The 54057-nt window shown below is 67.4% G+C and carries 52 protein-coding genes, 1 other RNA gene, 1 pseudogene and 2 riboswitches (1 of these 56 only partly in view); of the genes and pseudogenes, 24 read left to right on the top strand and 30 right to left on the bottom strand.

What is annotated here, in order from left to right:
* The 4 genes and pseudogenes from AC3WR5_RS32160 to AC3WR5_RS32175 form a co-directional block, all read right to left on the bottom strand.
* Positions 1–188 (bottom strand): annotated as a pseudogene (locus tag AC3WR5_RS32160) (hypothetical protein); the annotation flags it as partial.
* Positions 189–527: 339 nt separating this feature from the next.
* A complete protein-coding gene (locus tag AC3WR5_RS32165) occupies positions 528–2090 on the bottom strand; it encodes a sensor histidine kinase (RefSeq protein ID WP_231012202.1) in 1563 nt (520 codons plus the stop codon).
* A 79-nt stretch (positions 2091–2169) separates the two neighbouring features.
* Entirely contained in the window at positions 2170–2865 is a 696-nt protein-coding gene (locus AC3WR5_RS32170; protein ID WP_141288421.1) for a response regulator transcription factor, read from the bottom strand.
* Positions 2866–2941: 76 nt separating this feature from the next.
* On the bottom strand, positions 2942–3802 hold the full coding sequence (locus tag AC3WR5_RS32175) for a DUF72 domain-containing protein (RefSeq protein WP_492489844.1): 861 nt from the start codon (positions 3800–3802) through the stop codon (positions 2942–2944).
* Between the two features lie 170 nt (positions 3803–3972).
* Between AC3WR5_RS32175 and AC3WR5_RS32180 the strand changes: the two genes are divergently transcribed.
* Positions 3973–4203: a DUF2789 domain-containing protein gene (locus AC3WR5_RS32180; RefSeq protein WP_141288419.1), complete on the top strand. Its 231-nt coding sequence runs from the start codon at positions 3973–3975 to the stop codon at positions 4201–4203.
* Between the two features lie 33 nt (positions 4204–4236).
* Here AC3WR5_RS32180 and AC3WR5_RS32185 read toward each other — a convergent pair whose 3' ends face one another.
* The 4 genes from AC3WR5_RS32185 to gcvT all read right to left on the bottom strand — a co-directional run bounded on the left by AC3WR5_RS32185 (position 4237) and on the right by gcvT (position 10351).
* Entirely contained in the window at positions 4237–5628 is a 1392-nt protein-coding gene (locus AC3WR5_RS32185; RefSeq protein ID WP_492489845.1) for an L-serine ammonia-lyase, read from the bottom strand.
* 36 nt (positions 5629–5664) lie between these two features.
* Positions 5665–8562 carry an aminomethyl-transferring glycine dehydrogenase gene (gcvP, locus tag AC3WR5_RS32190; RefSeq protein ID WP_492489846.1) on the bottom strand — a complete coding sequence of 966 codons (2898 nt, stop codon included), beginning with the start codon at positions 8560–8562 and terminating at the stop codon, positions 5665–5667.
* A gap of 101 nt (positions 8563–8663) precedes the next feature.
* Positions 8664–9038, bottom strand: a complete 375-nt coding sequence (gcvH, locus tag AC3WR5_RS32195; protein ID WP_141288416.1) for a glycine cleavage system protein GcvH — start codon at positions 9036–9038, stop codon at positions 8664–8666.
* A gap of 167 nt (positions 9039–9205) precedes the next feature.
* The gene (gene gcvT / locus AC3WR5_RS32200; RefSeq protein ID WP_492489848.1) at positions 9206–10351 is read right to left on the bottom strand and encodes a glycine cleavage system aminomethyltransferase GcvT; all 1146 of its coding nucleotides are present in this window, start codon (positions 10349–10351) and stop codon (positions 9206–9208) included.
* Between the two features lie 59 nt (positions 10352–10410).
* A riboswitch (glycine riboswitch) is annotated at positions 10411–10538 on the bottom strand.
* Positions 10539–10554: 16 nt separating this feature from the next.
* Positions 10555–10646, bottom strand: a riboswitch (glycine riboswitch).
* A 51-nt stretch (positions 10647–10697) separates the two neighbouring features.
* Between gcvT and AC3WR5_RS32205 the strand changes: the two genes are divergently transcribed.
* Positions 10698–10955, top strand: a complete 258-nt coding sequence (locus tag AC3WR5_RS32205; RefSeq protein ID WP_492489849.1) for a hypothetical protein — start codon at positions 10698–10700, stop codon at positions 10953–10955.
* Between the two features lie 13 nt (positions 10956–10968).
* Here AC3WR5_RS32205 and AC3WR5_RS32210 read toward each other — a convergent pair whose 3' ends face one another.
* The 5 genes from AC3WR5_RS32210 to AC3WR5_RS32230 form a co-directional block, all read right to left on the bottom strand.
* Positions 10969–12651, bottom strand: coding sequence for an NAD(P)/FAD-dependent oxidoreductase (locus tag AC3WR5_RS32210; protein WP_492489851.1), 1683 nt, complete (start codon positions 12649–12651; stop codon positions 10969–10971).
* A 77-nt stretch (positions 12652–12728) separates the two neighbouring features.
* Positions 12729–12896 carry a hypothetical protein gene (locus AC3WR5_RS32215; protein ID WP_170200925.1) on the bottom strand — a complete coding sequence of 56 codons (168 nt, stop codon included), beginning with the start codon at positions 12894–12896 and terminating at the stop codon, positions 12729–12731.
* A gap of 181 nt (positions 12897–13077) precedes the next feature.
* Positions 13078–13174, bottom strand: an RNA gene (ffs, locus tag AC3WR5_RS32220) — signal recognition particle sRNA small type.
* A 62-nt stretch (positions 13175–13236) separates the two neighbouring features.
* Positions 13237–14370 carry an AIR synthase-related protein gene (locus tag AC3WR5_RS32225; RefSeq protein ID WP_492489853.1) on the bottom strand — a complete coding sequence of 378 codons (1134 nt, stop codon included), beginning with the start codon at positions 14368–14370 and terminating at the stop codon, positions 13237–13239.
* 75 nt (positions 14371–14445) lie between these two features.
* Entirely contained in the window at positions 14446–15372 is a 927-nt protein-coding gene (locus AC3WR5_RS32230; RefSeq protein WP_492489855.1) for a hypothetical protein, read from the bottom strand.
* A 249-nt stretch (positions 15373–15621) separates the two neighbouring features.
* On the opposite strand from AC3WR5_RS32230, the gene dnaX reads away from it, so the two are divergent.
* From dnaX to recR, 3 genes are all read left to right on the top strand, one after another.
* Entirely contained in the window at positions 15622–17748 is a 2127-nt protein-coding gene (gene dnaX, locus AC3WR5_RS32235; RefSeq protein ID WP_492489857.1) for a DNA polymerase III subunit gamma/tau, read from the top strand.
* 69 nt (positions 17749–17817) lie between these two features.
* Positions 17818–18144, top strand: coding sequence for a YbaB/EbfC family nucleoid-associated protein (locus tag AC3WR5_RS32240; protein ID WP_141289860.1), 327 nt, complete (start codon positions 17818–17820; stop codon positions 18142–18144).
* 202 nt (positions 18145–18346) lie between these two features.
* The gene (gene recR, locus AC3WR5_RS32245; protein WP_141289861.1) at positions 18347–18934 is read left to right on the top strand and encodes a recombination mediator RecR; all 588 of its coding nucleotides are present in this window, start codon (positions 18347–18349) and stop codon (positions 18932–18934) included.
* A 19-nt stretch (positions 18935–18953) separates the two neighbouring features.
* On the opposite strand, the gene AC3WR5_RS32250 is transcribed toward recR, so the two are convergent.
* Both AC3WR5_RS32250 and gloB read right to left on the bottom strand, forming a co-directional pair.
* Positions 18954–20618 (bottom strand): transglycosylase SLT domain-containing protein, encoded by a 1665-nt coding sequence (locus AC3WR5_RS32250; RefSeq protein ID WP_492489859.1) that lies wholly within the window; start codon positions 20616–20618, stop codon positions 18954–18956.
* Positions 20615–21388: a hydroxyacylglutathione hydrolase gene (gene gloB, locus AC3WR5_RS32255; RefSeq protein ID WP_492489861.1), complete on the bottom strand. Its 774-nt coding sequence runs from the start codon at positions 21386–21388 to the stop codon at positions 20615–20617. Before gloB ends, AC3WR5_RS32250 begins: the two co-directional genes overlap by 4 nt.
* Here gloB and AC3WR5_RS32260 point away from each other — a divergent pair.
* Positions 21387–22268 carry a class I SAM-dependent methyltransferase gene (locus AC3WR5_RS32260; protein WP_492489862.1) on the top strand — a complete coding sequence of 294 codons (882 nt, stop codon included), beginning with the start codon at positions 21387–21389 and terminating at the stop codon, positions 22266–22268. The two genes, gloB and AC3WR5_RS32260, sit on opposite strands and share 2 nt — an antisense overlap.
* Positions 22269–22279: 11 nt before the next feature.
* Positions 22280–22717: a ribonuclease HI gene (gene rnhA / locus AC3WR5_RS32265; RefSeq protein WP_141287681.1), complete on the top strand. Its 438-nt coding sequence runs from the start codon at positions 22280–22282 to the stop codon at positions 22715–22717.
* A 123-nt stretch (positions 22718–22840) separates the two neighbouring features.
* Here the strand turns inward: rnhA and moaA are convergent, their stop codons facing one another.
* From moaA to AC3WR5_RS32290, 5 genes are all read right to left on the bottom strand, one after another.
* On the bottom strand, positions 22841–23959 hold the full coding sequence (gene moaA / locus AC3WR5_RS32270; RefSeq protein ID WP_492489865.1) for a GTP 3',8-cyclase MoaA: 1119 nt from the start codon (positions 23957–23959) through the stop codon (positions 22841–22843).
* A gap of 118 nt (positions 23960–24077) precedes the next feature.
* A complete protein-coding gene (locus AC3WR5_RS32275; RefSeq protein ID WP_375140575.1) occupies positions 24078–24584 on the bottom strand; it encodes a C40 family peptidase in 507 nt (168 codons plus the stop codon).
* Positions 24585–24971: 387 nt separating this feature from the next.
* A complete protein-coding gene (locus tag AC3WR5_RS32280) occupies positions 24972–26627 on the bottom strand; it encodes a PhoH family protein (protein ID WP_492489867.1) in 1656 nt (551 codons plus the stop codon).
* 155 nt (positions 26628–26782) lie between these two features.
* A complete protein-coding gene (locus AC3WR5_RS32285; protein WP_141287685.1) occupies positions 26783–27259 on the bottom strand; it encodes a peroxiredoxin in 477 nt (158 codons plus the stop codon).
* 120 nt (positions 27260–27379) lie between these two features.
* Positions 27380–27760 (bottom strand): Mth938-like domain-containing protein, encoded by a 381-nt coding sequence (locus tag AC3WR5_RS32290; protein WP_141287686.1) that lies wholly within the window; start codon positions 27758–27760, stop codon positions 27380–27382.
* 174 nt (positions 27761–27934) lie between these two features.
* Here AC3WR5_RS32290 and AC3WR5_RS32295 point away from each other — a divergent pair, with 174 nt between their 5' ends.
* The 12 genes from AC3WR5_RS32295 to nadB all read left to right on the top strand — a co-directional run bounded on the left by AC3WR5_RS32295 (position 27935) and on the right by nadB (position 41918).
* Positions 27935–29161 (top strand): pyridoxal phosphate-dependent aminotransferase, encoded by a 1227-nt coding sequence (locus tag AC3WR5_RS32295; RefSeq protein WP_492489869.1) that lies wholly within the window; start codon positions 27935–27937, stop codon positions 29159–29161.
* Between the two features lie 24 nt (positions 29162–29185).
* Positions 29186–30496 carry a homoserine dehydrogenase gene (locus tag AC3WR5_RS32300; RefSeq protein WP_492489871.1) on the top strand — a complete coding sequence of 437 codons (1311 nt, stop codon included), beginning with the start codon at positions 29186–29188 and terminating at the stop codon, positions 30494–30496.
* Positions 30497–30510: 14 nt separating this feature from the next.
* Complete coding sequence (gene thrC, locus AC3WR5_RS32305; protein WP_492489873.1) at positions 30511–31917, top strand: threonine synthase; 1407 nt, start codon at positions 30511–30513, stop codon at positions 31915–31917.
* 5 nt (positions 31918–31922) lie between these two features.
* On the top strand, positions 31923–33218 hold the full coding sequence (locus AC3WR5_RS32310) for a molybdopterin molybdotransferase MoeA (RefSeq protein WP_492489874.1): 1296 nt from the start codon (positions 31923–31925) through the stop codon (positions 33216–33218).
* A 2-nt stretch (positions 33219–33220) separates the two neighbouring features.
* Complete coding sequence (gene moaD / locus AC3WR5_RS32315; protein WP_492489928.1) at positions 33221–33475, top strand: molybdopterin converting factor subunit 1; 255 nt, start codon at positions 33221–33223, stop codon at positions 33473–33475.
* A gap of 4 nt (positions 33476–33479) precedes the next feature.
* Positions 33480–33971, top strand: coding sequence for a molybdenum cofactor biosynthesis protein MoaE (locus AC3WR5_RS32320; protein WP_492489875.1), 492 nt, complete (start codon positions 33480–33482; stop codon positions 33969–33971).
* Entirely contained in the window at positions 33968–34351 is a 384-nt protein-coding gene (locus AC3WR5_RS32325) for a CrcB family protein (RefSeq protein WP_231012191.1), read from the top strand. Before AC3WR5_RS32320 ends, AC3WR5_RS32325 begins: the two co-directional genes overlap by 4 nt.
* Positions 34352–34358: 7 nt before the next feature.
* A complete protein-coding gene (locus AC3WR5_RS32330; RefSeq protein WP_492489876.1) occupies positions 34359–35366 on the top strand; it encodes a MerR family transcriptional regulator in 1008 nt (335 codons plus the stop codon).
* A 34-nt stretch (positions 35367–35400) separates the two neighbouring features.
* A complete protein-coding gene (locus tag AC3WR5_RS32335) occupies positions 35401–36708 on the top strand; it encodes an MFS transporter (protein WP_492489878.1) in 1308 nt (435 codons plus the stop codon).
* A gap of 167 nt (positions 36709–36875) precedes the next feature.
* Complete coding sequence (locus AC3WR5_RS32340; protein WP_492489879.1) at positions 36876–37370, top strand: flavin reductase family protein; 495 nt, start codon at positions 36876–36878, stop codon at positions 37368–37370.
* 141 nt (positions 37371–37511) lie between these two features.
* Entirely contained in the window at positions 37512–40118 is a 2607-nt protein-coding gene (gene clpB, locus AC3WR5_RS32345; RefSeq protein WP_141288930.1) for an ATP-dependent chaperone ClpB, read from the top strand.
* Positions 40119–40244: 126 nt separating this feature from the next.
* Positions 40245–41918: an L-aspartate oxidase gene (nadB, locus tag AC3WR5_RS32350; RefSeq protein ID WP_492489881.1), complete on the top strand. Its 1674-nt coding sequence runs from the start codon at positions 40245–40247 to the stop codon at positions 41916–41918.
* A 4-nt stretch (positions 41919–41922) separates the two neighbouring features.
* On the opposite strand, the gene AC3WR5_RS32355 is transcribed toward nadB, so the two are convergent.
* Positions 41923–42207 (bottom strand): late competence development ComFB family protein, encoded by a 285-nt coding sequence (locus tag AC3WR5_RS32355; RefSeq protein ID WP_310733343.1) that lies wholly within the window; start codon positions 42205–42207, stop codon positions 41923–41925.
* A gap of 220 nt (positions 42208–42427) precedes the next feature.
* On the opposite strand from AC3WR5_RS32355, the gene AC3WR5_RS32360 reads away from it, so the two are divergent.
* Positions 42428–43030, top strand: coding sequence for a 2-hydroxychromene-2-carboxylate isomerase (locus AC3WR5_RS32360; protein WP_141288693.1), 603 nt, complete (start codon positions 42428–42430; stop codon positions 43028–43030).
* Between the two features lie 87 nt (positions 43031–43117).
* Here the strand turns inward: AC3WR5_RS32360 and AC3WR5_RS32365 are convergent, their stop codons facing one another.
* The 5 genes from AC3WR5_RS32365 to AC3WR5_RS32385 all read right to left on the bottom strand — a co-directional run bounded on the left by AC3WR5_RS32365 (position 43118) and on the right by AC3WR5_RS32385 (position 47433).
* The gene (locus AC3WR5_RS32365) at positions 43118–43900 is read right to left on the bottom strand and encodes a hypothetical protein (protein WP_492489884.1); all 783 of its coding nucleotides are present in this window, start codon (positions 43898–43900) and stop codon (positions 43118–43120) included.
* 10 nt (positions 43901–43910) lie between these two features.
* On the bottom strand, positions 43911–44258 hold the full coding sequence (locus AC3WR5_RS32370; RefSeq protein ID WP_492489886.1) for a TA system antitoxin ParD family protein: 348 nt from the start codon (positions 44256–44258) through the stop codon (positions 43911–43913).
* A gap of 128 nt (positions 44259–44386) precedes the next feature.
* Positions 44387–45262, bottom strand: a complete 876-nt coding sequence (gene nadC, locus AC3WR5_RS32375; RefSeq protein WP_492489888.1) for a carboxylating nicotinate-nucleotide diphosphorylase — start codon at positions 45260–45262, stop codon at positions 44387–44389.
* Positions 45263–45371: 109 nt separating this feature from the next.
* Complete coding sequence (gene nadA / locus AC3WR5_RS32380; RefSeq protein WP_492489890.1) at positions 45372–46484, bottom strand: quinolinate synthase NadA; 1113 nt, start codon at positions 46482–46484, stop codon at positions 45372–45374.
* A 73-nt stretch (positions 46485–46557) separates the two neighbouring features.
* Positions 46558–47433: an AraC family transcriptional regulator gene (locus tag AC3WR5_RS32385; RefSeq protein WP_492489891.1), complete on the bottom strand. Its 876-nt coding sequence runs from the start codon at positions 47431–47433 to the stop codon at positions 46558–46560.
* A 64-nt stretch (positions 47434–47497) separates the two neighbouring features.
* Here AC3WR5_RS32385 and AC3WR5_RS32390 point away from each other — a divergent pair, with 64 nt between their 5' ends.
* Entirely contained in the window at positions 47498–48748 is a 1251-nt protein-coding gene (locus AC3WR5_RS32390) for an MFS transporter (RefSeq protein ID WP_492489893.1), read from the top strand.
* Positions 48749–48751: 3 nt separating this feature from the next.
* Here the strand turns inward: AC3WR5_RS32390 and AC3WR5_RS32395 are convergent, their stop codons facing one another.
* Both AC3WR5_RS32395 and AC3WR5_RS32400 read right to left on the bottom strand, forming a co-directional pair.
* Positions 48752–49741 (bottom strand): 2-hydroxyacid dehydrogenase, encoded by a 990-nt coding sequence (locus AC3WR5_RS32395; protein WP_492489894.1) that lies wholly within the window; start codon positions 49739–49741, stop codon positions 48752–48754.
* Positions 49742–49780: 39 nt separating this feature from the next.
* Positions 49781–51025 (bottom strand): polyhydroxyalkanoate depolymerase, encoded by a 1245-nt coding sequence (locus AC3WR5_RS32400; RefSeq protein ID WP_141284785.1) that lies wholly within the window; start codon positions 51023–51025, stop codon positions 49781–49783.
* A gap of 182 nt (positions 51026–51207) precedes the next feature.
* On the opposite strand from AC3WR5_RS32400, the gene AC3WR5_RS32405 reads away from it, so the two are divergent.
* Positions 51208–51879 carry a glutathione S-transferase family protein gene (locus tag AC3WR5_RS32405; protein ID WP_492489896.1) on the top strand — a complete coding sequence of 224 codons (672 nt, stop codon included), beginning with the start codon at positions 51208–51210 and terminating at the stop codon, positions 51877–51879.
* 3 nt (positions 51880–51882) lie between these two features.
* Here the strand turns inward: AC3WR5_RS32405 and AC3WR5_RS32410 are convergent, their stop codons facing one another.
* Both AC3WR5_RS32410 and yedA read right to left on the bottom strand, forming a co-directional pair.
* On the bottom strand, positions 51883–52305 hold the full coding sequence (locus AC3WR5_RS32410; protein ID WP_492489929.1) for a cupin domain-containing protein: 423 nt from the start codon (positions 52303–52305) through the stop codon (positions 51883–51885).
* 104 nt (positions 52306–52409) lie between these two features.
* On the bottom strand, positions 52410–53309 hold the full coding sequence (gene yedA, locus AC3WR5_RS32415; protein WP_492489898.1) for a drug/metabolite exporter YedA: 900 nt from the start codon (positions 53307–53309) through the stop codon (positions 52410–52412).
* 107 nt (positions 53310–53416) lie between these two features.
* Here yedA and AC3WR5_RS32420 point away from each other — a divergent pair, with 107 nt between their 5' ends.
* Together AC3WR5_RS32420 and rraA are read left to right on the top strand one after the other, a co-directional pair.
* Complete coding sequence (locus AC3WR5_RS32420) at positions 53417–53935, top strand: Lrp/AsnC family transcriptional regulator (RefSeq protein WP_492489900.1); 519 nt, start codon at positions 53417–53419, stop codon at positions 53933–53935.
* Positions 53936–53963: 28 nt separating this feature from the next.
* On the top strand, positions 53964–54057 hold the beginning of the coding sequence (gene rraA / locus AC3WR5_RS32425; RefSeq protein ID WP_492489902.1) for a ribonuclease E activity regulator RraA. The gene runs 410 nt beyond the window's last position; the window shows 94 of its 504 coding nt (coding positions 1–94); the start codon lies at positions 53964–53966; the stop codon falls past the right edge of the window.

Genomic DNA, 54057 nt, shown 5'->3' on the forward strand with positions numbered 1-54057 from the left:
AGTCGGTACTTCATGCCGGCGCTGCCGCCGTTCAGCGCGTAGCAGGCGCGCGAGGTGTTCTTCGAGGTCAGGCCGGGGCCTGCGCGGAAGTAGCCGCCCCAGTCCAGCGCGAAGGCGGACTGGGCGGTGGCAAGCAGCAGGCCGATGGCCAGCGGGGTGTGACGCCAAGCGGGGTGACGAATCTTCATGGTTTGTCTCCTGACGGGAAGAGTGGGCCGCAGGCCACTCGTGTTGTTGTGCAATGTTCAGATTGCTTGCGGCGAGCCGAATTATTAATGAATACTGAACATGGAATTTATAGGTACTTACGATAGGATGTTGGCGTACAAGCAACGCTTCTTCGGTGCCAATCAAACGCCAAGTTCGCGTAAGCCCGGGTAACCCGCGCGTGAGTCCCCCTCCTTTGAGGGTGGGCGGCAGCCGGCTGACCTTAAGGAAGCACGCTGTGTGACGTGCCGACCGGCGAACCCGGAAAACCGGTGTCCGGCGGGCTCGGAGGTATCGATGAAGCAGCTGAAAAACGCCGCTCAGTGCGAGCGGGGCAGGCGCAGCTGCACCGACAGCCCGGTGGGATGGACCGACTGCACCGACACCCGGCCGGCATGCCGTTCGACGATCTCCTTGACGATCGCCAGGCCCAGGCCGCAGCCCGTGCCTTCGTGCGTGGCACGGAAGAAGCGCTCGAACACCTGGTGCTGTTGCTCCAGCGGCAGGCCGGGGCCGTTGTCGTTGACCTCGATGCGCACCCAGTCGTCGCCTTCTGCCGCCACCAGCACCGTGACCTCGGCGCCGCGGCCGGCGTAGCGCAGCGCGTTGTCGATCACATTGATCAAGGCCTCGCGCAGCAGCAGGCTGGTGCCGCGCACATGCAGCGGCTCGGCCTCGTCTGCCACTGCAAAGCCCAGGTCCTGCCCGGCATGCAGGGCGCGTGGCACCAGCTCCGCTGTCAGCTCGCGCGCCAGCTTGGCCATGTCCACCCGCTCCTGCGACTGGCGCGTGGCCGATTCCGGCTCGGCGCGGGCCAGCGTGAGCAACTGGTTGACCAGGTGGGCGCTGCGGGTCGCGCTTTCGTGCACGCGCTGCAGGCGGGCCTGAAGGGCTGGCTCGGTGGCGTCTTTGAGTGCCAGCTCGGTCTGGCTTTTCAGGCCGGCCAGTGGTGTGCGCAACTGGTGGGCGGCATCGCTGATGAAGCGTTTTTGCGCGCCCACGTTGCGCTGGACTGCGGCCAGCAACGCATTGATGGCCTGGGCCAGCGCGCGCACCTCGTGCGGCGCCACATCGATCTGGATCGGCGTCAGGTCATTGGCTGCGCGTCCGACCACCTGGCTGCGCAGCTTGCTCAATGGCGCCAGGCCGGCGCCAATGCCGGCCCAGACGATCATCGTCATCGCGATGATCAGCACCGACAGGGGCAGCACCGTGTCCAGCAGGATGCGGCGCGCCAGTTCCTCGCGGTTGGTGCTGGAACGCGCGACCTGGACCAGCATGGTCTGCGAAGGGCCGATGTCGTCGCCGTAGCTCAGGTACAGCGCGGCCACCCGCACCTGCTCGAAAATGGGTTTTTCGCCCTGCTCCAGGTGCGGGTTGAGCTGAATCTGGCCGTCGTAGAAGCGCGGGTCGCCCGGTGCCGCGCCAGCATCGCCCGCGGTCGGTGGCATTGGCAGGTTGCGGTTGCCGAGGATGAACTGGCCGGGTGGCGAGCTGACGGTGTAGAGCACCCGGTCGTTCGGGTCGGCTTCCAGAATGTCCTGCGCAGCGCGTGGGAAGTCGATCAGCAGCCCGTTGCCCACCGGCTTGACCTGGCGTGCGAGCGCACGCGTGGCCTGCAGCAGGCTGGCATCGATCGCCGCATTGGCATAGCGGGCTGCCAGGTTGTAGGTGAAGAACGCGCCGGCCAGCCACAGCACAAGTTGCGGCAGCAGCACCCAGACCAGCAACTGCTGGCGCAGCGAGCGCGCCCCGTGCAGCGCGCCCAGCCCCTTGCCGAGCAGGCGATGGCTCAGCGGTTGCCAGCGGCCCGGCGGCAGCGGATCAGGCAGGCCGGCGGGCACCGGCGTTGGGCCGGGCGGCAGGCCCGGGTCGGCATTCATGGCGGCAGGGCGATGGGAGGCAAGGACAAGGGCTGCAGCGCCCGATCGGCGCAGCACGCGGGTTCAGCGAAGCGCGGTTTCAGGCGACCACGGCTTCAGCCTCGAGCAGGTAACCCAGCCCGCGCACGGTGCGGATGACCAGTCCGGAACCCTCCAGCTTGCGACGCAGCCTGTGAATGTAGACCTCGATCGCGTTGTTGCCACCGGCACCGCCCTCGCTGGCACCGCCGGCGCGATCGGTTGCCCAGACCTGGTTGATCTGCTCCTTGGTGACCACCTTCTCGCGCTGCGTCAGCAGCAGGTCCAGCAGCATCCACTCGCGCGGGCTGAGTTCCAGCGGCTCGCTGCGCAGCGTGGCGCGGCGGGTGTCACGGTCGAAGCTCAGCGGGCCCATTTCGCTGGCGCTGCTGACCGGCTTGCTGCGGCGCAGCAGTGCCCGCAGCCGTGCTTCCAGCTCGGGAAAGTCGAAGGGTTTGGTCAGGTAGTCGTCGGCCCCGGCATTCAGGCCGGCCACGCGGTCGTCCAGGCTGTCGAGTGCGGTCAAGACCAGCACCGGCAGGCCGGGCTTGGCGGCGCGCACTCGGCGCAGCACCGTCAGCCCGTCGACCATGGGCAGGCCGAGGTCCAGCACCGCCAGGTCGTAAGGTTGCTTCAGCAGCAGGTATTCGGCCACTGCGCCATTCGGTGCGTGCTCCACCTGGAAGCCGGCCTCGCGCAATTGCGCAGACAGGGCGTCCGAGAGCAGCGCATCGTCTTCAGCGAGCAAGAGGTTCATGGGCAAAGCTTAACGTGCGCTGAGCGCGACGGGGAGGCGGGAAACACCGGGCAATGCCAGGCCTTGGCGCGGCGCTTCAGCCCAAGCGGCTCAGCAGCGCCTGGGCGGCGGCCGGGTTGCGCTCCTTGGCGCCGCTGATGAAATAGAAGAACACGTCGCGCGGATGCGCCAGCGCAGCCGGCGGCGGACCGGCCTCGACCTTGGGCAGCCCGGTCGGCTCCTGCCCGTCGCGCCAGGTGGCGACGCTTTTGGCCAGGCCGTCCAGCACCTCGGGTTCACAGCCCTCCGGCTGTTCGGACGCGGTGCGCATGAAGCGGCAGTAGGCGAAGTCGGCGGTCAGGTCCGGCAGCGGCGGGTAGTCGTCAGCCTCGGTGAACACCGTGGCCATGCCCATGGACCGCGCCAGGTCCAGGTATTCGCTGCAGCGAAAGCTCTCATGCCGCACGTCCAGCGCATGGCGCAGCGGGCGGCCGCCCAGCTCGCGTGGCAGCAGCTTCAGGAACGCGCCGAAGTCGGCCGCATCGAAACGCTTGCTTGGCGCGAATTGCCAGACGATGGGGCCGAGCTTGTCCTTCAATTCGAGCAGCCCACTGGCCAGGAATTTCTCTACCGAGCCACCGGCCTCGGCCAGCACCCGGCGGTTGGTCGTGAAACGGTTGGCCTTCAGCGAGAACATGAAGCCGGGCGGCGTGTCGTCATGCCACTTGGCAAAGGTGCTGGGGCGCTGGTCGCTGTAGTAGGTGCTGTTGATCTCGATTGCGCTGAGCTTGCTGCTGGCGTAGGCGAGTTCCTTGGTCTTGGGCCAGCCTATGGGGAAGAAATTGCCGTCGCGCCAGGGCTCGAAGCCCCAGCCGCCAATGCCCACGCGGATGCGGGGTGCGCCGGATGTCGACGAGGAGGGCGGTACAGCATCAGGCAGGAGAGAAAGCGTGTGCATGGCGATCAAGGCGTGCAGCCGCAGCGGTAGTGAGTTGATCGTAGCGGCTCTGGCGCCGTAGGAGGGCGCCCACGTGCGGCTGAGGCCATGTCCGTCTTTGCAACTCGCGCCGGCAGGCCTATGGTTCGGCCATTCGCCGCGCCACGCGGCATCACGAGGAGAAGTCGACCATGGACTGCAGCTTCCATCAGTTCCACGAGCTGTTTGCCCAACTGGGCCTGCCCGCCGAGGAAGCGGACATTCGCAGCTTCATCCACGCGCACCGGCCGCTGCCCAGCGGCGTGGCCCTCAATGAAGCCGACTTCTGGACGCCCGCCCAGGCGCAACTGCTGAAGGAACAGCTCAAGCAGGACGCCGACTGGGCCGAGGTGGTCGACCAACTGAACCTGGCCTTGCATTGAGCGAGCCGGCCCGCGCCGGGCGGGCTGCGCTGCTCAACACTCGACGATGTTGACCGCCAGGCCGCCGCGGGCGGTTTCCTTGTATTTGGTCTTCATGTCGGCCCCGGTCTCGCGCATGGTCTTGATGACCTTGTCCAGGCTGACGTGGTGCGTGCCATCGCCGTGCAGCGCCATGCGGGCCGCATTGATGGCCTTGACCGAGGCGATGGCGTTGCGCTCGATGCAGGGGATCTGCACTAGGCCGCCAACCGGGTCGCAGGTCAGCCCCAGGTGGTGTTCCATGCCGATCTCGGCGGCGTTTTCCACCTGTTCAGGCGTGCCGCCCATCACCTGGCACAACGCAGCGGCGGCCATCGAGCAGGCCACACCCACCTCGCCCTGGCAGCCGACCTCGGCGCCCGAGATGCTGGCGTTTTCCTTGTAGAGGATGCCGATGGCCGCGGCGGTGAGCAGGAAGTCCACCACGCCCGCGTCGGTCGCGCTGTGCACGAAGCGCGTGTAGTAGTGGAGGACGGCCGGCACGATGCCGGCAGCACCATTGGTCGGCGCTGTCACCACGCGGCCACCGGCAGCGTTCTCCTCGTTGACCGCCAGCGCGTAGAGGTTCACCCAGTCCATCACCTGCAGCGGGTCGCGCAGCGCGGCCTCGGGGTTGGAGGTCAACGCGCGATGCAAAGCGGCGGCGCGGCGGCGCACTTTGAAGCCGCCCGGCAGGATGCCTTCGGTGCGGCAGCCGCGGGCCACGCAGTCCTGCATGACCTGCCAGATCTTCATCAGGCCGCTGTGGATCTCGGCCTCCGTGCGCCAGTGCAGTTCGTTGCGCCGCATGACCTGCGCAATGGACAGACCGTGTTCCTGGCAAAGCGCGAGCAACTGGTCGCCGCTGGTGAAGGGCAAGGGCAGCACGGTGGCATCCGGCGCGATGACCTTCTGCTTGCTGCCGTCGGCCGCGACTTCGTCGCTGACGACAAAGCCGCCACCGACCGAGTAGTAGGTGCGCGTTTCCAGCTCTGAACCGGCCGCGTCATAGGCCGTGAGCCGCATGCCATTCGCGTGGAAGGGCAGGGTCTCGCGGCGCATGAAGAGCAGGTCCTCGGCCTCGAGGAAATGGACCGGATGCTCGCCCAGCAGGTTCAGCCGCCGCTCGCCGCGCATGGCTTCCAGGATGGCCGGCACCTGCTCCACGTCCACGCTGTCCGGCTCATGCCCGGCCAGGCCCAGCAGCACCGCCTTGTCGCTGCCGTGGCCCTTGCCGGTGGCGCCCAGCGAGCCGTAGAGCCAGCAGCGCACGCGGGCCACGCGCGACAGCAGGCCTTCATGCCGCAGACGGCCAACGAACAGCCGTGCTGCGCGCATGGGCCCCACGGTGTGCGAACTGCTCGGGCCGATGCCGATCTTGAACAGATCGAAGACTGAGACTGCCATGGTGAGCCTTGCGCTTGAGGAACCGGGGAAGGCGGATCAGGCGTCGAGTTCGGAGACCGGGATGCAGGAGCAGAACAGGTTCCGGTCGCCCCAGACGTTGTCGACCCGGCCGACTGGCGACCAGTACTTGCCCTGGCGCAGGCTGGCGACCGGGTAGGCAGCGGCCTCGCGGCTGTAGCCGTGCGTCCACTCGGTCTTCACCAGCTGTTCGGCGGTGTGCGGTGCGTTCTTCAGCGGGTTGTCCTCGCGCGGCAGCGTGCCAGCCTCGACCTGGCGGATCTCTTCCCGGATCGCGATCATCGCGTCGCAGAAGCGGTCCAGCTCGGCCTTGGGTTCGCTCTCGGTCGGCTCGACCATCAGCGTGCCGGCGACCGGGAAGGACAGCGTGGGCGCGTGGAAGCCGTAGTCGATCAGGCGCTTGGCCACGTCTTCGGCGCTGATGCCCGACGAGTCCTTCAGCGGGCGCAGGTCCAGGATGCACTCGTGGGCGACGCCGCCGCCCTTGATGCCATCCTTGGCGCCGCTGAAGTGGATGTCGTAGTGGCCAGACAGGCGGGCTGCCACGTAGTTGGCGCTGAGGATGGCGGTTTCGGTCGCGGCCTGCAGGCCTTCGGCGCCCATCATGCGCACGTACATCCAGCTGATGGGCAGCACCGCGGCGTTGCCCAGCGGCGCGGCCGAGACGGCGCCCACGCCGCCCAGGCGCTGCTGGCCGGCGGTGCCGTGACCGGGCAGGAAAGGCACCAGGTCTTCGACCACGCAGACGGGGCCGACACCCGGGCCGCCACCGCCGTGCGGGATGCAGAAGGTCTTGTGCAGGTTCAGGTGGCTCACGTCGCCGCCGAACTGGCCAGGCGCCGCCACGCCGACCATCGCGTTCATGTTGGCGCCGTCCACGTACACCCGGCCGCCGAAGCTGTGCACCATCGCGCACAGTTCCTTCACCTGCGGCTCGAACACGCCGTAGGTGGACGGGTAGGTGATCATGATCGCAGCCAGGTCGGCGGCGTGCTTCTCGCACTTGGCCTTCAGGTCCACCAGGTCCACGCTGCCGTTGGCATCGCACTTCACGACCACGACCTGCATGCCCACCATCATCGCGCTGGCCGGGTTGGTGCCGTGCGCGCTCTCAGGGATCAGGCAGATGCGGCGGTGAGCTTCACCGCGGTTGGCATGCCAGGCCTGGATGGCCAGCAGGCCGGCGTATTCGCCTTGCGAGCCGGCGTTGGGCTGCAGGCTGATGCCGGCGTAGCCGGTGGCCTGCGCCAGCCAGGCGCAGAGCTGCTCGTTCAAGAGCGCGTAGCCGGCCAGCTGGTCGGCCGGGGCAAACGGGTGCACCTGCGCGAACTCGGGCCAGGTGATGGGAATCATCTCGCTGGTGGCGTTCAGCTTCATCGTGCACGAGCCCAGCGGGATCATGCTGCGGTCCAGCGCCAGGTCCTTGTCCGAGAGCTTGCGGATGTAGCGCAGCATCTCGGTTTCGCTGTGGTGGGCGTTGAAGACCGGGTGCGTCAGGAAAGTCGAGCTGCGGGTCAGCGCGGCCGGCACCAGCGGCGAGACGCCGGCTTCGAAGTCGGCGAAGCCGGGCAGGGCGGCGCCGTTGGCAAACAGGCCCCAGATCGCCAGCAAGTCGGCGCGCGTGGTGGTCTCGTCCAGCGTGATGCCGATCGAGGCGTCGCTCGCCTTGCGCAGGTTCATGCCGGCGGCGCGGGCCGCGGCCAGGATGGCTTCCGTCTGGCTGGCCGTCTGCACTTCCAGCGTGTCGAAGGCCTCTTCATGGGCCAGCGTGGCGCCCAGCTGCTTCAGGCCTGCCGCCAGGATGGCCGTGTAGCTGGCCACGCGGCGGGCGATGCGCTTGAGGCCTTCCGGGCCGTGGTAGACCGCGTACATGCTGGCGACGACGGCCGGCAGCACTTGCGCGGTGCAGATGTTGGACGTGGCCTTTTCGCGGCGGATGTGCTGCTCGCGGGTCTGCAGCGCCAGGCGGTAGGCCGGCGCGCCGTGCGCGTCCACGCTCACGCCCACCAGTCGGCCGGGCAGCGAGCGCTTGAACTCGTCCTTGCAGGCCAGGTAGGCGGCGTGCGGGCCGCCGGCGCCCATGGGCATGCCGAAGCGCTGGGTGTTGCCCAGCGCGATGTCGGCGCCTTGTTCGGCCGGCGCCTGGATCAGTGTCAGCGCCAGCAGGTCGGCCGCGACGATCAGCAGGCCGCCCTGGGCGTGCACGGCATCAGCCAGCGGCTGCAGCGCGCGCACGCGGCCGGTCACGCCGGGGTACTGCACCAGCGCTGCAAAGCACTCTTGCTGGCCGGCCTGCTCGGCCGGGCCGACAACCACCGTGATGCCCAGCGGCTTGGCACGGGTGCGGATCACTTCCAGCGACTGCGGCAGCACGTCGTCGGCCACGAAGAAGGTTTCGCTCTTGCTCTTGCCCACGCGGGCGGCCAGCGTCATGGCTTCGGCGGCCGAGGTGGCTTCGTCCAGCATCGAGGCATTCGCCACCGCCATGCCGGTCAGGTCGGTCACCAGGGTCTGGAAGTTGACCAGGGCTTCCATGCGGCCTTGCGAGATCTCGGCCTGGTAAGGCGTGTAGGCGGTGTACCAGGCCGGGTTCTCGAGGATGTTGCGCAGGATGACGCCGGGCGTCAGCGTGCCGTGGTAGCCCTGGCCGATGAAGCTTTTCAGGCACTGGTTCTTGCCGGCGATGGCCTTCAGCTCGGCCAGCGCCTGGGCTTCGGTCAGCGGCGTGGGCAGCTGCATCGGCGCGCTGCGGGCGATGCTGGCGGGCACCAAGGTTTCGATCAGCGCACGGCGCGAGGCCGCGCCGATCACGCTGAGCATCGCGGCTTCGTCCTCCGGCGCCGGCCCGATGTGGCGGGCGACGAACTCGGCGTTGTTTTCAAGGGCGTCCAGGGGCGCGTGGGCGGACATCAGCATGGCAGCGGGTCTCGGCGGGGCGGCCGCGGTGGCGGCAGGGGAAAAGGCGGGGAAGGTCCGGCGACGGATCACGCCACCGAACCAGGCAGTTCAGTGCGGGATCAGAGCGTCTTCAGCAGTGCGTCGTACGAAGGCGCATCCATCAGCGCTTCGAACTCGGCCATGTCGGACACGTGGACCTTGAAGAACCAGCCGTTGCCCATCGGGTCGGTGTTGGCCAGCGATGGGTCGGCGCGCAGCGCTTCGTTGACTTCGACGACTTCGCCGCTGACGGGCATGTAGATGTCGGCCGCGGCCTTGACCGACTCGACCACGCCGGCGATGTCGCCCTTGGCGTAGGTCGTGCCGACCTCGGGCAGGTCCACGAAGACCACATCGCCCAGGGCGTCCTGCGCGTGCAGCGTGATGCCGACGACGGCGGCTTCGTGGTCCTCGATGTTGATCCACTCGTGATCGTTGGTGTACATGGTCGTCATGTGTCGGGCTCCGTGGTGTGGCGGGAGAAGGAATTCAGGAAAGAAACAAAAGGGGAGGCGGCAGAACGGCGGTGCCGTGCCAGCGCGCAGGTTAGATCGGCGAGGCGGGGCTGTCCAACCCCGGATGGGGCAGGTCGCATGCCGGCCTCGGACCGATCTCGCTGCGCTCAGCCGCGGTAGTAGCGATTCGGGGTGAACGGTGTCGCGGCGACCGTCATCGGCAGCCGCTTGCCGCGCACTTCGGCGAAGACTTCGGTGCCCACCGCGACCTGCGCGGTAGGCAGGTAGGCCAGCGCGACCGGCGTGTTCACGGTCGGGCCCAGCGTGCCGCTGGTCACGGTGCCCAGCTCGGTGCCGTCTGCCGAGAACAGCTTGGTGCCTTCGCGCACCGGCGCCCGTTCCTTGCCGACCAGGCCCACGCGCTTGCGCGCCGCGCCTTCGGCGAACTGGCGGTCGATGACCGCGGCGCCAGGGTAGCCACCAGCGCGCGCGCCACCAGCACGCCGCACCTTCTGGATGCCCCAGGTCAGCGCGGCTTCGACTGGCGTGGTCGTCGTGTCGATGTCGTGGCCGTACAGGCACAGGCCGGCTTCCAGGCGCAGCGTGTCGCGCGCGCCCAGGCCGGCAGGCTTCACTTCCGGCTGGGCGAGCAGTTCGCGGGCGAGGGCCACGGCGTCGTTCTCGTGCACCGAGATCTCGTAGCCGTCTTCGCCGCTGTAGCCCGAGCGGGTCACGAAGCATTCGGCGCCGGCCAATGTGAACAGGCCGCCGGTCATGAAGGTCAGCTTGGCGACTTCGGGGTTCAGGCGAGAGAGGGCGTCGACCGCCTTCGGGCCCTGCAGCGCCAGCAGCGCACGCTCGGGCAGCGGCCTGACTTCGCAGCGGCTGCCAATGCGGGCCTGCAGGTGCGCGATGTCCGCGTCCTTGCAGCCAGCGTTCACCACCACGAACAGGTCGCCGAAGCTGGCTGCTCCCTTGCCGGCCGGGCGGGTGATCATCAGGTCGTCGAGGATGCCGCCTTCGTCGTTCGTGAAGAAGGCGTAGCGCTGCTTGCCGGGCGCCAGGTCGATCACGTCCACCGGCACCAGGGTTTCGAGTGCGGCGGCCGCGTCGGCGCCGATCAGGCGCAACTGGCCCATGTGCGAGACGTCGAACAGCGCGGCCGAATCGCGGCACTGGCGGTGCTCGGCCATCAGGCCGGCCGGGTACTGCACCGGCATCGCGTAGCCGGCGAAAGGCACCATTCGGGCGCCGAGTTCGAGGTGCAGGGCGTGCAGCGGGGTCTGCAGCAGGATGTCAGGCGTGGAGCTCATGCGGGGTCGTCTCTTCAGGTCGGCGCTTGGAGGGCGGTCTGGCGAATCTCTTCATCCAATAGGCCCTCTCTGTCCGCTTTACCTGAGAGATTGACGGCGGGCCGTTGATAACGGCCACCGCTTGCCCCTTCGGTGGACGGGCTCATGGCCTTGCAGCCATCACCCGCCTCTCTCCAGTGAGGAACGCCTCGCCTGTTACGGCAAGACGCTTGTCAGTCCTTTTGCCTGAGCGTTCGAGGGGTGACCCTCTGCGCCTTCGGCGGCTCCTGGTGGAGCTCTCTCCTAACAAGCTGAGCAGTGTAACCGCAGCCGCGGGCGGCGCCAGCGCCGTGCGATAGTCTCGGCCGTGCCGAAAAAAGATCCAGACCCGAACCAAGACCGGTACCAACCGAGCTCGCGCCGCCAGCGCCTGATCGTCATCGCCGCGACCGCTGCCACCGTGGTGGTGCTGTGGCTGCTGCTGATCTACCGGCCAGGCGGCCATTACACGATCTACGACCCGCCCAAACCGGCGTGCAAGCCGGGGCAGACGACCGACTGCGTGGGTGGCAAGGCCGACGTGCTGTTGCTGCCGGCCTCGCCGGCTTCCGCCAGCGGCAGCTGAATTCGCTGAGGCTTCAGGCCGCGGCCAGCATCGCGCGGCCCACGGCCTCGGCGACCTCGATGCCGTCCACACCAGCGGACATGATGCCGCCGGCATAGCCCGCGCCTTCGCCCGCCGGGTAGAGGCCCTTGACGTTCAGGCTTTGGTAATCCTTGCCGCGGGTCATGCGCAGCGGCGACGAGGTGCGGGTCTCGACGCCGGTCAGCACCGCGTCTGGCATCGAGAAGCCCTTGATCTGCCGCTCGAAGGCGGGTAACGCCTCGCGGACTGCATCCAGCACGTAGTGCGGCAGGACAGGGCGGTCCTTGGCGGCCAGCTCGGTCAGGTGCACGCCGGGCTTGTACGAGGGCTCCACATTGCCGAGCACGCGGCTGGGCTGGCGCTTGATGAAGTCGCCCACCAGTGCAGCGGGCGCCAGGTAGCCGCCGCCGCCCAGTTCGTAGGCGCGCGATTCCCAGATGCGCTGGAAAGCCATGCCGTCCAACGGGTTGACGGGGCCACTTCCCGGTTTTTGCCGGTAGTCCGCAGGGGCTATGCCGACGACGATGCCGGCGTTCGCATTTCGCTCGTTGCGCGAATACTGGCTCATGCCGTTGGTCACCACGCGCTCGGGCTCGGAAGTGGCGGCGACCACGGTGCCACCGGGACACATGCAGAAGCTGTAGACAGAGCGGCCGTTGCTGGCGTGGTGCACCAGCTTGTAGTCGGCCGCGCCGAGGATGGGGTGGCCGGCATTCGTGCCGAAACGTGCCCGGTCGATCGCCCCTTGCGGATGCTCGACCCGGAAGCCAATGGAGAAGGGCTTGGCTTCCATGTAGACGCCGCGCTCGTGCAGCATCGTGAAGGTGTCGCGCGCGCTGTGGCCCAGCGCCATCACGACGTGGTCCGAGCGCAGTGTTTCGCCGGAGGCCAGCGTCACGCCGCGAATGTGGCGCTGCTCGCCCTTGCCTTCGATCAGCACGTCGGTGACCCGCTGCTCGAAGCGGATCTCACCTCCCAGCGCGACGATGTCGGCCCGGATCTTCTCGACCATGCTGACCAGTCGGAAGGTGCCGATGTGCGGCTTGCTGACGTAGAGGATTTCCTCGGGCGCGCCGGCCTTGACGAACTCGTTCAGCACCTTGCGCGTCAGGTGGCGCGGGTCGCTGATCTGGCTCCACAGCTTGCCGTCGGAGAAGGTGCCGGCGCCGCCTTCGCCGAATTGCACGTTCGACTCCGGGTTCAGCTGCTGCTGCCGCCACAGGCCCCAGGTGTCCTTGGTGCGCTGGCGCACTTCCTTGCCGCGCTCCAGCACGATGGGGCGCAGGCCCATCTGGGCCAGGATCAGCGCGGCGAAGATGCCGCAGGGGCCGAAGCCGATTACCAGCGGGCGCGGGCGTTCGGTGGCGTGGAAGTCCGCTGGCAAGTGGTCGTCGACATGGCCGACAAACTTGTATTCGGTGTCCGGCGTGAGCCGGATGTGAGGGTCACCTGCGTGCTGCTGCAGCACGGCGGCCTCCTGGGTCGCGTCGGTCAGCTCGCAGTCCACCGTGTAGATCAGCACGATGGCCGACTTCTTGCGCGCGTCGTAGGCGCGCTTGAACAGGGTGAACCGGCTCAGTGCCTCGTCCGCCACGCCCAGCCTGGCGACGATGGCCGGACGCAGCGCGTCTTCGGCATGGTTCAGCGGCAGGCGGAGTTCGGTGATCCTCAGCATGGTGCAGGTCTGCGGTGGCGGTCAATCAGGCCCTGGCGCAGGGCCAGTGACACCACCGGCAGGCCAGGGCGGGGGCTTTAGCCGCCCTTCTTCGCGCGCTTGCCGGCGCTCTTCTTGCTGCGCGTGTGCGAGCCACGTTCCAGGCTCACGCGCTGGCCGCGGTGCGTGGTGACGGTGACACCGCTCGGAGCGGCGGGACGCGGGGTGGCCTTGCGGTCGGCTTCGGTAACGATCTTGTTGCCCATGGTGGCTCCAGTGAAAAAAGAATCAACCCTCGATTAGGCCACAAGCGCCGTGGCTGGCAGCCCGTCTGGCGAGTCCGCCAGGCAAGGTTCAAAGAAAAAGCCGCCGCGCGGAGGGTGCGCAAAGCGGCTTGTTCAAGTGGCTTGGTGTCCTTTTGCTCGAACCCCGCGAGGGATTGGCAAAGGTGACGAGCCTGATCTCGGCACTGGTCACAACAGTTAGGGCTGCTTGGTTCCCCACCTGACCCAGTTGGCCGTGCTTCCATGCGAGGAGGCCCGTCACAACGAATTCTAACCCAGGCCGAAGAGGCGGCCCGGGCCCCGACCAGGAAATCCGGCGCTCTTAGCGCAGTTGCAGGTCGTCGTCGCCAAAGCGCACGTTGATCGGCTCGATCAGCACCTGCTTGCTGGCGCTGGCCTCGACCACGCCGGCGACGATCGCATCCACGCCCTGGGCCTTGGCGATCTCGACGGTGCGCTCGGCGTCCCCGGCCTTCACGAACAGCGCGAAGCCCGCGCCCATGTTCAGCGTGGAATAGGCCTCGCGGTCGTCTTGCTTGGCGTGCTGCTGGATGAACTTCAGCACCGGCGGCACGGCGGGCACGCTGTGGATGCGGTAGCTCAGGCTGCTGGGGTGGCGCAGCAGCTTGCGCCAGCCGTGGCCGGTGATGTTGGCGCAGTAGTGCATGGTCACGCCGGCCTTGGCCAGCGCTTCGGTGACCGGGCTGTACAGCGTGGTCGGCGCCAGCAGTGCTTCGCCGTAGCTGAGGCCCGGCTCGACTTCGGTCAGGTAGCCTTGCGGCAGCCGCTCCACCAGCTTGCGCGCCAGGCTCAGGCCGTTGGCATGAATGCCGCTGGAGCTGAGCAGCACGATGGCGTCACCGGCGCCCAGTGCGTCGCCCACGCTGAGGCGGGTCTTGGGGTTGATGATGCCGGTGCAGGACGCAGCCAGGTCGATGCGGCCACTCTCGACAATGCCGGCCAGTGCCGGCGTTTCGCCGCCGCCCCAGGCCACGCCGCACACGTCGCAGGCCTTCTTCCAGCCTTCGACCAGGGCTTGCGCGCGTTGCGCGTCGGCGAACCAGTCGCTGCCACCGGCGGCCCAGTAGGCCTGCACGACCAGCGGCGTGGCGCCGACGGTGATCAGGTCGTTGACCGCCATCGCAATGGTGTCCTGCGCAATCCCGGCGTAGTAGCTCTTGCCGGTCACTGCCTTCATCTCGTCGGCCACCAGGGCCTTGGAGCCCAGGCATTCGACGATGCTGGCCAGGTAGAACGGACCCACGTCGACCACGTAGGCCGATTCGCCGCGCGAGGCCGGCACTTCGCTGAAGCCGTGGCCGGCGAGGTGGCCGGCGGTGGCGGCAGCGGCGCGCTGCGCGGCGACCTTCAGCGGGTCGATCAGATCGTAGTTGACGCCGGCCTGCTCGTAGCTGAGGGTGTCGGCGGCGGGGCTGTGGGAAGCGGATGCGGTCATGGGTCGGGATTATCCGACAGCCGCGGACCGCACCCGCTTGGTGGCCGGAGGCCTGCCAGCCTCCGGCCACCGGGGTCAGCGCTTGTTCTGCGCCGGCACGCCGGTCACGCGCACCGGGCTGCTGAAGCCCTTGCGCATGGCTTCGGCCATCTTCGCCGCCGTCATCTCGAGCTGCTTGGCGGCCAGATCCAGCCCGGCGCGCTGCAGTTCAGGGTCCGACAGCTTCGCGGCTTCGGCCATGGCCAGCGCGGTGGCCAGCGAGCGCACCAGCGGGTCCCAAGGGCCCACCGGGCCATTGCCGGTCGGGCCGCCGCCGTCGACCATCACGCCCCAGCTGACCCAGGTGCCCTTCTGGTAGCGGCCTGGGTTCACCTTGATGCCGCCGCCACCGCCGGTGCTCTGGTAGAACGCAAAGGCCACGCCGGTGCTGCCCGCGCCGGTGTGCAGGTGGGTGGTGCTGACGCTGTCGCTGCCAGCCGGGGCCTGCACCATCACGCGCCAATCCATGAAGGGCACAGCGTGGATGGTGTCGTAGGCAGACACGGTCTCGACCGCGGCGCTGGGCACGAAGCCGGTTTCGTTGGCGGCGTTGGTCAGTTCGGCATCCGGCGAGATGGTCACGAAATCGTCGTCGACGAAGGTGCCTTGCGCCACGTCGAAGGCGTCGACGAAAGTGCCCTTTTCGCCATTGCCGCGGCCGCCACCGGGCAGGTACCAGGCGGTGGCCTGCACGTCGCTGCCTTCTACTTCGATGTTCAGGCTGGGCGAGAAGCTCACGCCGGGGCCGCCGGCGGCCCCGGTGACTGACCAGAAGGCGAATTGCGCCGTCTGGTCCTGGCCGTTGCTGTCCTGCCAGCTGATGTTGGACGAAGCCCAGGCCTGGTAGCCGCCGGGGTTGTCCACTTGGGTGGACAGTGGCGCGACCAGGTCCAGCGCGGCGCTGCCGTGGCCGCGGCGGCCACGTGAAAGCCAGGTCACGTAACGGGTGTGCACAGTGCTCATGTTTGTCTCCAAAAAAGGGTGCAGCGCATGGTCTGGACCCTGTCTGGGCGGTGGCGCTGCGGGCTGCCGCGAGCGGCGACAGCTGCGCTCATCGTGCGCCGCGGGCCTTCCGGCCTGCCACCCTCCGATGGGGGTTCATGAGGACCAAAAACGCGGGTGTCGCATGCGGCACGGCGGGTCAACCCGAATGCCCGCGGCGTGTCCGGCGCCCCGGTCGGCGGGCTGGCCGGCCAACCTTAGAATGAGCGGATGAGTTATGTCGTCCTGGCGCGCAAGTACCGCCCCCGCAGCTTCGAGGAAATGGTCGGCCAGGACCATGTGGTGCGCGCCTTGACGCACGCGCTGGAGCAGCAGCGGCTGCACCATGCCTACCTGTTCACCGGCACGCGCGGCATTGGCAAGACCACGGTTTCGCGCATCCTGGCCAAGAGCCTGAACTGCACCGGGCCGGACGGCACCGGTGGCATCACTGCGCGGCCCTGCGGCCAGTGCACCGCGTGCCGCGAGATCGACGCCGACCGCTACATCGACTACATGGAGCTGGACGCTGCGTCCAACCGCAGCATTGACGAGATTCGCGAGCTGATCGAACGCTCCGCCTACAAGCCCACCGTCGGCCGCTTCAAGGTCTTCATGATCGACGAAGCCCACCAGCTGACCAAGGACGCGTTCAACGCGCTGCTGAAGACGCTCGAAGAGCCGCCCGAGTACCTGAAGTTCGTGCTGGCGACGACCGACCCCGAGAAGATGCTGCCGACAGTGCTGAGCCGCTGCCTGCAGTTCAACCTGCGGCCCATGGCGCCGCAGACGGTGCTGGAACACCTGACCCGCGTGCTGGAGGCCGAAAGCGTGGCGGCCGAGCCGGGTGCGCTGCGCCTGCTGTCCCGCGCCGCACGAGGCTCGATGCGCGATGCGCTGTCGTTGACCGACCAGGCAATTGCCTACGGCGGTGGTCAGCTGCAGGAGCCCGCCGTGCGGGCGATGCTGGGCACGGTGGACCGCAGCCATGCGCTGCGGCTGGTCGGCGCGCTGGCGCAGCGTGACGGGAAAGCGGTGCTGGCGGAGGTCGAAGGGCTGCGCGCGCAAGGGCTGTCGGCCGCGGGGACGCTGGAGGAGATCGCTCGATTGCTGCAGCACATGGCCGTGGAGCAGGCGGTGCCCGGCGCGCTGGACGAGACCGACCCGGACATGGAAGCGCCGCGCCAGCTGGCACCGCAGCTCGCGCAGGACGAAACCCAGCTGCTTTACAGCATGGTGCTGCACGGCCGCGCCGAACTGAGCCTGGCGCCTGATGAATACGCCGGCCTGGTGATGGTGCTGCTCCGCTTCCTGGCCTTTCCATCTGCTGGTGGCGAAGGGCGCGTGCCTGCTGCGCCTGCGGTCAGGCCGACCGCGGCGCTGGTCGCATCGCCGCAGGTGGCCTCGACCTCGGTCAGCCCGCCGCGGCCTGCGGTCGCCAGTGTGCCCACGCCTGCGCCTTCCCCCGCCTCTGTGGCCACCAAGCCTGCCGCGGCGCCGGCTGTTGCGCCCCCGCCTGTTGTGGCACAACCGCCAGCCGCGGTGCCCAAGCCGGTTTCCGTTGCCAGCCATCTGGCGCCGCCCGTTGCAGTGCCCGCGGCGCCGCCCAGCCGTGCATCGCTGGCCCGAAAGCCTTCTGCTATCGACGAGCCGCCGCCTTGGATGGACGAGGCGCCATTCGAAGGCGAAGCCGCGCCACGCGTGGCGGCCAGGGCGCTGCGCGCGGCTGAACCTGAACCCGAGCCTGCCGCCCCGCGCGGCCCGGCCTCCGCCATGGCCTCGCGCCTGGCGCAGGCGCGGGACGCTGCGGCACAGCGCGAGCGCGATGCGGGTGACGCCTTGATGGTCGCTGAACCGCTTGGTGAGGCCGAGGACTTCGACGAAGCACCGCTCGCCCGCCCTACGCCCGCGCCGGAGCGTGACCTGGCATTGCTGCGCGTGCCGCGCACGGCACTCGGTGACCAATGGGCCGAGGCGGTGGCGGGCATGTCGGCCAGCGGCAGCCTGGTGGCGCTGGTGCGTGCGCTGGCCATGCAGGCCGAGCTGATCGCGCAGGTGCCTGCGGGCGAGGAGGGCGCAGTGCGCTGGTCGCTGCGCGTGGAGCGCGAGACACTGCGCGCGCCACCGCTGGTCGAGAAGCTGCAGGCCGCGCTGCGCAACTGGTCCGGCCAGGCTGAGCTGGTGCTGGACGTTGCGTCTGGCGTGGCGCTGGATTCCCCTGCGCTGCGCGATGCCGAACAGGCCAGGCTGCGCCAGCGCGAGGCCGAACTGGTGGTCCAATCACATCCTTTGGTGCAGTCGCTGCTGGCCCAGTTCAGCACCGCCCGCATCGTGCCCGGCTCGATCAAGCCGACCTGATGATCTGTCTGCGCCGGGGCGTCCGAATGCCCCGGCTTTGCTCCGTACTCCGAAAGAAAGGATCTCCCCATGATGAAGGGTCAACTCGCCGGCCTGATGAAGCAGGCCCAGGCCATGCAGGACAACCTGCGCAAGGCGCAGGATGAGCTGGCGCTGATCGAGGTCGAAGGCCAGTCCGGCGCCGGCCTGGTCAAGGTCGTGATGACCTGCAAGAACGACGTCAAGCGCGTGACCATCGACCCCAGCCTGCTGGCCGACGACAAGGACATGCTGGAAGACCTGGTGGCCGCGGCCTTCAACGACGCGGTGCGCCGCGCCGAGACGCTGAGCCAGGAAAAGATGGGCAAGCTGACGGCCGGCATGCCGCTGCCACCCGGCATGAAGATGCCGTTCTGATCAGCGAGGAACGCGTGATCCTGCGGGACGGGCGCCGGGCCGCCCCAAGCCGGCCCGCAGTCCCCTCGGGGGACCGGCCGACGCACCCGTCGGACGAGGGGTTGACACTCCTGCGGGACGGGCGCCGGGCCGCCCCAAGCCGGCCCGCAGTCCCCTCGGGGGACCGGCCGACGTTCCCGTCGGGCGAGGGGTGGTCACTGCCGTGAGTCAAACGAGGCTTGACGCGCTGATCGAGGCGCTGCGTCGTCTACCCGGTGTCGGCGTCAAGTCGGCGCAGCGCATGGCCTTCCACCTGCTGCAGCACGACCGCGAGGGTGCCGAGCAGCTGGCCGAGGCGCTGGGCGGCGCGCTGCGTGCGGTGCACCACTGCGAGCGCTGCCACACCTTCACCGAAGCGGCAATCTGCGACATCTGCAGCGACGAGTCGCGGGACGCGCGGCAGCTGTGCGTGATCGAGAGCCCGGCCGACCAGGCCGCGCTGGAGCGCACCGGCAGCTACCACGGCTTCTACTACGTGCTGATGGGCCGCATCAGCCCGCTGGACGGCATCGGCATCAGCGAGCTGGGCGGGCTGTCCATGGTGCAGCGCGCGCTGGATGGCAAGGTCGAGGAGGTCATCCTCGCGACCAGCTTCACGGCCGAAGGCGAGGCCACCGCGCATGTGCTGGCCGAAGGCCTGAAGGCGCAGGGTGTGCGTGTCACGCGGCTGGCGCGTGGCGTGCCGGCGGGCAGCGAATTGGAATATGTGGACCTGTCCACCATCGCGCATGCGATGGTGGACAGGCGCTGACGGACGCGCCTGGCCAGGCTCAGCGCTGCGCGACCCGCACAGGCTTGGCAACCGTCTTCACATTGCGAGTTGCCGGGGCCGGCTTGGTTGCACGAGCCGTGGCGGTACGCGCATTGGCCGTGCTCGCCACTCGCGTTGCAGCACGCTGCGATGGCGCGGCCTGCGGCACGAAGACCACATAGGACACGCCGGGCTTGAATTTCGCGGCCGCAGTCACCTTGTTCCAAGCTGCCACCTGCACGGCGCTGACGCGGTAGCGTTGTGCCACTGCGGCCACGCTGTCCCCCTTCTTGCCGGCGCGCAGCGTCATGCGGCGCAGCGGCGGCACATCCGGTGCCAGGGCCATGGTCGCGTTGTCGGCCAGGGCTTCGGGCACGTCGGCCTCCAGCTTGGCACCACGCGGCACCAGCAGCGTGGAGCCGGCCTTGACCAGCATGCGCGGCGGAATGCGGTTGACCTCGCGCAGCTGCGCTTCGCTCATGCCGACCTGCCTGGCCACTTCGCCCGGGTGCAGCGTGCGCGGGGCCTGCCAGGCGGTCCAGCTGGCCAACTGGCCGCGGAAGGCGCGCAGGTTGTCGGCGAACAGGTTGGCGTTGTCGTAGGGCAGCAGTACCTGCTCGGTGCCGGCGGCGAGGATCACCGGCTTGTTCATCTGCGGGTTCAGCTGCTTGAACTCTTCCAGTGGCACGTTGGCCAGCTTGGCGGCCAGCGCCACGTCCATGTCGCGCTCGATCGGCACGCTGAGGAAATACGGGTGGTTCTTCAGCGGCGGCAGTTGCACCGCAAACTGCTCGGGCTTCGAAACGATGTTCTTGATCGCCTGCAGCTTGGGCACGTAGTAGCGGGTTTCGTCCGGCATCTTCAGGCTGGCGTAGTCGGTCGGCAGGCCGGCCTTCTCGTTGCGCGCGATGGCGCGCTGCACATTGCCTTCGCCCCAGTTGTAGGCCGCCAGCGCGAGCTGCCAGTCGTTGAACATGGTGTGCAGCCGGTCCAGGTAGTCCAGCGCGGCGCGGGTCGAGGCCAGCACGTCACGGCGGTCGTCGCGGAAGATGTTTTGCTTGAGCGCGTAGTCCTTGCCGGTGGCGGGCACGAACTGCCACATGCCCGAGGCCTTGGCGACCGATATGGCCTGCGGGTTGAACGCGCTTTCGACAAAGGGCAGCAAGGCCAGCTCGGTCGGCATGTGGCGCTTTTCCAGCTCGTCGACCACGTGGTAAAGGTAGCGGCCGCCGCGCTCGGCCATGCGGCGCATGTACTCGGGCTTGGCGGCATAGAACTGCTCGCGACTGGCGACCAGTTCGCCTTCGAGGTCCGGCATGGCGTAGCCGTTGCGGATGCGCTGCCAGAGGTCTTCCTGGGCGGTGAGCGCCAGTGGGTCGATCGGGGTGCTGGGCGCCAGCGGGTCGATTGGCCGCACATCGCTGGCCGAATCCGATCCCAAGGCTTCCAGGTTCAGGCCGGCGACCGGGCTGGGGATGGCAGAGACGGTTTGGTTGCTGTCGTCATTCCTCAGCTGGGCCGCTGCCGGGACGGCGGGAACAGCGAGGGCGGGCGTGCGCGACAGGCGCTGGGCGACGGGGCCGCTGGCACTCGACCCGCTGGCCGGGTCGGCAAAGTCAGGGGTGGCGCAGCCTGCCAGCAGGGCGCTCGTTGCCGCCATGAAGCCGAGGATTGTTTTGTTCATCTGAAGACGTTCTTCCATTCACGCAAGGCGGCAAAGGCCGACAGCGGGTCGTGCACCGAGGCGTCGTGTTGACGCGCGGAAGCCATCACCGCGGGCTGTTCGGACCGCAGGAAGGGGTTGATCGCTTGCTCGGTCGCAATCGTCGAAGGCAGCGTGGGCCGACCCGCGCGGCGCAGCGTTTGGCAGTGTTCGACGTAGGCGGCCAAGGCCGGGTTGGCGGGCTCCACGGCCTGCGCAAAGCGCAGGTTCGAGAGGGTGTATTCATGGGCACAGCAGACCCGGGTGTTGCCGGGCAGGGCGCTGAGCCTGTTCAGTGAGTCGTGCATCTGCTTTGGAGTTCCCTCGAACAATCGACCGCAGCCACCGGAGAAAAGCGTGTCGCCGCAAAACAGCAGCGGCGCCTCGGCGCCGCTGGCAGCAAGAAAGTAGGCGATGTGCCCTGAGGTGTGCCCCGGGACGTCCAGGACCTCGAAGCAAAGGCCCTGCCAACACGCTTGTCCGCCCTGATGCATGCGTGTGACGGGCACCGGCATCGTTTCGCTGGCGGGGCCCCACACGGAGCCTTGCAGTTGTGGCATCAAGGCCGCTACGCCGCCAACGTGATCGGCATGGTGATGGGTCACTAGAATGCCGGTCAGCACCAGATGCTGCGCCGCGAGTGCTTCCTGCACAGGCGCAGCATCACCCGGATCGACGACGAGCGCTTGTCGGCCGTCGTGCAGCATCCAGATGTAGTTGTCGGTGAAGGCAGGCAGTGCGACCAGTTTCATGACAGATGAGGCCCGGATTATAGAGTTGACACACTGGCTGGAAACCCCGCCGGGGCGCTATCTGCTGGACTGGGAGCAGGCCCGCGTCGACGAAGCGGTGGCTGACCTGTTCGGCTTTCACGCGCTGCAGCTGGGCCTGCCGCAAATCGACGCCTTGCGCTGCAACCGCATGCCGCAACGTTGGCTGGCTGGCTTGCCCTCCGGCGATCCGGCGCTCCCCAGGCTTGGGATTGAACGTCAATCGGGGGCCATCATGCTGGATACCCCTGACGGTACGGTGGCCAACCCGGGCCTGCTGTCGCTGCGCCAGCCTTCGCTGTTCTGCGAACCGGAGGCCTTGCCCTTCGAGGACCGCAGCCTGGACCTGGTGGTGATGCCGCATACGCTGGAGATGGCGGCCGACGCACACCGCACGCTGGCCGAGGTGGCCCGCGTGCTGCGGCCCGAAGGGCGGGTCGTGATCTCGGGCCTGAACCCGGTGAGCCTGTGGGGACTGCGCCAGCGCGGCGGCCGGGTGCGGCACTGGCTGGGCGCACGCGAGCGGCCGCTGTTCCTGCCCAGCGAGGGCGAGTTCATCGGCTACTGGCGGCTGCGCGACTGGCTGCGCCTGCTGGGCATGGAACTGGAGATCGGGCGGCTGGGCTGTTATCGTCCGCCGCTTTTGTCGCCGCGCTGGCTGGCGCGATTCGGCTGGATGGAAAGCGTGGGTGGCCGCTGGTGGCCGGTCCTGGGCGCCGTCTACTTCGTCGTCGCGGTCAAGCGGGTGCGCGGCATGCGCCTGATCGGCCTGGCGCGCAACGAACGCAAGGCCAAGCAGGCCGCGCCCGCGGCCGTGGCCAACCGGCAGGGCCAGGCCAGCGACCCGCGGCGACCTTCCTGAAGAAACAAGACATGAGCGATGTGACGATCTACACCGACGGTGCCTGCAAAGGCAACCCGGGCCCGGGCGGCTGGGGTGCCTGGCTGCGTGCCGGCGAGCATGAAAAAGAGCTCTGGGGCGGCGAGAAGCTGACCACCAACAACCGCATGGAACTGACCGCGGTGATCCAGGCGCTCAGCACGCTGAAGCGCCGCTGCACGGTGGCCATCTACACCGACAGCGAATACGTGCGCAACGGCATCATGACCTGGATCCACGGCTGGAAAAAACGAGGCTGGCGCACGGCCGACGGCAAGCCGGTCAAGAACGTCGAACTCTGGCAGGCACTGGAAGCGCAAGTGCTGCAACACGACGTGACCTGGCACTGGGTCAAGGGCCACGCAGGCGACCCAGGCAACGAGCGCGCCGACGCGCTGGCCAACCGCGGCGTGACCTCGTCGTCAAGCTGAGTCGGGGTGGTTCCCGAAGAGGCAAAACAGGGCGGCATCAGCCGAGCGCCGGGCCGGCATGAGCTGGATGACGGCCCGCTTGGCGGGTGGGGCTCCATGTACTCACAGAGCCGGGGGCCCCATTCAGCCGCCGATGTAGTGCATCTCGACGCGGCGTTCCGCTTCTGTGTCGGTGCTGTTCAGCGCTCTAAGCTCCGAATAGCGGTCATTGCGGCCTTGCCAGATCGCCTGGATGCGCTCGGCAAGTGCCGCGTCGGAACCGCCTTCGCGCAGCAGTTGCCGCAGGTCGTACCCGCGGCTGGCGAACAGGCAGAGGTAGAGCTTGCCTTCGGTCGACAGCCTGGCGCGGTTGCAATCGCCGCAAAATGCCTGGCTGACACTGGAGATCAGGCCGATTTCGCCGCGGCCGTCGGCATAGGCCCAGCGCTGCGCGGTTTCGCCGGGCGCGTTGGCGGGCAGCGGCTGCAGCGACCAGTGTGCCGACAGCCGTGCCAGCAGTTCGGCCGAGGGCAGCACTTCGTCCAGCTGCCAGCGGTTGGTGGCGCCCACGTCCATGAACTCGATGAAGCGCAGCGTGACCAGCGGGCCGTAGTGCTCACGCATGTGGCGGGCCATCGGCACGACCTGATGGTCATTGACGCCGCGCTTGACCACCATGTTGACCTTGATCGGTCCCAGGCCGGTGGCCAGTGCGGTGTCGATGCCGTGCAGCACATCGGCCACGGGAAAGCCCACGTCATTCATGCGCTGGAACACGCCGTCGTCCAGTGCGTCCAGGCTGACGGTGACGCGGCGCAGACCGGCGTCGCGCAGGGCTTGCGCCTTGCGGGCCAGCAGCGAGCCATTGGTCGTGAGCGTGATGTCCAGGGGCTGGCCGTCCGGGCTGCGTAACTCGGCCAGTTGCCCCACCAGGTTTTCCAGGTGCTTGCGCAGCAGGGGCTCGCCTCCGGTCAGCCGCAGCTTGCGCACGCCCAGCAAAGCGAACTGCCGCGCCAGCCGCGAGATCTCTTCAAAGCTCAGCAGCGCTTCATGCGGCAGGAATTGGTAGCGCGAATCAAAGACTTCCCGCGGCATGCAGTAGCTGCAGCGGAAATTGCAACGGTCGGTGACCGAGATGCGCAGGTCGCGCAGCGGGCGCTGCAGGCTGTCCAGCACCAAGCCATGTGAAGCTGCGGCGACGGGCGCCACGGCAGGTGGTGCCAGGTCGCGCCAGTCGGCCACAGGAATCACGCGTTTGGACATCGTCACATTGTGCCCGTGCATTGCAAGGTCGGCGGCTGCGAGGGGCATCGCGCGGGAAGCGATGAAGACAAAGGCCCGCATCTGCGGGCCTGGGCGGTCTTGGATGAGCGAGGGTGGCTCAGTGGCGGTCGGTGGGGGCCACCGTGACCGGCTCGGCCGCGCCGATCTGCGGCACACGGCGCGCGCCATTGAAGCGTTTGGCCCAGTAGGAGTAGTGCATGTCCTCGACCCGCACCTCGCCGCCAGCGCGCGGAGAATGAATGAACTTGCCGTCGCCCACGTAAATGCCGACGTGCGAGAACGCATGGCGCAAGGTGTTGAAGAACACCAGGTCGCCTGGCTTCAGGTCCGATTCCTTGACGGCCAGCAGGCCTGGGGCGCGGGCTTGTTCGTCTGCACGGCGCGGCAGCACCAGGCCGATGCTGTTCTCGAAAATGTGGCGGGTGAAGCCAGAGCAGTCGAAGCCTTCTTCGGCGGAGGTGCCGCCGCGGCGGTAGCGCACGCCAATGAAGTTCATGGCCGACAGCACCAGGTCGGATGCTGTGTCGCGCACCTGCGAGAGCAAGGAGTGTTCGCCATTGCTGCCAACGACCGGCAGCATGCCGCGCTCTTCCAGCAAGCGCATGACAGGGTCAGGATTGGCGGCGTCAGGGGCGGCTTGGGCTGCCTGGCTCGCAAAGAGCAGCATCAGCAGCGAAAACAAGCACAACAAGACGAGTCGGGGACTCGGCTGGCTGACCCGGCCAGCGGGGAACTCGTGGGAATGCACGCGACGGAGAATAGACAAGCCCGTCGGGGGTGTCAAGCCGAAAAAGCCAGGAAAAGTCATGCCTGACAAACCTTTAGCATGGACTGCCGCAGCGTTTTGTCACCAACGGCTTGTTGACCTGCGGGCCTGAGCTTGGCAGAAGAAGTCATGTTTTTGCTGCACTGCACAGCAAAACGGGGCCGATCGGCCCCGTTTTGAATGTGAGCCCGGTTTACCCGGGCGCCGACCGGCTTCAGCGGTGTGTCAGAGCACCTCGGAGGCAAAGTCCGCCAGGCGCGAGCGTTCGCCTCGGGCCAGCGTGATGTGGCCCGAGTGCGGCCAGCCCTTGAAGCGGTCGACTGCGAAGGTCAGGCCGGACGAGCCTTCGGTGAGGTAAGGCGTGTCGATCTGTGCCAGGTTGCCCAGGCAGACGATCTTGGTGCCCGGGCCCGCGCGGGTGATCAAGGTCTTCATCTGCTTGGGCGTCAGGTTCTGCGCCTCGTCGATGATGACGAACTTGTTCAGGAAGGTGCGGCCGCGCATGAAGTTCAAGCTCTTGATCTTGATCTTCGAGCGCACCAGGTCGTTGGTCGCGGCGCGGCCCCATTCGCCGGCCGAGTTGTCGCTCTTGGCCAGCACTTCCAGGTTGTCGTCCAGCGCGCCCATCCATGGGCCCATCTTTTCTTCCTCGTTGCCGGGCAGGAAGCCAATGTCTTCACCCACAGGCACGGTGACCCTGGTCACGATGATCTCGGTGTAGCGGCGGTCTTCCATCACCTGGCTCAAGCCCGCGGCCAGCGTCATCAGCGTCTTGCCGGTGCCTGCGGTGCCGGTCAGTGTGATGAAGTCGCACTCCGGGTCCATCAGCAGGTTCAGTGCAAAGTTCTGCTCGCGGTTGCGTGCAGTCACGCCCCAGATCGAGTTCTTGGCATGGGTGTAGTCGCGCAGTGTCTTCAGTACGGCCGTCTTGCCGGTGATCTCGTTGACGCGCGCGTACAGCGGCGCTTCGCCCGGCACTTCCAGGAAGACGAACTGGTTGACCATCAGCACCGGCACCAGCGGGCCGCTGATGCGGTAGAAGGTGTGGCCGCCCTGGTTCCAGCTTTCCATGGTCTTGCCATGGCGCTCCCAGAAGTCCGCCGGCAAGGCCATCACGCCGGTGTAGAGCAGGTCGCCGTCTTCCAGCGTCTTGTCGTTGAAATAGTCCTCGGCAGCCAGGCCCATCGCACGGGCCTTGATGCGCATGTTGATGTCCTTGGACACCAGCACGACCTCGCGCTCCTTGCTGTGCTGCTCGCGCAGCGACTGCACCACGCCCAGGATCTGGTTGTCGGCCTTGCCCTGCGGCAGGCCGGCCGGCAGTTTGGCGTCCAGGAAGGTGGTCTGGAAGAACAGCTTGCCGCCGGCTTCGCGGTGGCCGGTCTTGGCCAGCGGCACACCTGCAGCCGGGTCCAGGCTGTCGCCGGCCAGCGCATCGAGCTCGCGGCTCACCTGGCGCACATTGCGCGAGACCTCGCTCATGCCCTTCTTGTGGCCATCGAGCTCTTCGAGCGTGATCATCGGCAGGTAGATGTCGTGCTCGTCGAAGCGGTAGATCGACATCGGGTCGTGCATCAGCACGTTGGTGTCCAGCACGAACAGCTTGGCCGGGCCGGTGTGGCGCGGCTTGCGGGGTTTGGATTGGGCCGCCGGGCGAGCAGGGGCGGTGCTCTTCTTGGCCACGGCCTTCGTGGGCATGCCGGTGGGCGCGGCGGCAACCGGCGCCGGGTCGGAGCGCAGTTCGAGTGCTGACGTGCGTTCGTCGGCCGCCGGTGCGGCGGCCTTGGTGGGCTGGCGGGAGGGCTTGGGTGCTGCCTGGGTGTCGTAAGCGGCAGCGGGGAGGAAGGATGCGCGAGAGGCAGGGGGCTTGGGCAGAGGCATGGACAGCGGTGATTGGATCGAAAGCAGGTTCAGAAACAAAAAAGCCGCACAGGAAGCTGTGCGGCTTTTGGCTGGATGCGCGACGCGTTGATCTCGGGCATGAACCCATTATGCACAACTCGCCGGCCCTGGAAAGCGGCTTGCGCCGCTGGCTTTCAGGCTGCTGTTTTCAGTTCCTTCAGCGCCTTCAGTACCTCGTCCACGTGGCCCGCGACCTTGATGCCGCGCCACTCGGCGCGCAGCACGCCTTTTTCGTCGATCAGGAAGGTGGAGCGTTCAATGCCCTTGACCTTCTTCCCATACATGATCTTGTTCTTGACCACGCCAAACATGTGGCAAAGCTTTTCTTCGGTGTCCGCAATCAGCTCGAAGGGCAATTCAAGGTTTTGCTTGAACTTGTCGTGCGAAGCCATGTTGTCGCGCGACACACCAAATACAACCGCACCAGCCTTGACAAATTCCTTGTGCTGGTCGCGGAACTGCATGGCTTCGGTCGTGCAACCGGGCGTGTTGTCCTTGGGATAGAAATACAGGACCACGGCCCGACCGTGAAACGCCTGCGGGGTGAACTTCACACCGCCGGTGGCTTGCGCTTCAATTTCCGGAAGATGTTTATTGAGGGCTGGCGTCATGAGGATCGTGTCTTCTAGCGGGCGCCCCGGGAGGCATCACTCGGCATTATAGATTGAAGCGGACATATTCCTGGCTCCGGCTCGCACCAGAATGTCTCGGGGTCAGCCCTGAATCGAGCTTCAGGCGGCCGGCGCCAACAGGATTGCGCCCACCACCTTGCGGCCCTCGTTGACCAGCACGTTGTAGGTGCGGCAGGCGGCGCCGGTGTCCATGGTTTCGATCCCGATGCGCCGCTCGATCAGCGCGCGGTACAGCTGCGGCGGGACAAACGACAGCTTGGGCCCGCTGCCGAAGATCACCAGTTCGGGCTGCAGCGTCAGGATCTGCTCGAAGTGCGCAGCGGTCAGTTCGGCCGGCGAGTTGGCATGCCAGGGCTGGACTTCGCCGTGCCAGGGCACCAGCACGCTATGCGTGAACGGCGTCTGGTGCACCCACAGGCGGTCGGCATCAAGCCGGGAGATGGCATTCACGCCTTCGAGTTGATCGGGCTGGAATTTCAATCGACTTCCTTTGGGGCGTTGGGGGTGACCTGAGCGGCCAGCGGCAGATGGCAGCGTGGGCTGCGGCTACGTGTTTCGGCAGGCTTGGCTTCGCTTGTTGCGAAGGCCTCGGAACAGGCCTTTTCACAAGGTGTCTATGGTTAAATTATAGGTTTCCCCATAGGAGACAACGGTTTGAAACCGATTGCCAAGTCCAGCAAGCTCGCCAACGTTGGCTACGACATCCGTGGCCCTGTGCTGGACAAAGCCAGGCAGATGGAGGAAGAGGGCCACAAGATCATCAAGCTGAACATCGGCAATGTGGCCGCGTTTGGCCTGGAGCCGCCCGACGAGATCGTGCAGGACATGATCCGCAACCTGCCCAATGCCGCCGGTTACACCGATTCCAAAGGCCTGTTTGCGCCGCGCAAGGCGGTGGTGCACTACTGCCAGGAAAAGAAGATCGCCGGCGTCACGGTGGACGACGTCTACCTCGGCAATGGCGCCTCCGAGCTGATCTCGATGAGCATGAACGCGCTGCTGGACAGTGGCGACGAAGTGCTGATCCCGTCGCCCGACTACCCGCTCTACACCGCGGTGGTCTCTCTCTCGGGTGGCACGCCGGTGCACTATCACTGCGACGAAGGCTCTGGCTGGCTGCCGGACCTGGCCGACATGCGCGCCAAGATCACGCCGCGCACCAAGGCGCTGGTGCTGATCAACCCCAACAATCCCACCGGTGCGCTCTATCCCGACGAGATCCTGCAAGGCATGGTCGACATCGCGCGCGAGCACGAGCTGGTCGTCTTCTCCGACGAGATCTACGACAAGACCTTGTACGACGGCGCCACGCACACCAGCATCGCCTCGCTGGCCGACGACGTGCTGTTCCTGACCTTCAACGGCCTGAGCAAGAACTACCGTTCCTGCGGCTACCGGGCAGGGTGGATGATCGTCTCGGGCAACAAGAAGCGCGCCAAGGACTACATCGAGGGCCTGAACATGCTGGCCTCCATGCGCCTTTGCGCCAACACGCCTGGCCAACTCGCGATCCAGACCGCCCTCGGCGGCTATCAGAGCATCAAGGACCTGGTGGCGCCTGGCGGCCGGCTGGCACGCCAACGCGACTTGGCCTACGAACTGCTGACCCAGATCCCGGGCGTCAGTGTCGTCAAGCCCAAGGCAGCGCTGTACATGTTCCCGCGGCTGGACCCGAAGCTCTACCCCGTCGCCGACGACCAGCAGTTCGCCTACGAACTGCTGGCCGAGGAAAAGGTGCTGATCGTGCAGGGCACCGGTTTCAACTGGATCGCGCCGGACCACTTCCGCGTCGTCTTCCTGCCCAACACCGACGACCTCACCGAAGCCGTGGGCCGCATCGCCCGCTTCCTTGACGGCTATCGCAAGCGACATTCCGCCTGAGTTTTTTCCACGAGCATTGTTTTCATGAAACCCATCCAGGTTGGCCTGATTGGCCTGGGCACCGTCGGTGCCGGCGTCTTCCACGTGCTCTCCCGCAACCAGGAAGAGATTCGCCGCCGGGCCGGCCGTGGCATCGAGCTGATCGCCGTCAACCGGCGCAACCTGGACCAGGCCCGCGCCATCGTCGGCGACAAGGCCGAGGTCGTCGCCAATGCGCGAGACATCATTGCGAACCCGGCCATCGACATCGTCATCGAGCTGGTCGGCGGCACCACGCTGGCCAAGGAACTGGTGCTCGAAGCCATTGCCGTCGGCAAGCACGTGGTCACGGCCAACAAGGCGCTGCTCGCGGTGCACGGCACGGAGATCTTCGCAGCGGCCCATGCCAAGGGCGTGATGGTCGGCTTCGAGGCGGCTGTCGCCGGTGGCATTCCCATCATCAAGGCGCTGCGCGAGGGCCTGACCGGCAACCGCATCGAATGGATCGCCGGCATCATCAACGGCACGACGAACTTCATCCTCAGCGAGATGCGCGACAAGGGGTTGGACTTCGCCACCGTGCTGAAGGAAGCCCAGCGCCTGGGCTATGCCGAAGCCGACCCGACCTTCGACATCGAAGGCGTGGACGCCGCGCACAAGCTGACCATCATGAGCGCCATCGCCTTTGGCGTGCCGGTGCAGTTCGCCAAGGCCCACATCGAGGGCATCACCCAGTTGCAGGCGACCGACATCCGCTACGCCGAGCAACTTGGCTACCGCATCAAGCTGCTGGGCATCACGCGCCGCAGGGACAGTGGGATCGAGCTGCGCGTGCACCCGACGCTGGTGCCCGCCAAGCGCCTGATCGCCAACGTCGAAGGCGCAATGAATGCCGTGGTGGTGCAGGGCGATGCCGTCGGCACCACGCTGTACTACGGCAAGGGCGCAGGCGCCGAACCCACCGCTTCGGCCGTCGTGGCCGACCTGGTCGACATCACCCGCCTGCACACCGCCGACCCGGACCACCGCGTGCCGCACCTGGCCTTCCAGCCGGATGCGCTGGCCGACACGCCCATCCTGCCGCTGAGCGAAGTGCAGACCTCGTTCTACCTGCGCCTGCGTGTGGCCGACGAGCCGGGCGTGCTGTCCAGCATCACCACCATCCTGGCCGAGCACAACCTGTCCATCGACGCGGTGCTGCAACGCGAGTCCAACGAAGGCGAGAAGCAGACCGACCTGATCATCCTGACCCACGACACGCTGGAAGGCCGCATGCGCGCCGCGCTGGCGCAGATGCAGGCCCTGCCCACCGTGCTGGCGCCCATCGTCAGCATCCGCAAGGAAGAGCTCGCCTGAGCCGGACAACGCCCATGCTTTACATCAGCACCCGCGGCGACAAGACCGAGCGCCGCTTCTGCGAGATCCTGCTCGAAGGCCTGGCGCCCGATGGCGGGCTCTACCTGCCTGTCGTCTACCCGAAGGTCGACAGCACGACGCTGGCGCGCTGGCGCGGCCTGTCGTATGCAGAACTGGCCTTCGAGATTCTGTCGCTCTACATCGACGACATTCCTGCCGGCGACCTGAAAGCCTTGGTCCACAAGACCTACACGCCGGCCGTGTTTGGCAGCGAAGCCATCGTGCCACTGCGCGCGCTGGGCGACAGCGGGCTACAGATCGAAGCCCTGTCCAACGGGCCGACGCTGGCCTTCAAGGACATGGCGATGCAACTGCTGGGCAACCTGTTCGAGTACGAACTGGCGCGCCGTGGCGAGCAGCTCAACATCCTCGGCGCCACCTCGGGCGACACCGGCAGCGCGGCCGAATACGCGATGCGCGGCAAGCGCGGCGTGCGCGTCTTCATGCTCAGCCCACATGGCCGCATGAGCCCGTTCCAGCAGGCGCAGATGTTCAGCCTGCAGGACGAGAACATCCACAACATCGCCGTGGAGGGCGTGTTCGACGATGCGCAGGACATCGTCAAGGCCGTGTCGAACGACCTGGCCTTCAAGCGCCAGCACAAGATCGGCACCGTCAACTCGATCAACTGGGCGCGCCTGCTGGCGCAGGTCGTCTACTATTTCGCCGGGTACTTTCAAGCGACGAAGCAGGACAGCGAGCAGGTCAGCTTTGCCGTGCCCTCGGGCAATTTCGGCAACGTCTGCGCCGGCCACGTCGCCCGCATGATGGGCCTGCCGATCAAGCAGCTGGTCGTGGCCACCAACGAGAACGATGTGCTGGACGAGTTCTTCCGCACCGGCACCTACCGGGTGCGTGGCAGCGCAGACACCTACGAGACCAGCAGCCCGTCAATGGACATTTCCAAGGCCTCGAACTTCGAGCGCTTCATCTTCGACCTGCTGGGCCATGACGCAGGCGCGGCAGAGCGCACCCGCACGCTGTTCCGCGAAGGCAGCTTCACGCTGTCGGCCGCAGAAAAAGCCCGCTTCGCCGAGTTCGGATTTGTCTCCGGCAAGAGCACGCATGCCGACCGCGTGGCGACCATCCGTGCCACCTGGCAGCAGCACCACGACATGATCGACCCGCACACGGCCGATGGCGTGAAGGTCGCCGCCGAGCATGTCGAAGCCGGCGTGCCGATGATCGTGCTGGAAACCGCGCTGCCGGCCAAGTTCGCGGAGACCATCCGCGAAGCGCTGGGCCGGGAGCCGAGCCGGCCCGCGGCTCTGGCCGACATCGAACTGCTGCCCAAGCGCTTCACAGTGATGAAGCCCGACGTTGCCGCAGTCAAGTCCCTCATCGAGCAGCATTGCGCCTGACCGCCATGAGCACCACCGCTGCCCACCCGCCGATGATGACCCTGGACGAGGCGCTGCAGCGCCTCACGTCTGCTGCGGCCCAGCACCGCCTGCAGGCGCAGGAAGCCGTGCCGACCGCGCAGGCGCTGGGCCGTGTGCTGGCCTCGCCGGTGCAGTCCACGCTGGACGTGCCGCCGGCTGACAACAGCGCGATGGACGGCTACGCAGTTCGCTTCGCGGACTTGTTGCCGGGGGCGGACGGCGCGGCGGTGCTGCCTGTCAGCCAGCGCATTGCCGCAGGTGCACCTGGCCAGCCGCTGGTGCCCGGCACCGCGGCACGCATCTTCACCGGCGCCCAGGTGCCAGCCGGTGCGGACACGGTGCTGATGCAGGAGATCTGCGAAGCCCTGCCGGCTGCAGTGGACGTGGCGGGTGACGTGGCGCGAGTGCGCATTTCGCTCGCTGCGCAGCCCAAGCTCGGGCAAGCCATACGCCGGCGTGGCGAAGACGTGGCGCTGGGCGCCACGGTGCTGCGAGCCGGCGCGCGGCTCACGCCGCAGGCGCTGGGCCTGGCTGCGGCGGTAGGCCTGGCCGAACTGCCGGTGCTGCGCCGCCCGCGCGTGGCGCTGTTCTCGACCGGCGACGAACTCGCCATGCCTGGCGAGCCGCTGAAGCCCGGTGCCATCTACAACTCCAATCGCTTCACGCTGCGTGCACTCCTGCAGGCGGCCGGCTGCGAGGTGCAGGACCTGGGCATCGTGCCCGACCGGCTGGACGCGACACGCGCCGCGCTGCGCACCGCCGCGAAGGACGCGGACCTGATCGTGACCTCCGGCGGCGTTTCCGTTGGCGAGGAAGACCACTTGCGCCCGGCCGCCCAGGCCGAAGGCCGGCTGGACCTGTGGCAGATCGCCATCAAGCCCGGCAAGCCGCTGGCGTTTGGCGCCATCCGCCGTGGCGACGACGATGCCAGCGGCGAAGCCTTGTTCATCGGCCTGCCGGGCAACCCGGTCTCCAGCTTCGTGACCTTCCTGGTGACGGTGGCGCCGGTGCTGCGGGCGCTGCAAGGCATGCCGGCCACGCTGCCGCAAAGCCTGCCGCTGCGCGCCGCCTTCGACTGGCCCAGGGCCGACAAGCGGCGCGAGTTCCTGCGGGTGCAGATCACGCCCGAAGGTGAACTGGTGCTGTTCGACAACCAGGGCTCGGGCGTGCTCACCTCCACCGTATGGGCCGATGGCCTGGTGGACAACCCCGCCGGCCGGGCGATTGTGCGCGGCGACACCGTGCGCTTCCTGCCGCTGGCCAGCCTGATCGCGGCGTGACCATGATCACCATCCAGCTGAAGTTTTTCGCCTCCCTGCGCGAGGCCCTGGGCGCCGAGCAGGCGCTGAGCCTGCCGGCCGGCAGCAGCATCTCCGCCGCGCGCGCGGCGCTGGTCGCGCGGGGCGAGCCCTTTGCCGGCAAACTGGCGCAGGGCAGGGCGGTGCGCGTTGCGCTGAACCAGCAACTGGCCGAAGAGTCCGCCTTGCTGTCGGACGGGGATGAACTGGCGTTTTTCCCGCCGGTCACCGGTGGCTGAGGCCATGCCGCGCGTCAGCATCCAGACCGAAGACTTCGACCTGAGCGCCGAAGTGGCCGCCTTGCGCGCCGGCCTGGCGGGCGTGGGCGCGGTGGTCAGCTTTGTTGGCACGGTGCGGGACCGCAACGACGGCGCAGCAGTCAGCGCCATGACGCTGGAACACTATCCCGGCATGACCGAAAAAGCCATCGAGGCCATGGTCGACCAGGCTGTGGCCCGCTTTGGTTTGCTGGCGGCGCGCGTGGTGCACCGCGTGGGCCCGCTGTTGCCGCTGGACCAGATCGTGCTGGTTGCGGTCGCTGCGTCGCATCGGGGTGATGCATTCCAGGGCTGCGAATTCCTGATGGACTACCTGAAGACCCAGGCCCCGTTCTGGAAGAAGGAAGACACGCCGCAAGGCAGCCGATGGGTGGACGCCCGCGTGGCGGACGACGCGGCGCTGGCGCGCTGGGGCATCGCAGCTGGCAACGCCGCGGGCGAGGCGCCCGCGTCATGACGCCAACGTTGTTGCAGGCCCTGGCGGTGGCCATCGGCTCGGCCGTTGGTGCGCTCGCGCGCTGGGGCGCGGCGCTGTGGCTGAACGGCAGCTGGGGCGGCTTCCCGCTGGGCACGCTGTTTGTCAACTGCGTGGGCGGCTTGCTGATCGGCTTTGCGCTGGTCTGGTTCGCGCGCTCGCCGGACGAGTTGTTGCGATTGCTGCTGGTGACCGGCGTGCTGGGCGGCTTCACCACTTTTTCATCCTTCTCCGGCGAGTCGCTGGGCCTGTTGCAGCGTGGCCAGTTCGGCATGGCGCTGCTGCATTCGGCGGCGCACCTGTTCGGCGCGCTGGCCTGCGCGGCCGCCGGCTTCGGCATCGGCCGGCTGGTGCTGCGCTGAGCAGGGCATGGCGGCCCTGCTGAAGGTCGGCGAACTCGCCAGGCGCGCCGGCCTCACGGTGCGCACGCTGCACCACTACGACAGCATCGGCCTGCTGCGCCCGTCGGCCCGTGCCGAAAACGACTACCGGCTCTACAACCAGGACGACGTGGCGCGGCTGCATGCCATCCAGGCGCTGCAGGGCCTGGGGCTGACGTTGGAGGAAGTCGGCCGGCTGCTGGCGGAAGACGGCGCCCGGATGCCTCAGATCATCGAGCGCCAACTACTGGCCCTGCAGCAGCAGATCCGCCAGGCACAGGCGCTGCAGCAGCGGCTGGAGCTGATGCAGCAGCGCTTCCGCGAAGGGCAGGGTCCGGAACTGGACGAGCTGCTGATCACGTTGCAGATGATGACGGTCTGCGACGCGCATTTCAGTCCGGCCGAAACGCGGCGCATCTTCGCCCGCTGGCCCAGCGTGGCAACCGACTGGTGGCAGCTGATCGCCGAAATCCAGGAGGTGATGGACCGCGGCGTTGACCCACTGGACCCGCAGGTGCAGCCGCTGGCCCAGCGCTGGATGACGCTGATGCGCGACTGGATGCAGGGCGATTTCGACATGATGGAGCGCTGGGGCCGGGCCTATCACAGCGACCCTGGCCTGCAGCGCGGTGGTGGCCCGTCGCTGGCGATGGTGCAGTTCATCGAGCCGGCGGTGCAGCTGCGGCTGTCGCTGATGCTGCGCTACCTCAGCGAAGACGACTTGCGCCAGCTGGGCCATGTGCCGCGCGAGGCCTGGGCCCAGCTGGCCAGCGACGCGCGGGGCCTCATGGACGCCAAGGCCGCGCCTGGCAGCGAGCCCGTGAGGGCATTGGCGCGCCGCTGGTTCGAGCTGTCGCACCAGGCAACCGGCGGCGATGCGAAGCTGCGCGACCGCTTGCGCCAGGCCTTCGAGGCCGAGCCGCTGCTGCAACTGGGCGGCCCGCTGACGCCCGAGCTGCGCGCCTTCCTGAACCAGGCCGTGCCCGACGGGGCTTGACCCTCACGCCACGTCAGGCCGGAAAGTCGCGGCCATGACAAGTCCAACACTCCCGCCTTCCGCCGCGCCCACGCCGCGACAAGCGCTGCTGCGCGACCACAACTTCCGCTGGATGCTCAGCGGCGGCCTGATCTCGATGCTGGGCGACCAGTTCACCCTGATCGCCTTGCCCTGGCTGGTGCTGCAGATGACGGCTGACACACGTGTGCTGGGCATCGTGCTGGCCATGCTGGGCGTGCCGCGGGCGCTGTTCATCCTGATCGGCGGCGCCTTCGTGGACCGCCATTCGCCCAAGCAGGTGATGATGGTCACCAAGTACGTCAACACCGCGCTGCTGGGCACGCTGGCAGGCATGGTCTGGACGGGCACGCTGAACCTGCCCTGGCTGTATGCCTTGTCGCTGGGCATCGGCCTGGCCACGGCTTTCAGCATCCCGGCTGGCACGTCCATGCTGCCGCAGGTCGTCAAGCGGGAATGGCTGCAGCCGGCCAACAGCGTGATGCTGGGCCTGCGCCAGCTGACGATGTTCGCCGGCCCGCTGCTGGCCGGGCTGATGATTGCCGTGCTGGGCACCGGCCATGAGGCGGGCGCGCTGACGGATGCACGCGGTCTCGCGGCCGCGTTTGCGCTCGACGCCTTCAGCTTCGCCATCACCATCTGGACGCTGCGCAAGGTGCACATGCTGGGCGGCAAGCCGGCCATGCCGGCAGGGGCCTCGGTGCTGGGTGCGGTGGCCGACGGGCTCAAGTCCTTCTGGCGGGATGTGCAGCTGCGCACCTGTTTGCTGTACTGGTCCGCCGTAGCTTTGCTGATCAGCGGGCCGGTGCAGATTGCATTGCCAGTGCTGGCCAAGGAACAAGCGCAACTGGGGGCCGCAGCGCTGGGCAGCATGATGGCCGCACACGGTGCCGGCACGCTGCTGGGCATGGGCCTGGCCGGCGCCAAGCCGCACTGGCGGCTGCGCAGCCTGGGGCTGACGCTGCTGGCGGTTGACGCGCTGGTGGGGCTGCTGTTCATGCCCATGGGCAGCATCACCGCCGCCTGGCAGGGCGCAGGGCTGCTGCTGCTGATCGGCGCGCTGGGCGGCTTCATGCAGGTGGCCGTGTTCACCTGGATCCAGCGCCGCGTGCCGCCGGCCATGCTGGGCCGGGCGATGAGCCTGTTCATGTTCATCTTCATGGGCCTGGCGCCGGTCTCGGCCGCGGCCACCGGTTGGCTGCTGCGCGCGGTGCCGCTGAATGCGCTGTTCCTGGGGGGCGGCGGGCTGCTGGTCGCTGTGGTCGGCGTGGCGCTGCTGGCCACGCCGATGCGCAACGTGAACGACGGGCCCGCGGCCGGTTGAGAGCACCCCCAGACCCGACGCCTCGCGCCAGGTCCCCCGAGGGGGTCAAGGAAACTTGGGGCGGCCCTGCGTTCCCTTGAGAGCCGGTGCAGAGTGCCGCGGGTTTGGCGATGCGGCGAAGTCCCTGGCGAGGAAAATGAGGGTAAACGCCTTACCATCGCGGTCTGATGTTGATGGAACGGCTGATCGATCCCCTGGACCTGCGCCACGCGCTGGGCCGTTTTGCCACGGGCGTGACCATCGTCACCTGCCGCGACGCCGCCGGCCGCGCGGTCGGGCTGACGGCGAATTCGTTCAATGCGCTGTCGCTGGATCCGCCGCTGGTGCTGTGGTCGCTGCGCAGCGGCAGCCCGAACCGGCCGATCTTCGAGCAGGCCTCGCACTTTGCGATCAATGTGCTGGGCCAAGGGCAGATGGAGCTTTCGCGCCGCTTTGCCACGCCGCACGCGGACCGGTTTGCCGAAGGCCTCTGGCACGACGGCCCCGGCGGCGTGCCGCTGCTGGAAGGCGCGCTGGCAAACTTTTCCTGCCAGCTGCACAGCGCACAGGAAGCCGGTGACCATGTGCTGTTCATTGGCAGGGTGCTGGCGCTGCAGCATCATGCTGGCGCGCCGCTGGTGTTCCAGTCGGGTCACTACCGGGCGGTGGGCGAGCCGCTGTAGCCAGGGCGTGATCCGGCGCTGGCCTTGATGCAGCGCAAGCCGTGAGTGCGGGCTTTGCCATCGAATGCTGGCAGACCCGCGACGGGACTTGAAAACAGGGCGTCTTTGCCCCATGTCCGTACGCAATTGGAGGTCATTCCCATGCGTCTCGACAAACTCACCACTGCATTCCAACAGGCGCTCGCCGAGGCCCAGAGCCTGGCCGTGGCGCGCGACAACCCCTACATCGAGCCAGCCCACGTGCTGGCCGCCATGCTCGCCCAGCCCGATGGCCCCAAGGCCTTGCTGGACCGGGCCGGCGCCAACACCGCGGCGCTGCGCACCGCAATGGAAACGGCGATCAACGGCCTGCCCAGCGTGCAGGGCCGTGACCAGCAGGTCCAGGCCGGCCGCGAGCTGGTGCAACTGCTGCAGCAGGCCGACAAGGAGGCCATGCAGCGCGGCGACCAGTTCATCGCCAATGAAATGTTCCTGCTGGCGCTGGCCGATGCGAAGAACGACATCGGCGGCATCGTGCGCGGCCACGGGCTGACGCGCAAGGCACTCGAAGCCGCGATCACCGCAGTGCGCGGCGGCCAGACGGTCGATTCGGCCGAGGCCGAAGGCCAGCGCGAGGCGCTGAAGAAGTACACGCTGGACCTCACCGAACGCGCCCGCCAGGGCAAGCTGGACCCGGTGATCGGCCGTGACGACGAGATCCGCCGCGCGATCCAGGTGCTGCAGCGCCGCAGCAAGAACAACCCGGTGCTGATCGGCGAACCCGGCGTGGGCAAGACGGCCATCGTCGAAGGCCTGGCGCAGCGCATCGTCAACGGCGAAGTGCCCGAGACCCTGAAGAACAAGCGTGTGCTGGTGCTGGACATGGCCGGCCTGCTGGCCGGTGCCAAGTACCGCGGCGAGTTCGAGGAACGGCTGAAGGCGGTGCTGAAGGAAGTCTCGCAGGACGAAGGCCGCATCATCCTGTTCATCGACGAGCTGCACACCATGGTGGGCGCCGGCAAGGCTGAAGGCGCGATGGACGCCGGCAACATGCTCAAACCCGCGCTGGCGCGCGGTGAATTGCATTGCATTGGCGCCACCACGCTGGACGAATACCGCAAGTACGTCGAGAAGGACGCTGCGCTGGAGCGCCGTTTCCAGAAAGTGCTGGTGGGCGAGCCCACCGTGGAGGCGACCATCGCCATCCTGCGCGGCCTGCAGGAGAAGTACGAGGTGCACCATGGCGTGGAGATCACCGACCCGGCCATCGTCGCCGCGGCCGAGCTCAGCCACCGCTACATCACCGACCGTTTCCTGCCCGACAAGGCCATCGACCTGATCGACGAGGCTGCGGCCAAGATCAAGATCGAGATCGACTCCAAGCCCGAGGTCATGGACCGGCTGGACCGCCGCATGATCCAGCTGAAGATCGAGCGCGAGGCGATGAAGAAGGAGCACGACGAGGGCTCGCAGAAGCGCCTGGCGCTGATCGAGGAAGAGCTGCTGAAGCTGCAGCGCGAGTACAACGACCTCGAAGAGATCTGGACCGCGGAGAAGGCTGCTGCGCAAGGCTCGGCCCACCTGAAGGAAGAGATCGACCGCATCAAGTTCCAGATCGAGGAATTGAAGCGCAAGGGTGACTTCAACAAGGTGGCCGAGCTGCAGTACGGCAAGCTGCCGGAGCTGGAGAAGAAGCACAAGGAAGCGCAGGCCACAGAGACCGGCAAGGCGCAGGGTGCGAAGGACGGCAGCGGCCGGCCACAGTTGCTGCGCACCATGGTTGGCGCCGAAGAGATCGCCGAAGTGGTGGCACGCGCCACCGGCATCCCGGTTGCCAAGCTGATGCAGGGCGAGCGCGACAAGCTGCTGCAGATGGAAACCAAGCTGCACGAGCGCGTGGTCGGCCAGGACGAGGCCATCGTCGCGGTGGCGGATGCCATCCGCCGTTCGCGTGCCGGCCTGTCCGACCCGAACCGGCCGCTGGGCAGCTTCCTGTTCCTGGGGCCCACCGGCGTGGGCAAGACCGAGCTGTGCAAGGCGCTGGCCGGCTTCCTGTTCGACAGCGAGGACCACATGGTGCGCATCGACATGAGCGAGTTCATGGAGAAGCACTCGGTGAGCCGGTTGATCGGCGCGCCGCCGGGCTATGTGGGCTACGAGGAAGGTGGCACGCTGACCGAGGCCGTGCGGCGCAAGCCTTACAGCGTGCTGCTGCTCGACGAAGTGGAGAAGGCCCACCCGGACGTGTTCAACGTGCTGCTGCAGGTGCTGGACGATGGCCGGCTGACCGACGGCCAGGGTCGCACCGTGGACTTCAAGAACACCGTCATCGTGATGACCAGCAACCTTGGCTCGCACATGATCATGCAGATGCAGGGTCAGGACCCGGAACTGATCCGCGAGGCGGTGTGGGGCGAGGTCAAGGCGCACTTCCGGCCGGAGTTCCTCAACCGCATCGACGAGACCGTGGTCTTCCATGCGCTGGACGAGAAGAACATCGCCGCCATTGCCAAGATCCAGCTGCAAGGCCTGGATGCACGGCTGGCCAAGATGGACATGAAGCTGGAAGTCTCGGAAGCGGCGCTGGCGGAGATTGCCAAGGTCGGCTTCGACCCCGTCTTTGGCGCCCGGCCGCTGAAGCGCGCGATCCAGCAGCGCATCGAGAACCCGGTCGCCAAGCTGATCCTGCAAGGCCGCTTCGGCCCGAAGGATGTGGTGCCGGTGGACGTGGAAGACGGCCAGTTCAACTTCGGCCGCGTGGTGCACTGAGCGCTCCGCGCTTGCGCTGAATCAGCCAGCGGCCCTGCTGCCGGCTGCGACAAGCGTGCGTCCCTAGAATGGGCGCACGCTTTTTTCATGGGCGAAGCCTGAAGCCCGCCCTTTGCTGCACACACCATGTCCCAAGCTTCTGCGGCTGCGGCCGGCATTTCGCCTTTTCCTGTCAACGGCGAGCTGCCGGTGGTCATCGTCGGGGCCGGCCTGGCCGGGCTCACGGTGGCACTGCACCTGGCCGAGCAAGGCCAGCCCGTTGTGGTGCTGGCCAAGCGTGACCTGGGCGAGGGCGCCACGGCCTGGGCCCAGGGCGGCATCGTCGGCGTGCTCGGTTCGGACGACAGCGTCGAGTCCCATGTGCGCGACACGCAGGACGCCGGCGCCGGCCTGGTCGCCGAAGACACCGCGCGTTTCATTGCCGAGCACAGCGCCCGCGCCGTGGGCTGGCTGGTGGAGCAGGGCGTGCCGTTTTCGCCGGACCCGGACGGCCCGCTGGGCCTGCACCTGACGCGTGAAGGCGGCCACGCGGTGCGCCGCATCGCCCACGCGGCAGACGCCACCGGCAAGGCCATCCACGAATCGCTGCTGGGCCGTGCCCGCGCGCATCCGCTGGTGGACCTGCGCGCGCGCTGGATGGCGGTCGACCTGATCACCAACCGCCACCTGAAGCAGTCCGAAGGCAGCGCGCCGCGTTGCCACGGCATCTACGCGCTGGACATTGACACCCAGCGGGTCGAGACGCTTCCGGCCCGTGCCGTGGTGCTGGCCACCGGCGGTGTCGGCAAGGTCTATCGCTATACCAGCAACCCAGACACCGCCACCGGCGACGGCATCGCGATGGCCTGGCGCGCTGGCTGCCGTGCCGCCAACATGGAGTTCATCCAGTTCCACCCGACCTGCCTCTACCACCCGCAGGAGCGCAGCTTCCTGATCACCGAGGCCATGCGCGGTGAAGGTGCGGTGCTGCGGCTGCCGGGCGTGCCGTCGGAAGAATCACCCTGGGGCGCACGCTTCATGGCGGCGCACGACGAGCGGCTGGAACTCGCGCCGCGCGACATCGTCGCCCGCGCGATCGACTTCGAGATGAAGAAACACGGCGTGGACCACGTCTGGCTGGACGCGACCCACCTCGGCGAGGCCTTCCTGAAGGAACACTTCCCCAACATCCACGCCCGCTGCCTGACGCTGGGCATCGACATCGCCAAGCAGCCCATCCCCGTGGTGCCCGCCGCGCACTACACCTGCGGCGGCGTGGTGACCGATCTGTCCGGCCGGGCCGACGTGCCGGGCCTGTTCGCCGTCGGCGAAGCCACCTACACCGGCCTGCACGGCGCCAACCGCCTGGCCAGCAACTCGCTGCTCGAATGCGTGGTCATCGGCCAGACCTGCGCCAGGGCCATACTGGAGGACGCAGTGCCGAAAGTACCCAAGCTGCCCGCCTGGGACGAGAGTCTGGTCGAAAACGCCGACGAGCAAGTCGTCATCTCCCACAACTGGGACGAACTGCGCCTGTTGATGTGGAACTACGTCGGCATCGTCCGCACCACCAAGCGGCTGGAGCGGGCACTGCACCGCATCAAGCTGCTGAAGGACGAGATCGAGGACTACTACGCCAACTTCCGCGTCAACCGCGATCTTCTGGAACTGCGCAACCTCGTCGTCTGCGCCGAACTCATCGTGCGCTCAGCGCTGATGCGCCACGAAAGCCGCGGCTTGCACTACAGCCGCGATTTCCCGGCGACGCTCCCGGTGAGTTTTCCGACGGTGCTGACGAGGAAGGCGAAGAGCCGGTCCTGAGGGGTCAGCGCCGCGCTCGCATGGCGTTGCGGGCCTGCACGAAACCATAGGCGAACTCCACGGCTTCCATCACCGCGCGCTCGGATTCCGTCCGCTCGTGCTCGGTCTGGAAGAACGCCAGGTCCACGTCGTGGCGGATGTAGCGCGGGGGCAGGCGGTTCAAGGCGACGCAGGCGATGTCGGCGAGCACGTCGTCGTTGTCCTGCAGGTGGGGGAAGTGTTGGGACTGTTCCCGCACCGTCGAGAACACGGCTTTTTCGTAGAAGTTGTGGATCGACGCGATGTCCATGACCAGTGCGCCGGCGGCATGGCCGGGCGAGCAGACTGCAATGCGCCCAGTGTGCCGCCGGGTTCGCACCGGTGGAGGGGGGCTCCGCTGTACCAGATGCCGGATTGACGCAGCATTTCACGGCCACGCCCCAGTCGCGCCCCTATAGTGCGCGCATCCGGCCAGTGCCCTGCCTGGCCTTCTTCCTCATGGCTTCGCCACAGCGTTTCACGGAGACCCGATGCCCGCGCCGATCGAGTTCTATTTCGACTTTTCCTCGCCTTACGGCTACCTCGCGTCCGAGTTGATCGATGCGATTGCCGAGCGTCACGGCCGCAATGCGATCTGGCATGCCATCGTGCTGGACGCGACCTACCAGTCGCAGGACCGCATCCGCATCCCCACGCACATGATGCGCAGCGAGTACGTGATGCGCGACGTGGAGCGCTCGGCCGGCTACTACGGCCTGCCGTACAAGGCGCCGGCGCACCCCAGCCTGCATACCGAGCTTGCAGCCCGTGTGTTCCAGTGGCTGGGCGACCGCCAGCCGCAGCAGGCACGCGACTTCGCGCACGGCGTGTTCCGCGCGCTGTTCACCGAGGACCGCAACATCGCCGATGCCGCGGTGCTGCAGGAATTGGCCACCAAGGCCGGCATGTCCGAGGCGGACTTCCACACGGTGCAGACCGACGGTACGACCAAGACGCGCCTGAAGGCCGAGATCGACGTGGCCCAGGCCCGCGGCGTTTTCGGCTCGCCGTTCTTCATCGTCGAAGGTGAGCGCTTCTGGGGTGTGGACCGCTTGCCGCAACTGGAGCGGTGGTTGGAAAAAGGGCCGTATTGACGACCACCCCTACGCGATTCGCGCGCCCCTCCAGGGGCACCACCAGCGGACCGGCGGAGCCGGATCCGCGGCGGTTGCTGGGTTGGATCAGGCAGCGAGGGGGCTTGCGCGTTTTGCCTTGGCTTTTGCCACTGCGTCGAGTTGCGGGCCTTGTGCTGGAGCGGCCGATCGGAGCGACGCCACGTCGACAGCGTCCAGGATCTCGATCTGGTGCTCGGCCAACAGACGCTTTCCGACCTGGCTATGGGCCAGCTTGTAGATGCGCTGAAGCTTGCGGCCCAACCTGTCTTCCGATGCGGGGTCGCGGGCGAGTTTCATCAACGCGGCCTTGGCCACCTGGATGGCCCAGGTGGCCTGGGTCAGCACATGCGGCCCTTTCTCGTCGAACAGGCCGACGGCGTTTTGAACCCTCGACTCCAGCACATCGAACGGTTCCATCACCTTAATGAACTTGTCCTGGCGCCACTCCACCTGCACGCTGTCCTTGATCACATTGGCCGTGAACTCGCCGGATTTCTTCAGGCCGCTGATGGTGTAGAGCTGGTGCAGGACATCGATGTTCCGCTCCTTGCCTTCGCCCACAGGCAGCCGCAGCTGCGCCACGATGGCGGTGCGGCTGGTCTTTTTTGGCACTTCCACCCGCGCTTTCAACGCCAGCGCCAGGTCATGCGCCAGCGCAAGCTTGCCGAGTGCATCGCCGTCGTTGGAGACCATGGCGCCTTCGGAACGGATCTTGAACCGGTCCATCCAGAAGGCCAGTGCCTGCCCACCGACAAGGACCAGCTCGGTCCCCATGCTGGACAGGAAAAGGTCGATGGTTGCCTGATCGAGTGGTGCCTCGTCCGGCGGAAGCTGCGGATCGGTGCCCACCCTGGGGGAGTCAGTAGGGCGAGTCGATGAGGCGCAGGTTCCTGGCTTTGCCGCCAGCGAACCAACTCAGTTGATCACCTGACAGCCGACCTGATCGGACGTTCTCCAGGTCGAGTGCCTGCCTGGATCGTTTGAACGCCCACAGTGCTGCGTCGCCAGCCTCCGCTTTTCCCTGTTTTGCCATGCCGGCCTGCAGCAGTTCGCTCAACTGTGCCACGGACATGCCAGACGCCTCTAACGCAGCACCGATGCGCGCCCAATGTTCGACCTGCTGTGCGGCAGAGCGCGACATCAGTGTGCCTTGTTCCTGAGCGGTACGGAAAAGCTCGGCGCCGATGCGGATGGAGTTGGAGTTCATCGTCAGATCCGTGGCAGTTTGTGGCATTCTGCCACCGAGGGATGCCGGCATCCAGCAGCCGAATAGGGCCAAGCGCCAACGAAAAAGGGGCCACGAAGGCCCCCGTCATGTAGCGCACCGCAGGCTTCTCAGCCTCCCAAGCTCCCCAATACCCGCATCGAATAGTCCGTCGCCTGCACGTCCTTGGTCAGCTTGCCGATGGAGATGCGGTCGACGCCGGTGGTGGCGATGTCGCGCAGGCCTTCGAGGGTGATGCCGCCGGAGGCTTCGAGCAGGGCGCGGCCGGCGGTGAGGGCCACGGCTTCGCGCATCTGGCTGGGGGTGAAGTTGTCCAGCAGCACGCTGGTGGCGCCGGCGGCCAGGGCTTCAGCCAGCTGGGCCAGGGTTTCGACCTCGATCTGGATGTCCACGCCGGCGTTCAGGGCCTTGGCGTTGGCCAGCACCGGCGCGATGCCGCCGGCTGCGGCGATGTGGTTTTCCTTGATCAGGATGCCGTGCCACAGCGCCAGGCGCTGGTTGGCGCCGCCCCCCACGCGCACCGCGTATTTCTGCGCCTGGCGCAGGCCTGGCAGGGTCTTGCGGGTGTCCAGCACCACGCAGCCGCGCGGGTTCGGCGAGGCGCCTTCGATGGCGTCGGCATGCCGGCGCGTGGTGGTGGCCACGGCCGAGAGTAGCTGCAGGAAGTTCAGGGCAGGGCGCTCGGCGGACAGCAGCGCGCGTGCGTCGGCTGCGATATCGACGACCGGCGTGTTGGCCACCATGCGCGCGCCTTCGGCGTAGTGCCAGTGCAGCGTGGCCTGCGGGTCCAGCGCTGCGAAACAGGCGTCGAACCAGTCGCGGCCGCAGAGCACGGCTTCTTCGCGCACGGTGACACGCGCTTCGACGCGGCGGCCTGCGGGCACGAGCAGGCTGGTCCAGTCGTTGGTGCCAATGTCTTCGAACAAGGCATCGCGCACATTGCGGGCGCGGGCCTCGTCCAAGGTCTCGTTATGGTCGAAAGTCATGTGTGCCCCTCGCTCGGCGAGTACGCCGCCCGATCCCCCGAGGGGATTGCGGGCCGGCTTGGGAGCGGCCCGGCGCTCGGCCCGCCCCTCGTGGTTGAAGTGATGTGCCTCAGGCGGCGCCGATGCCTTTGACAAGCCCCTGCACCTTGGGCGCGAGGGCGGAGGGGTTGGCCGCGACGAAGTCCAGCATGCGGTCGATGCAGCGCTTGGCTTGCAGGCCCAGCGCCGGTTCGACGTGGATTTCGCCCTGGCCTTGTTCCAGGCAGGCGATCACGCCGTCCAGCCCGTTCATCGCCATCCACGGGCAGTGCGCGCAGCTCTTGCAGGTGGCGGAGTTGCCGGCGGTGGGGGCTTCGATCAGCGTCTTGCCGGGCGCCAGCTGGCGCATGCGGTGCATGATCAGGTTGTCGGTCGCGACGATGTATTCGCTGGCCTTGCCGTTGATCACCGCGCTCAGCATCTGCGAGGTCGAGCCGATCACGTCGGCCAGCTTGACCACGGCTTCGGGCGACTCGGGGTGCACCAGCACCATCGCATCCGGGTGCTCGGCCTTCAGCAGTTCCAGCTCGGTGGCGCGGAACTCGTCGTGCACGATGCAGGCGCCGTTCCACAGCAGCATGTCGGCGCCGGTTTCGTTCTGGATGTAGCGGCCCAGGTGGCGGTCTGGCGCCCAGATGATCTTCTGGCCCTGGTCCTTCAGGTGCTTGACGATGGCCAAAGCGCAGGAGCTGGTGACCATCCAGTCGGCCCTGGCCTTCACGGCGGCGCTGGTGTTGGCGTAGACGACGACTTGCCGGTCCGGGTGCGCGTCGCAAAAGGCGGCGAAATCGTCTGGTGGGCAGCCGAGGTCCAGCGAGCAGGTGGCGTCCAGGTCGGGCATCAGCACGCGTTTGCCGGGCGACAGGATCTTGGCCGATTCGCCCATGAAGCGCACACCGGCGACGACCAGGGTCTGGCTCGCATGGTCACGGCCGAAGCGGGCCATTTCCAACGAGTCGGCCACGCAGCCACCGGTTTCGAGCGCCAGGTCCTGCAGGTCGCCGTCCACGTAGTAGTGGGCGACCAGGACCGCGTTGTGCGCTTTCAGCAGTGCGGCGGCGTGGGCCTTGCGCTCGGCGCGCTGTGACGCCGTCAGCGGCGGCGGCACCTTGGCCCAGGCGTGCATGGTGCAGCTGTCACCCTTGGCGTCTTGCCGGGTGTAGTCGAAGAGTACTTCGTTCATTTTTGCATTTTAGTACGTGGCTTTGCCGGCAAGGCATGTGGGGACATGCAGCTTTGCCCAGCGCTGCTCGTGGCTATGCGAAGGCGAAGAATTGGCTTGGGGGCATGCCGACGGCGCGTTTGACCATGGCCGTAAAGGCACTCGGGCTGGCATAACCCAGCTCGGCGGCGATGAGTCGCATCGGATGCTTGCGCGCTGCCAGCGAAAGCGCGTGGCCCAGCAGCAACTGCTGGCGCCATTGCGAATAGCTGCTGCCGAGCTGATCCTTGAACAGCCGGGCCAGCGTGCGTGGGCTGATGGCGGCTTGCCTGGCCCAGCCTTCGAGGTCGGCATGGCGCATCGGCTCGGCCAGCATGGCTTCGCAGAGCTGGCGCAAACGCTTGTCCTGCGGCAACGGCAGGCCCAGCGGCACGGCGGGTGCGCGGCGCAGTTCGTCCAGCAGCAGTGTGGCAATGGCGTGTTCGCGTGCCACGTCGTCTGGCGGGCGCGGCGGCGGTTCGCCTGGACGCAACGGGTCCGCTTCCACCGCCAGTTGCAGCACCAACTCGCGTAGCAGCGGCGTGACTTCCAGCACCCGGCAGCCGTGCCAGGGTGAGTCAACGGCGCTTCTGTGCAACCGGGCAATGGCGCTCGGGTCCATGTAGACGGTGCGCAGGTCGGCCTGCTGCACGGCAGTCACGCTGTGAACCGTGCCCGGCGGAATCCACACCGCGCGCGAAGGCGGCAGCAAATAGGTGCTGTCGCTGGCATGCCCACGTGCGCCGATGCGCACCGCGCCGTCGACCGAAAACACCAGCTGGCCCCAGGTGTGCGAATGCGGCTGGATGTCCATGTGATGCGCCATGCGGCGCGCCTTGGCGCGCAGCGGGCGCTCGGAGCTGGGCGCGTAGCGGCGCGGGTCCAGCGGCGGCACGCTGGCGCGAACGGGCGGGGCAGCCTGGTTTGGCATGAATTCGACAGATGTTGGCGAACTATCGTAACCCTGACGCCAGCACCCTGCCTACAGTGCCGCCATGACGACGACCACGACGAACCCCCGCCTGCCGCTGTCGGCCGAAGAGACGGCCAGACGCAGCGCCGACGTGCGCACCATCAGCCTGATCGGCCTGGCGCACGGCACTTCGCACTTCTTCCACCTGCTGCTGCCACCGCTGTTCCCGCATTTCATCCGCGAGTTCGGCCTGAGCTATTCGGAAGTCGGCCTGCTGGTGACGGTGTTCTTCGTCATCTCCGGCGTCGGCCAGGCGCTGTCGGGCTTTCTGGTGGACCGCACCGGCGCGCGGCCCATCCTGTTCGCGGCCATCGGCTGTTTTTTCCTGGCCTCGGTGCTGGCCGGATTTGCCGGCGGCTTTGGCGGGCTGATGGCCGCTGCGGCGCTGGCCGGCCTGGGCAACGCGCCGTTCCATCCGGTCGACTTCACGATCCTGAACAAGCGCGTTTCGTCGGCGCGCCTGGGCCATGCGTTCTCGGTGCACGGCATCAGCGGCAACCTGGGCTGGGCGGTGTCGCCGGTGTTCCTGATCGGCCTGACGGAGGCCTTCGGCTCGGTGCGTGCGGCCTATGCCGGCACGGCGTTGCTGGCGCTGGCCGTCATGGCCATCCTGTACCTCAATCGCGATGCGCTGGATGACCGCCAAGGGAGCTGGGGCCATGAGAAGGCTGGTGCTGCAGCGGCACCGGTCGAGCATCCGATGGCCTTCCTGAAGCTGCCTTCGGTGTGGCTGTGCTTCTCGTTCTTTTTCTTCACGACCGCGGCGCTGGCAGCGATCCAGAGCTTCGCCAGCCCGGCGCTGTCCACGCTGTACGGGCTGCCGCTGGGTGCCACGGCTTTTGTCGTCACCGGCTACATGCTGTGCGGCGCGGCCGGCATGGTGCTGGGCGGCTTCCTGGTCAACCGCTCGGAGCGGCTGGAGCGGCAGATCAGCCTGGCGATGAGCGGCGCGGCCGTGTTGTTGCTGCTGGCCGGCATTGGCTGGCTGCCACCGGTGGCCGCGGCCTGCGCGGCGGCGTTTGCAGGTTTTGGCACCGGCATTGCCGGCCCGTCACGCGACATGCTGATCAAGCGCGCCTCGCCGCCCGGCGCCACCGGTCGCGTCTACGGCACCGTGTATTCAGGCCTGGACACCGGCTTTGCGGTGGCCGCCCCCATCTTCGGCGCGCTGATGGACGGCGGCCACCCTCGCGGCATCTTCTTCGGTGCGGCCATTGCGCTGATGCTGGGCGTGGGCGCGGCCGGGCTGGTCGGCGTCACCCGGCGGCGCTGAGGCTCAGTTCACCGGGTGCAGCGGCCGGCCGTCGCGGGTGAAGCTGGCGACATTGGCCAGCGTGGTCTCGGCAATCGCCGTCAAGGCCTCGTGGGTGAAAAAGCCCTGGTGGCCGGTGATCAGCACGTTCGGGAAGGTCAGCAGCCGGGCGAACACATCGTCCTGCAGCGGCTGGTCTGACAGGTCTTCGAAGAACAGGTCCGCCTCTTCTTCGTAGACGTCCAGCCCCAGCGCGCCGATCTGGCCGGTCTTCAGCGCGTCGATCACCGCGGGGGTGTCGACAAGCGCGCCACGGCTGGTGTTGATGAGCATCACGCCCGGCCGCATCGCGGCAATGCTGCCGGCGTTGACCCAGTGGCGGGTGTCGGGCGTCAAGGGGCAGTGCAGCGTGATGAGGTCGGAGCGCGCGAGCAGCGTGGCGCGGTCTGCCTCCTCGGCGCCCAGCGCCAGGCATTCCGGGCTGGGCAGCGGGTCGTGCGTCAGCACCCGGCAGCCGAAGCCGCGCAGGATGCGCACCACGTTCACGCCGATTCGGCCGGTGCCGACCACGCCGACCGTCTTGCCGTGCAGGTCGAAGCCCATCAGCCCGTCGAGCATGAAGTTGCCTTCGCGCACCCGGTTGTAGGCGCGATGCAGGCGGCGGTTGAGCGCCAGCAGCAGCGCCAGCGTGTGTTCGGCCACGGCGTGCGGCGAATAGGCCGGCACGCGGCCAACGCTCAGGCCCAGTACCTTCGCTGCGGCCAGGTCCACATTGTTGAAGCCGGCGCAGCGCAATGCCACCAGGCGCACCTTGAGTGTTGCCAGGCGCTGCAGCACGGTGGCGTCCAGCTTGTCGTTGACAAAGACACACACGGCGTCTGCGCCATCGGCCAGCACGGCCGTGGCCGCCTCCAACCGCGGTTCCAAGTAGGTCAGCGTGAACCCGTGGCTGGCATTGGCCTGGTCCAGAAACCTGCGGTCGTAGGCGCGGCTGCTGAAAACGGTGATGTGCATCTGGCGCCCCCGTGCTCATGGAAGAGCCATCATGCGCCGTCAATTCATGCTGTGGATCATCTCGCGCACGCGGGGGTAGATCTGCTGCTGCCAGCGCTTGCCGCTGAACACGCCGTAGTGGCCCACGCCGAGCTGCACGTGGTGCTGCTTCATGTAAGGCTTGATGCCGGTGCAGAGGTCGTGTGCGGCAACGGTCTGGCCGATGGCGCAGATGTCGTCGCGCTCGCCTTCGACCGTGAAGAGCGCGGTTCGGCGGATGGCGGCGGGCTCCACCTTCTGGCCCTTGACCACCATCTCGCCCCTGGCCAGGTCGTAGGTCTGGAACACGCGCTCGACGGTCTCCAGGTAGAACTCGGCCGGCAGGTCGTTGACAGCGAAGTATTCCTCGTAGAAGGCCTGGGTGTGCGTGGCGCGGGGCAGGTCGCCGGCCAGCAGGTTCTTGTACAGGTCGATGAAGGCCTGGCGATGCCGGTCCGGGTTCATGCTCATGAAGGCGGTCAGCTGCACGAAGCCAGGGTAGACCTTGCGCATTGCACCCGGGTAGCGCCACGGCACGCGGGCGATCAGGTTCTTCTCGAACCACTCGATGGGCTTGCTGATCGCCAGCTCGTTGACACCGGTCGGGTTGATGCGGCAGTCCACAGGGCCGGCCATCAGCGTGAGGCTGCGCGGCTGGGCAATGTGCTCGCGCTGGGCCATCAAGGCCACGGCGGCCAGCGCCGGCACGCAGGGCTGGCAAACGGCCAGCACGTGCGCACCCGGGCCCAGCGTGGCGACGAACTCGATCACCTGCTCGACATAGTCGTCCAGCCCAAAAGCGCCTTCGGACAGCGGCACATGGCGTGCGTTGTGCCAATCGGTGATGAACACGTCGTGGTCGGCCAGCAGCGTGCGCACGGTGTCGGCCAGCAGCGTGGCGAAGTGGCCTGAGAGCGGTGCAACGACCAGCACGCGCGGCAGCTCGCTGCCGTTGCTGCCCAGGTCCGCGCGGCGGAAGTGCAGCAGGCTGCCGAACGGGCGCTTCAGCACCACCTCTTCGGTCACCGCCACCGGCTGCTCATGGCCGGGCGCACCCACCATGACCTTGGCGATGTCGAAGCCCGGCCGGTGGTGGGTCAGCCTGAGCCGGGCAAACACATCGAGGCTGGCCGCCAGCGGCTTGGTCAGCATCTCGGACCAGGGGTTCTGGAAGTGCGGCTGATTCAACCAGGACGTGGCCGCGCGAGCGGCCGTCTGCAGCGGCGCCAGGCAGTCGGTCTGCGCTTGGTAGGCGGAATACATCATGGTGTTGTGGGGCCGCGGTGAGAGGCCACTGGAAGCGAGCAAGGCAGAGGCAGCTCCGAGGCAAGGAACGGGCCACTCGCCTGTCGCCTGCGTGACAGTGTTGCGGGCGCCAAGCGGGTGTTTGCGAGGTGGGGCGGGCACAACGCTTGCGAGAACCTGTGCACACAACAGGAGCTGCATTCATGCCCAATGCCCCGGTGACGACCACGCTGACGCTCAGCAGCAAGAACTACTCGTCCTGGTCGCTGCGCGGCTGGCTGCTTGCGCGTTTCGCCGGCCTACCGTTCGAGGAAGTGCTGCTGTCGCCGGATGACCCGGGCGCCAAGGCCGAGATGCTGCTGCTGGCGCCGTCCATCCTCGTGCCCTGCCTGCGGCATCAGGGCGTGCAGGTGTGGGACACGCTGGCCATTGCCGAATACCTCAACGAGGTCAAGCCCAAGGCCGGGTTGCTGCCGGCAGACCGCGCGGCGCGGGCGCACTGCCGCGCGATCTGCGGCGAGATGCATTCGGGCTTCACCTCGTTGCGCTCGGCGCTGCCGATGAACCTGAAAGGTCACTTCAAGGGCTACAAGGTGTGGAGCCGCGCCCAGGCGGACATCGACCATGTGCTGGCCATCTGGCAGGACTGCCTGAGCCGCTACGGCGGCCCGTTCCTGTTTGGCGAGCAGCCCTGCATGGCCGACGCGATGTATGCGCCGGTGGTCACGCGGCTGCGCACTTACGACGTGAAGGTCAAGAACGCCGCCTGCGCCGCGTATTGCGACACCATTGCGAGCCTGCCCGAGATGAAGGAATGGACGGCTGCAGCGCTGCTGGAGCCGGAGGCCATCGACGAGCTGGAAGTGGAATTCTGAAGCTCAGACGCCCCAGCCCTTGGACTCGGGCACATCGCAGACCGGCGGCACGTCGATGGTCGTGAAGTCTGCAGGTCCGACCACTTCCAGGTATTCCATGTCCGGTGAGTAGTCGAACAGGTAGTGGCGCACGCCGGGCCGCTGGTGCACGCAGTCGCCCGCGCTGACCAGGGTTTCCTTGTCCTCGTACATGAAGCGGGCCCAGCCGCGCAACATGAGCACGATGTGGAACTCCGCCTCATGTCGGTGCCAGCCGGTGCCCTTTTCCGGGGCGTTGTGGGCAATGACCAGTTGCGCAATGACCTTGCCGCGGGTGGCTTCTGCAATGCCGAGGTCGCGGTAAAGGAAGAAGTCCCGCAGGCCATCGCCTCGGAAAGCCGTGTCGGGCGGCCTCACGTGTGAGAAGGCGGTGGCTGGGCTGCTGATCTCGGGCTGATCTGGCATGCGTGGCTCCCACGTAGGCACCGGAAATCCGGTACCTCTGGGCATGCAGGTTTCATTCCCGAGGCACACGGCCTCGGCAAGGTTTGTTACCGGCGCGCACCCACCAGCAGCACCACGCCGGCCAGCACCACGGCCACGGCCGACCACTCGAAGCCGGTCACCGTCTCGCCGCCAATGGCCACGCCCAGCAGCATCGCGATCACCGGGTTCACGAATGTGTAGCTGGACGCCAGCCCGGCAGGCGCCCGGGCCAGCAGCACCATGTAGGCATTGAAGGCGATCAGCGAGCCAAACACCACCAGGTAGGCCCAGGCGGCGATGGCGACAGGCTGCGGTGGCCACTGCGGCTGCTCGCCGGTCAGCAGCGAGAGCAGCAGCAGCACTGCGCCGCCGCAGATCATCTCGCTGGCAAAACCGCTTGCGCCCGGCGCCAGCGGCAGCCTGTGCTGGCTCAGCACGCTGCCGATGGACCAGGTCACACACGCCACCGTGATGGCGATCAGCCCTGCGGTGGACGACTGGAAGCCCGCCCCTTGCGTGAGCATCAGCACACCGACCAGGCCCACCGCGATGCCAGCCAGTTCCAGCTTGCCGGGCCGGATGCCGAACACCAGGTTCACCAGCGCAATCATCATCGGCACCACCGCGATGAAGGCCACCACCAGCCCGGAGCCGACCGAAACCTCGGCCACCGCCGTGCCGCCCATGCCGCCGCCCAGCATCAGCGCGCCGACGATCAAGGCATTGCGCCATTGCCTGGCGCTTGGCAGCGGCGTGCCGCGCCAGCGGGTCCAGGCCAGCAGCACGCCGCCCGCGACCAGGAAGCGCGTGCCCATCTGGAAATACGGCGGGAAGCTTAGCAGCGCGTATTTGATGACCAGGTAGGTCGAGCCCCAGACCAGCCAGGTGGCGGCGAGGCAGGCGAGGATCAGCGGGCTGAAGGTGGCACCGGCCGAGCGGGCAGGGGTGACGGTGGTGGTCGACATGCGCTCATCGTAGCGAGGCCGCGCGCCGCATTCGATGGGAAAGCCAAGGTCTGGTGCCGGGTGGGGTTTGGTTTTCAAGGTGTTTCGCATGCTAGGCTTTGAACACCATGAACGCACCCCTGACCCAGCCCGTCGCCGCCGCACCGCTCGCGCTGGACGCCTACGACACCCGCATCCTGGCCGAACTGCAGGCCGATGCGCGGCTCAGCATGACCGAGCTGGGCCGGCGCGTGCACCTGTCCCAGCCGGCGGTGACCGAGCGTGTGCGCAAGCTGGAAGCCGCCGGCGTGATCACCGGCTACCGCGCCACGGTGGACCTGAAGGCGCTGGGCTATGGCATTCGCGCGGTCATCCGCGTGGGGCGCGCCGAGTACGCGCGGGTGGTCAAGCTGATCCAGCAGACGCCCGAGGTCGTCAATGCCTACAACGTGACTGGCGAGGACAGCTGGGTGCTGGAGATTGCGGTGATCGACGTGGCCCACCTGGACGCGGTGGTGACCCGCTTCTGCATGCTCACCGAAACCAGCACATCCATCATCCTGAATGCCGCCCGCGAGCACCAGACCATGCTGCCAGCCCGCGGCGAGGACGTGAAGCCACCTATTCGCAAGATTCACAACGCCTGAGCCTTTTCCATCTCCCAAAGGACCCGCCATGCCCACTGAGACGCCCTCGTTTTCGACCTGTGACCTGTGCGACGCCGAAAAGGACCCGAGCAATGGCGAGCTGCGTGTGCTGCCGCCGCTGT

This window comes from Ideonella sp. FW305-24, from assembly GCF_058788035.1.

Bases quoted from the DNA above. Each gene is read 5' to 3' on its own strand.
- AC3WR5_RS32165 (WP_231012202.1), bottom strand. From the start codon at position 2,090: ATGAATGCCGACCCGGGCCTGCCGCCCGGCCCAACGCCGGTGCCCGCC.
- AC3WR5_RS32170 (WP_141288421.1), bottom strand. From the start codon at position 2,865: ATGAACCTCTTGCTCGCTGAAGACGATGCGCTGCTCTCGGACGCCCTG.
- AC3WR5_RS32175 (WP_492489844.1), bottom strand. From the start codon at position 3,802: ATGCACACGCTTTCTCTCCTGCCTGATGCTGTACCGCCCTCCTCGTCG.
- AC3WR5_RS32180 (WP_141288419.1), top strand. From the start codon at position 3,973: ATGGACTGCAGCTTCCATCAGTTCCACGAGCTGTTTGCCCAACTGGGC.
- AC3WR5_RS32185 (WP_492489845.1), bottom strand. From the start codon at position 5,628: ATGGCAGTCTCAGTCTTCGATCTGTTCAAGATCGGCATCGGCCCGAGC.
- gcvP (WP_492489846.1), bottom strand. From the start codon at position 8,562: ATGCTGATGTCCGCCCACGCGCCCCTGGACGCCCTTGAAAACAACGCC.
- gcvH (WP_141288416.1), bottom strand. From the start codon at position 9,038: ATGACGACCATGTACACCAACGATCACGAGTGGATCAACATCGAGGAC.
- gcvT (WP_492489848.1), bottom strand. From the start codon at position 10,351: ATGAGCTCCACGCCTGACATCCTGCTGCAGACCCCGCTGCACGCCCTG.
- AC3WR5_RS32210 (WP_492489851.1), bottom strand. From the start codon at position 12,651: ATGCTGAGGATCACCGAACTCCGCCTGCCGCTGAACCATGCCGAAGAC.
- AC3WR5_RS32215 (WP_170200925.1), bottom strand. From the start codon at position 12,896: ATGGGCAACAAGATCGTTACCGAAGCCGACCGCAAGGCCACCCCGCGT.
- AC3WR5_RS32225 (WP_492489853.1), bottom strand. From the start codon at position 14,370: ATGACCGCATCCGCTTCCCACAGCCCCGCCGCCGACACCCTCAGCTAC.
- AC3WR5_RS32230 (WP_492489855.1), bottom strand. From the start codon at position 15,372: ATGAGCACTGTGCACACCCGTTACGTGACCTGGCTTTCACGTGGCCGC.
- dnaX (WP_492489857.1), top strand. From the start codon at position 15,622: ATGAGTTATGTCGTCCTGGCGCGCAAGTACCGCCCCCGCAGCTTCGAG.
- AC3WR5_RS32240 (WP_141289860.1), top strand. From the start codon at position 17,818: ATGATGAAGGGTCAACTCGCCGGCCTGATGAAGCAGGCCCAGGCCATG.
- AC3WR5_RS32250 (WP_492489859.1), bottom strand. From the start codon at position 20,618: ATGAACAAAACAATCCTCGGCTTCATGGCGGCAACGAGCGCCCTGCTG.
- AC3WR5_RS32260 (WP_492489862.1), top strand. From the start codon at position 21,387: ATGACAGATGAGGCCCGGATTATAGAGTTGACACACTGGCTGGAAACC.
- gloB (WP_492489861.1), bottom strand. From the start codon at position 21,388: ATGAAACTGGTCGCACTGCCTGCCTTCACCGACAACTACATCTGGATG.
- rnhA (WP_141287681.1), top strand. From the start codon at position 22,280: ATGAGCGATGTGACGATCTACACCGACGGTGCCTGCAAAGGCAACCCG.
- moaA (WP_492489865.1), bottom strand. From the start codon at position 23,959: ATGTCCAAACGCGTGATTCCTGTGGCCGACTGGCGCGACCTGGCACCA.
- AC3WR5_RS32275 (WP_375140575.1), bottom strand. From the start codon at position 24,584: ATGCGCTTGCTGGAAGAGCGCGGCATGCTGCCGGTCGTTGGCAGCAAT.
- AC3WR5_RS32280 (WP_492489867.1), bottom strand. From the start codon at position 26,627: ATGCCTCTGCCCAAGCCCCCTGCCTCTCGCGCATCCTTCCTCCCCGCT.
- AC3WR5_RS32285 (WP_141287685.1), bottom strand. From the start codon at position 27,259: ATGACGCCAGCCCTCAATAAACATCTTCCGGAAATTGAAGCGCAAGCC.
- AC3WR5_RS32300 (WP_492489871.1), top strand. From the start codon at position 29,186: ATGAAACCCATCCAGGTTGGCCTGATTGGCCTGGGCACCGTCGGTGCC.
- thrC (WP_492489873.1), top strand. From the start codon at position 30,511: ATGCTTTACATCAGCACCCGCGGCGACAAGACCGAGCGCCGCTTCTGC.
- AC3WR5_RS32310 (WP_492489874.1), top strand. From the start codon at position 31,923: ATGAGCACCACCGCTGCCCACCCGCCGATGATGACCCTGGACGAGGCG.
- moaD (WP_492489928.1), top strand. From the start codon at position 33,221: ATGATCACCATCCAGCTGAAGTTTTTCGCCTCCCTGCGCGAGGCCCTG.
- AC3WR5_RS32320 (WP_492489875.1), top strand. From the start codon at position 33,480: ATGCCGCGCGTCAGCATCCAGACCGAAGACTTCGACCTGAGCGCCGAA.
- AC3WR5_RS32325 (WP_231012191.1), top strand. From the start codon at position 33,968: ATGACGCCAACGTTGTTGCAGGCCCTGGCGGTGGCCATCGGCTCGGCC.
- AC3WR5_RS32330 (WP_492489876.1), top strand. From the start codon at position 34,359: ATGGCGGCCCTGCTGAAGGTCGGCGAACTCGCCAGGCGCGCCGGCCTC.
- AC3WR5_RS32335 (WP_492489878.1), top strand. From the start codon at position 35,401: ATGACAAGTCCAACACTCCCGCCTTCCGCCGCGCCCACGCCGCGACAA.
- AC3WR5_RS32340 (WP_492489879.1), top strand. From the start codon at position 36,876: ATGTTGATGGAACGGCTGATCGATCCCCTGGACCTGCGCCACGCGCTG.
- clpB (WP_141288930.1), top strand. From the start codon at position 37,512: ATGCGTCTCGACAAACTCACCACTGCATTCCAACAGGCGCTCGCCGAG.
- nadB (WP_492489881.1), top strand. From the start codon at position 40,245: ATGTCCCAAGCTTCTGCGGCTGCGGCCGGCATTTCGCCTTTTCCTGTC.
- AC3WR5_RS32355 (WP_310733343.1), bottom strand. From the start codon at position 42,207: ATGGACATCGCGTCGATCCACAACTTCTACGAAAAAGCCGTGTTCTCG.
- AC3WR5_RS32360 (WP_141288693.1), top strand. From the start codon at position 42,428: ATGCCCGCGCCGATCGAGTTCTATTTCGACTTTTCCTCGCCTTACGGC.
- AC3WR5_RS32370 (WP_492489886.1), bottom strand. From the start codon at position 44,258: ATGAACTCCAACTCCATCCGCATCGGCGCCGAGCTTTTCCGTACCGCT.
- nadC (WP_492489888.1), bottom strand. From the start codon at position 45,262: ATGACTTTCGACCATAACGAGACCTTGGACGAGGCCCGCGCCCGCAAT.
- nadA (WP_492489890.1), bottom strand. From the start codon at position 46,484: ATGAACGAAGTACTCTTCGACTACACCCGGCAAGACGCCAAGGGTGAC.
- AC3WR5_RS32385 (WP_492489891.1), bottom strand. From the start codon at position 47,433: ATGCCAAACCAGGCTGCCCCGCCCGTTCGCGCCAGCGTGCCGCCGCTG.
- AC3WR5_RS32390 (WP_492489893.1), top strand. From the start codon at position 47,498: ATGACGACGACCACGACGAACCCCCGCCTGCCGCTGTCGGCCGAAGAG.
- AC3WR5_RS32395 (WP_492489894.1), bottom strand. From the start codon at position 49,741: ATGCACATCACCGTTTTCAGCAGCCGCGCCTACGACCGCAGGTTTCTG.
- AC3WR5_RS32400 (WP_141284785.1), bottom strand. From the start codon at position 51,025: ATGATGTATTCCGCCTACCAAGCGCAGACCGACTGCCTGGCGCCGCTG.
- AC3WR5_RS32405 (WP_492489896.1), top strand. From the start codon at position 51,208: ATGCCCAATGCCCCGGTGACGACCACGCTGACGCTCAGCAGCAAGAAC.
- yedA (WP_492489898.1), bottom strand. From the start codon at position 53,309: ATGTCGACCACCACCGTCACCCCTGCCCGCTCGGCCGGTGCCACCTTC.
- AC3WR5_RS32420 (WP_492489900.1), top strand. From the start codon at position 53,417: ATGAACGCACCCCTGACCCAGCCCGTCGCCGCCGCACCGCTCGCGCTG.